Raw genomic sequence first — 57,671 nt, forward strand, 5'->3', positions numbered from 1 at the left:
GGAGGATCGGCGTCTGCTGCGCCAGCGCCATGGCGATCCAGACCCGCTGGCGCTGGCCGCCCGACAGCTCCGCGACGAGACGTCCCGACAGATCCGCCGTGCCGGTGGCATCCAGAGCTTGCCGCACCGCCGCCTCGTCGTCGACGGACCACTGCCGCAGAAAGCCCTGGTGGGGGTACCGTCCGCGGGCAACCAGGTCGATGACCGTGATGCCGTCGGGAGCGAGAGACGTCTGCGGAAGCAGGCCCACGGCGCGCGCGAGCTCTTTGGGTTGGTATTCCCCCAACGGACGTTTGTCGAGCCGCACCTCGCCCGATACGGGTGAGAGGAGGCGGGCGAGAGCGCGCAGCAGCGTGGACTTGCCGCTCGCGTTGGCGCCCACGATCACGGTGAAGGAGCCGTCGGGGATGGCGACCGACAGGCTCTCCGAGATGATTCGGCGGTCGTAGCCGATGGTCAGATCATGAGCGGCGAGGCGGACGGGAGCGGTCATGCGCGTCTCCGGGTTTCGTGGATGAGGAGCCAGACGAGGTAGAGGCCGCCGACGACGACGGTGACCAGGCCCACGGGAAGCGGCGTGGGCAGCGTGTGCTGAGCGACGATGTCGGATGCCAGGAGCACGACCGCCCCGACGAGCGCCGACGGCGCGAGGGCGATGCCGGCCGTCCGGGCCAGCCGCCGTGCGATCTGCGGTGCGGCGAGGGCGACGAAAGCGATGGGGCCGGCGGCCGCGGTGACCACCGCGGTCAGGGCGACGGCGCAGACGACCAGACCGAGCCGGGACCTCTCGACGCGGATGCCGAGCGCCCGCGCCGCATCGTCGCCGAGTTCGAGGCGCGAAAGGGCACCGGTGAAGACGGCGAGGGCAGCGAGGGAGACCGCGATCACCGCGGCGGCGGGGAGGAACTGCCCCCATCCGACCGGCGACAGCGAGCCCGCGCCCCACACGGCGGCGACCATCGCCACTTCGATCTTGGCTCGCAGCACGAGGTAGGTGCTGAGCGCTTGGAGCATCGCCGAGACACCGATTCCGACGACGATCAGACGGAACCCCTGGATGCCGCGTCGGTAAGCGAGCGCGTACACCAGAGCCGCGGCGGCGAGGCCTCCCGCGATCGCCCCCGCGGAGACGGGAGCAGTGCCCGCCGCCGCGCCGAAGAGAATGATCGCGCTCAAACCGCCGGCGTAGGAGCCGGCCGAGAGCCCGATGACGTCGGGGCTGGCGAGCGGGTTCCTGGTGAGCGACTGGAAGACCGCTCCCGACACGCCCAGAGCGGCGCCGAAGACGAGAGCGGCGAGCACCCGGGGAAGCCGCCACTCGCGGACGACGGTCGCCGTGAAGCCGTGGTCAGTGCTGAGAAGGGCGCCCCCGACCTGGGCAGGGGTGAGGGGCAGGTCGCCGAGACAGAGGGCGAGGACCGCGAGGATCGCCGCGACCGCGGCGACGACGACCCCCGTCGTGAGCGTGCGCCCGCGGAAACGCAGCGACACCGGCCCGCGGCGGATGACGAGGCTCACAGGCTGCTCGCTCTCGCCCGACGCACCAGCGCGATGAGCACGGGTGCTCCCACGAAGGCGGTGACGATCCCCACCGGCACTTCGCTCGGCCACAGGACCACTCGACCGATCACATCGGACACCAGGAGCACCGTCGGTGCGATCACCATCGTGTACGGGAGGATCCACCTCTGGTCCGGCCCGACGATCCATCTCGCGACATGCGGAGCCATGAGGCCGACGAAGGCGATCGGACCGGCGATCGCCGTCGCCGATCCCGCGAGGACGGTGATGGCCGCGATCGAGAGCACACGCGTGCGCACGAGTCTCGTGCCGAGGGAGGAGGCGAGTTCGTCGCCGAGGCCGAGAGAATTGAGCGACCGCGCGCAGGCGAGGGCCACGACGACACCGCAGCCGACGAAAGGGACCACGGGGAGGATGACGTCCCACCCGCGTTCCACGAACGAACCCGCGTTCCACCCCCGCAGGCGCGCGAAGGTGACCGGGTCGAGGAGCATCATCGCGCTCGTGACGCCCATGAGCACGGCTCCGACGGCGACTCCGGCCAGGGTCAACCGCACGGGATCGGGCCCGCCGCGTCCCGCTCCGCCGATCGCGTAGACGGCGACGGTGACCAGGAGGGCGCCGCCGAACGCCCAGGGGAGGAACTGCACGGCGGTCACCGCGCCCAGGACGACGCCGATCGCGACGAAGAGGGCGGCGCCGGCATCCACTCCCAGGATGCCGGGATCGCCGAGCGGATTCCGGGTGAATGCCTGGATCAGCGCGCCGGCGAGTCCGAGGGCGACCCCGGCGACAACCGCGGCGATCGTGCGGGGGACGCGCAGGTCACGCACGATCTGATCGGTTACCGCTCCGTCGGGGGTGGCCAGGGCATGCCAGATCTCGGCGGGGGAGAGGGCGTTCGAGCCGATCGCGACGCTGAGGCCCGCCGCCACGGCGAGGGCGATCACGGCGACGACGAGACCTGCGGCGCGGCGACGAGGGGAGGCGGAGGGGCGGTCGCGCCGCGCGGCAGGGCGCGACGCGACCGCAAGGGGCGAGATCACCGCGGGTCAGCCCTCGACACTCTGCGGGGAGGTGCCGGCGACGGCCTTCTCGAGGCGGGGGACGAGCTTGTCGATGACGTACTTCTGGCTCAGCGGCGTGAGGAAGTAGATGGCGCCCGCGAGCTCGGCGTCAGTGTAGACGGCGCGTCCTCCGGTGACCGCCGACAGCGACCGCGTCGTTCCGAAGTCGAGCAGCGCAGGCAGCGAGTCGGCGCTCTCGGTGGCGAAGACGATGACGTCGGCGTCGATGAGCGACATGTTCTCGCCCGAGATGAGCGCCTGCGCGCCCTTCTGCTGAACGTACTTCTCGAGCCCCGGGGTGATCACGAAGCCGAGGTCGGTGAGGAAGTCGGTGTTCAGGCCGTCGGGATACACGTAGATGCTGCCCTCCCAGGGGCCGCCCTGCGAGAACGACGCCGTCTTGCCGGCGAACTCGGGGTGGGCGGCCGCGGCCGCCGCGTACTGCTCTTCGATGCCGGTGATGAGCTTCTCGCCCTCGGTGCTGCGTCCCATCGCCTGCGCGATCTGCCGGGTCTGACCCTTCCAGTCGGAGAAGTAGCGCTCGCTGCCGGGGACGCTCGCGATCGTGGGAGCGATCGCGCTGAGCTTGGTGTAGTCGTCGGCCGTCATGTTCGCGTTCGTGCCGACGATGAGGTCGGGCTCGAGCGAGGCGATCTTCTCGAACTCGAAGCCGTCGGTGGCCGACAGCACGGTGGGCTCGGCGCCGTTGAGCAGATCGGTCGCCCATGGCCAGACGGCGTACGGCTGTTCTCCGTACCACTCGGTCGTGGCGATGGGGGGTGTGCCGAGTTCGAGGAGGATGTCCTGCTCGGTGAGGCCCACGACGACGACGCGCTGGGGTTCGGCCTCGACCGTGGTCTCGCCGAACTGGTGGGTCACGGTGACGGGGAACGTGTCGCTCGGTTCGGTCGAATAGGTCGTGTTCTCGGCGACCGCCGTGGCGGTGCCGCCGCAGCCGGCGAGGAGGGCGGCGGTGACGGCGAGGACGGTGCCGAGCGCGGCGAGGCGCGCGGGACGGGAGCGGTGCAGGGTGACGGACATGGAGGCTCTCGGGTAGACGGGTAAGGGCGCCGCTAGGTTAGCCTTGCCTTACTTTGCTCGCCATCGTCGTGAGGAGACACTCCGTGCTGATCGAGGACACGATCCTGCCGCCTGGTGAACACGTTGACCGCGTGGGTGCGGCTGTCTCCCCGTCGCATGTTCGCCAGTGGACATTCGCCGAGTTCGCGGTCACGTCGACATTCGTCGACGGCGGCAGCGGATTCGCGTTGCATCGCCACGAGGAGGACCAGCTCGCGTGGATGGCATCCGGGTCCATGGAGGTGTCGGTCGGCTCCGATCGGTGGCACCTCCGTCGCGACCACGCGGCGTGGATCCCCACCGGGGTGCTGCACGAGATGCGCTTCACCGAGCCGGGGGAGCTCGTCAGCGCCTACGTGGATCAACGGCACCGACCGAGTCCGGAGGGGTGGAATCGGGCGCGCGCGCTCACGCTTGATCCGCTCGCCGGGGCGCTCCTGCGGTACCTCGCCGCCGAAGGGCGGCGCGAGACGCGACGGCAGGAGTGTTTCGGCCTCCTTAGCGATCTGATCGCCGAAGCGCCCGTCTCGCGCGAGGTCGTCGCCCTTCCGCAGGATCCGCGCGCCCGCGCTATCGCCGTCGCACTCCTCGCCGCGCCCGACGACGATCGGGACCTCGACGCGTGGGCGGCCCAGGAGGGGGTCAGTGCGAAGACCATCGCCCGTGCCTTCGTCTCCGACACCGGGCGCACGTTCCGCGAGTGGAGAGTGCGGGCGCGCCTGCACGTCGCCGTCGGGCTGCTCGTCCAGGGTGCGCCCGTGCACGAGGTCGCGCTCGCGGTCGGTTACGACTCGGTGAGCAGCTTCATCTCGGCGTTCCGCTCGAGGTTCGGCATGACGCCGGCTGCCTACGCCGGACGCACGCGGGAGATCGATGTCTGAGTCGCCGCGCTTGGAGTCGATCGAGATCGTGACCCCTGCCGACGCCGGGGAGCGGTGGCCGACGCACGATCACCCGGACCATGAGCTCTTGTCCTCCATCACCGGGGTCGTGACGGTCTCGACCGAGCGCGCCGTCTTCGTCGTCCCTCGGGGCGCGGCGATCTGGATCCCCGCCCGTGCGTCCCACGAGGTGCATGCGAGTGCGGGCAACACCATGCGCTGCACGTGGTTCGCGCGCGGTGCCGTCCCCGACGCCCTGGTGCGTCCGACGCTGCTGACCACGTCGACGTTGCTCGACGATGTCCTCACGCACCTCGACGTCGAGCATTCCGGCCCCGCCGGCACGACGGAGCGCGCCGGCGAACGCCGCGCGCGGGCGGAGTCCTTCGCGCTCGACTTGCTCTCCGTCGGCGCGCGGCCCGATGCGGGGTTCGCGCACCCTCGCACGCCCTGGCTGCGGCGGGTCACTCACGCGCTCGCCGCGGACCCCGGCGACCCCCGCACGGTGGAGGAGTGGGCGCGGCATTGTGCGGTGAGCACGCGGACTTTCACGCGGCGCTTCCGTGACGAGACGGGCGAACCCTTCTCTCGCTGGCGTTCGCGGCTCCGTATGCAGGCGGCGATGGCGGCTCTCGCGGCGGGGCAGGCGGTGGGCGTGGTCGCGCATCGCGTCGGGTACGACTCGGCGGCGGCGTTCTCGACGGCTTTTCGGGAAGCGGCGGGGGTGAGTCCGCGCGAGTTCGCCGCGCGTTGACCGATCTGCGAAAGAACTCGACTGATTTGCGGAGGTTTGTGCTCTCGAGCGCCGTTGACCCCTCGCGATAATTAGGTATCCCTTACCTAAGAAAGAGGAGCTTTCCCGTGCTCACACGCCGCCGCGCCGCCCTGTCGGTCTCCGCCGCCGCGCTCACCCTCGCCCTGCTCTCGGGGTGCGCCGTGACAGCTCCGTCTTCGGCATCCATCGCCTCCACCACCGTCGAGTCGGCGTACGGTGAGGTCACCGTGCCCCAGCAGCCCGAGAGGATCGCCGCGGTGTCGTACGACACCCCGTGGCAGCTGATGTCGCTCGACGTGAAGCCCGTCGCCACGATCGACTACTCGCGGTGGGCCGACAGCTTCACGACCGCGCAGATGGACTGGATCTCGGATGCCGCGACCGTGGGAACTTTCGGCGAGATCAACTTCGAGGCCCTCACCGCCGCCCGCCCCGACGTCATCATCGGCACGGCGGATGAGATCGATCAGGCGACGTACGAGAGGCTCAGCGCCATCGCCCCGACCGTCGTGACCGGCGGCGTCGATCGCGGCGACTGGCAGAGCATCACTCGGCAGACCGCCGCCGCCACCGGGACGACCGCGACCTGGGAGGCCGAGAAGGCCGCGTTCGAGAAGCTCCGCGACGACACCAGGCAGACCTACCGCGACGTGATCGAGGGGAACCGCTGGATCAACTTCTCGTTCGGCGACGAGCCCGGGCAGTTCTCGGTCCAACTGCCCACCGGCTCGACCGGCGATCTCGTGGTGAACGAGATGGGACTCGCGTATGGCCCCGGTGCGGCTTTCGCTGCCCGACACCGACGGCCGCGGATACACGGCTCTGCCGCTCGAGCAACTGCCGACGGTGTTCGACGGCGTGACCGTCGCACTCACCTTCTCCTCCGCGGACGGCACCCCCGATCCCACCGTCAGCGAGATCGTGAATTCGCCGCTCTTCCAGACACTGCCCGTCGCGCAGAGCGGTCACGTGTACGGGATGCGCTCGACCGTGACCGACTACGTCACCGCGCAGGATTGGGTACACGAGCTCGTCGACACGGTGCTCGAGCCGTTGCAGAAGTGACCGGTGCGGCCGTCCGGGAACGCCCGGGCGTTCGGCGCCCTCGGGCAGCGCGCGTCGCCGTCGGCACCGCGATCGTCCTGGTCGGTCTCGCGCTCGCGGTGGCCGAGCTGTGCGTCGGTGAGCCGATGCTGACGCCGGCTCGTGCGCTCGGTCTTCTCGTGCATCCCGACGGATCGCAGACCGCGCTCATCGTGCACACGCTGCGGCTCCCGCGGCTCGTGCTGGCGGTCGCCGTCGGCGCGGCTCTCGCGATCTCCGGCGTGGTGATGCAGGCGCTCACGCGGAACCCCCTCGCCGAGCCGGGCATCCTCGGGGTCAACGCGGGAGCGTCGCTGGCGGTGACCTTCGCCTTCGTCGTCCTGGGCCTGCGCGGATTCGGTGTGACATTGGCGGTCGCCGCGGTGGGGGCGGCGGTGGCCGGCCTGCTCGTCGCTCTGCTCGGCGGCGTCGGGCGCTCGGCATCCGCGGCACGGCTCGTGCTGGCCGGCGTCGCCTTCACCGCCGTCGTCTCGGGTCTCACCCAGGCCGTGAGCCTCGTCGACCCCGGGCAGTACGCTCGCATCCGCGTCTGGGAGGCCGGATCGCTCGCGGCTCGCGACACACCGACGGCCCTGCTGGTGACGGGCGTGATCGCTGCGGGGGTGATCCTCGCTCTGTCGATCGGGCCCGGGCTGAACCTGCTGATGCTGGGCGACGACACCGCTCAGGCCCTGGGCGGACGAGTGACGCGCGTGCGCGTGGCGGGTCTCGTCGCCGTCGTGGTGCTGTGCGGAACGGCCACCGCGGCGATCGGGCCCGTCGCCTTCGTCGGGCTCCTCGTCCCGCACGCCGTCCGGGCGTTCACCGGTGCCGATCAGGTGCGCGCTCTCTGGGCGAGTCTCGCCGCCGGGCCCGTGCTGCTGTTGGTCGCCGATCTCCTCGCCCGGACGGTCGCGGCGCCAGCGGAAGTACCCCTCGGGGTTGTCACGGCGTTTCTCGGGGCTCCCGTCCTCATCGCTCTGGTGCACAGATATCGGAGACCGGTGTGACGGCCATCGTGCGCGTGCCCCCGCGTCTGCGTCGACGGCGACTGCTCGCCGCGGTCGTCGTCGGGGGAGTCCTCGTCGCGTCGGTGTTGGGCACGCTGACCCTCGGCGACCTCGGCGTCACCCCCACGGGAGCGCTGGCAGCACTCGTCGGCGCGGGCGATGCGGGCACGGTGCTCGTCGTGCAACAGTGGCGTCTGCCCCGGGCGGTGCTCGGCATCGTGGTCGGCGCCCTCCTCGCGCTCTCGGGTGCGCTGTTCCAGACGGTGACGCGCAATCCCCTCGGAAGCCCCGACATCCTCGGCTTCTCCGTCGGCGCGTTCACCGGAGTTCTCGCGGTCACCCTCGCGGGCGCGACCTCGGTCCTCGCGTTGACGGGCGGTGCCATCGGGGGTGGCCTGGTGGCCGCCGTCCTCGTCTTCGTCCTCTGTGCGCGTGCGGGATTCGGGGGTGTCGCGGTCGTGCTCACCGGCATCGGCGTCAGCGCGATGCTCGCCGCCGTCAACGTGGTCCTCGTGGTACGTCTCGACGACGTGCGCGCCCGTGCTGCAGCTGTCTGGGCGACGGGCTCGCTCAACGGGGTCAGCGCCGACGGCATCCTCCCCGCGGTGCTGAGCCTCGCGTCCGGGGCCCTCGTCATCGCGGCCCTGGCGCGTTCCCTGCATCTGCTCGAATTCGGCGACGAGCGGGCCACGAGTCTGGGCGTTCGCCCGACCTGGCTGCGGTGGGCGGCCATGGTGATCGGGGTCGCGCTCATCGCCGTGGCCACCGCCGTCGCCGGCCCCGTCGGATTCATCGCCCTGGCCGCTCCCCAGATCGCGCGTCGCGTCTGGCTCACCGGCACGATCCCGTTCGCCGCCTCGGCGTTCGTGGGGGCCGCGCTTCTCGGCGCGAGCGATCTGATCGCCTCCCGCGCGCTTGCCCCCGTCATGCTGCCGACGGGCCTCGTGACGGTCTGCCTCGGAGGCGTCTATTTGGCCTGGCTGCTCACCTCGCGAGAAAGGACCCGTCGATGACTGTTCGAGACGATCGCCCAGGATACGAGGCGCGTGTGGTCGCCGTGTCCCGGGTCACGCCGCACATGGTGCGCGTGACCCTCGGAGCGATCGGCGGTCTCGACGGATCCCGGCTGCCGGATGCCGGGCCGGCGGACGAGTTCTTCGGTCTGTGGGTGCCGGTGCCCGGCGCGCAACCCGTCAAGAGGTACTACACGGTGCGGCATCACCGCGCAGACCGTGGTGAGATCGACGTCGACCTGCTCCTGCACGGCGCGGGCCCCGCGACAGAGTGGGCCGCCCGCGCCGCTGTCGGAGACACCGTCGCTTTCGACGCCCCGCGCGGGCATTATGCCCCGCCGCCCGATACGTCGAGCCTGCTCCTCTGCGGCGACGCGACGGCGCTCCCTGCTCTCGGGCGCATTCTCGAGGAACGGCTGCCGCATCGGGAGGCGCCCCCGGCGACGCTCGTCATCGGCGTCGATGATCCCGCCGACCGCTCCGACCTGGCCGTACGCCCGGGCGACGACGTTCTGTGGTGCTCGTCGGAGGACCTCGTCGACGAGACGCGACGCCGGTGCGGATTCGATCCGACCGCGTACGTCTGGTTCTCGGGAGAGGCCGCCGACATGAGGGCTGTTCGCGCGCGGCTGCGCCGAGAGCTCGGCATCCCTGCCCAGCGGTGGACGACGATGGGCTACTGGCGTCGTGACAGCGAGCGCTGGTCTGCCCGTCTCGACGCGGCAGGGCCCGCGTTCAAGGCCGCGATCGACGAGGTGCTCGCGGCACCGGTCGACGAGGAGACGCAGGCCGACCTCCTCGAGGAGCTGCTGTCGTCGAAGGGTCTGTTGTGACGCCGGATGCCGGTGCGGACGGCGTCGCGGCGCATCACGGGAGCGATGAGGAGGATCCCTCCATTCGATGGGGGCATCCTTTGGCCTTGTCATCTGTACGTGCCCCGGCCTACTAGGCTGTAAAAGCACTGTGCTCGGGCATCCCTCCGAGCGCGTGTCGACCGTGAGGCCGCACTCGTGGCATCCACCGGTCGAGAAGACCGCGGGTGCCTCCGCCCCCGTGGCCGAACAAATGGGCGACCAGAAATCGCAAGGAGGCGCGGTGAGCGACGCGGGAACGCAGAACGACAAGGCCACCCTCACGGTGGGGGGCACCACCGCCGAATTCCCGGTGCTCCGGGGAACCGACGGCATCCCGAGCATCGACATCGCGTCGCTGACGAAGCAGACCGGCCACACGACGCTCGACTACGGCTTCGTGAACACCGCGTCGACGAAGTCCGACATCACGTACATCGATGGCGACCAGGGCATCCTGCGCTACCGCGGGTACCCGATCGAGCAGCTCGCGAAGAACAGCACCTATCTCGAGGTGGCCTGGCTGCTGATCTACGGCGAACTGCCGTCGGCATCCGAACTCGCCTCGTTCGACGAGCGCATCCGTCGTCACACGCTTCTGCACGAGGACCTCAAGCGGTTCTTCTCGTCGCTGCCCCCGACCGCGCACCCGATGTCGGTGCTGTCGGCGGCCACCGCGGCGCTCTCGACCTACTACGAGTCCGAATCGGACCCGCACAACCCCGAGCACGTCGAGTTGAACACGGTTCGCATGCTCGCGAAGCTCCCGGTGATCGCGGCCTACGCCCACAAGAAGAGCATCGGGCAGGCTTTCCTGTACCCCGACAACTCGCTCGGCTTCGTCGACAACTTCCTCAAGCTCAACTTCGGTGTGCTGAGCGAGATCTACGAGGTCAACCCGGTGATGACGAAGGCGCTCGACCTTCTGCTCATGCTGCACGCCGACCACGAGCAGAACGCCTCGACCTCGACGGTGCGTCTGGTGGGCTCGACCGGCGCCAACCAGTTCGCGTCGATCTCCGCCGGCATCCAGGCTCTGTCCGGCCCCCTTCACGGCGGCGCCAACGAGGCCGTGCTGCAGATGCTCGGCCGCATCCGCGACTCCGGCGAGAGCGTCGAGCGCTTCGTCGAGCGGGTGAAGAACAAAGAAGAGGGCGTCAAGCTCATGGGCTTCGGCCACCGGGTCTACAAGAACTACGACCCGCGCGCCAAGCTCGTGAAAGAAGCGGCGGACGAGGTCCTCGAGGCCCTCGGCGTCAGCGACCCACTGCTCGACCTCGCGAAAGAGCTCGAGCAGATCGCCCTGCAGGACGACTACTTCAAGGAACGTCGTCTGTACCCGAACGTCGACTTCTACACCGGCGTGATCTACAAGGCGATGGGCTTCCCCACGCGCATGTTCACCGTGCTGTTCGCGATCGGGCGCCTGCCCGGCTGGCTCGCCCAGTGGCGCGAGGCCATCACCGACCCGCAGACCAAGATCGGCCGCCCGCAGCAGCTGTACACCGGGGCTGCCGAGCGCAACTACCCCGGCATCGGCTGATCCCGCCGCCGGAAACGCCCCGTCTCTCTTCCGAGGGACGGGGCGTTCCGATTTGCGGGCCAGCGCGGGTAGGCCCAGCGCGGGTAGCGCGCGCATAAACGCGATCCACGCGCAGAAACACGGGGAGAGCGCGTTTCTGTGCGTGGATCGCGTTTATGAGAGGGGAGTGCCGCGGCTCAGGCGTGCAGCGCCTCGTTCAGCGTCACGCCGACACCCGCTCGCGCCGAGGCTTCGACGGCGCCCGTCAGCGAATTGCGCCGGAACAGGATGCCGTTGCGCCCCGACAACTCGCCCGCCTTGACGACCTCGTCGCCGACCTTCACCTTCGTGCCGGCCGTGACATAGAGGCCCGCCTCGACGACGCAGTCGTCGCCGAGCGAGATGCCGATGCCCGCGTTGGCACCCAGCAGCGTGCGCGCACCGATCGAGACGCGGTGGGTCCCGCCGCCGGAGAGGGTGCCCATGATCGAGGCGCCGCCGCCGATGTCGGTCCCGTCGCCGATCACCACGCCCTGCGAGACACGTCCTTCGATCATCGAGGAGCCGAGCGTGCCGGCGTTGAAGTTCACGAAGCCCTCGTGCATCACCGTCGTGCCGGGGGAGAGGTGCGCGCCGAGGCGAACACGCGAGGCGTCGGCGATCCGGACGCCGGCCGGGGAGACGTAGTCCGTGAGGCGCGGGAACTTGTCGAGCCCCTGGATCTGGATGCCGTGCCTCTGGAGCGCGGGACGCAGGCGCGCCGCGTCATCGGGGTGGATCGGGCCGGCGTTGGTCCACGCGACGTTGGGGAGGTGCCCGAAGATGCCGTCGAGGTTGATCTCGTTCGGGCGCACGAGCAGGTGCGACAGCGCGTGGAGGCGCAGATAGGCGTCGACCGTGGACGTCGGGGCCGCGTCGGCATCGATGGTCAGTGACACCGTCTCGATACGGACATTGCGGCGCTCATCGGCCCCGGCCTGGGCCTCGAGATCGGTGGAGACCTCGGGCTCGCCGCCCAGGGACGGCTTCGGGAACCACGCGTCGAGCACGGTCCCTCCCTCGGCGATGGTCGAGAGTCCGGCAGCGCTGATACGTCGTTCGTTGCTCACGGCTCCAGGCTACCGGCGGCACCGCGCTGGATAGGATCGGGGGCATGCCGTCGCTCGATCTCACGTCGTCCTCGCTCGATCTCACGCGCGCCATCTGCGACATCCCGAGCGTGTCCGGCGACGAGACCACTCTCGCGGATGCCATCGCCGCCGCCCTGGCCGACTACGACCACCTCGAGGTCATCCGGGACGAGGACACGATCGTCGCGCGCACCGACCTCGGCCGCGCACGTCGGGTGGTGATCGCCGGGCACATCGACACCGTGCCCATCAACCGCAACCTCCCCGTCGAGGACCGCGACGTCGACGGCGAAGCCGTGCTCTGGGGCCGCGGGACCGTCGATATGAAGGCGGGGGTCGCCGTGCAGCTCAAGTTGGCCGCAGAGCTCGTCGCGCCCCCGGTCGACATCACGTGGATGTGGTACGACCACGAGGAGGTCGACTCGTCGCTGAACGGTCTGGGACGACTCTCGCGCAACCGGCCCGATCTCTTCGTCGGAGACTTCGCGATCCTGGGGGAACCCAGTAACGGCGAGGTCGAGGGGGGATGCAACGGCACGCTTCGCGCCGTCATCCGAACCGACGGCGTCCGCGCGCACAGCGCTCGGTCGTGGATCGGTGAGAACGCGATCCACAAGGCGGCGCCGATTCTCGCGCGCCTCGCCGAGTACCGCGCTCGTGAGATCGAGGTCGAGGGGCTGCTCTATCGCGAAGGTCTCAACGCCGTGAAGATCTCCGGGGGAGTCGCGGGCAACGTGATCCCCGACGCGTGCGAGGTCGAGGTGAACTACCGCTTCGCCCCGAGTCGCGACGCCGCGGGTGCCGAACGAGTGGTCCGCGATGTGTTCACCGGTTTCGACGTCGAGATATTCGACGTCGCCGAGGGCGCGCGTCCGGGTCTCGATGCGCCGCTGGCGCAGGAGTTCGTGGCGGCGGTCGGCGCCACACCCCGTCCGAAGTACGGATGGACCGACGTCGCCCGGTTCTCGGCGCTCGGCATCCCGGCCGTCAACTACGGCCCGGGCGATCCGCACCTCGCGCACCACGACGAGGAGCGCGTTCCCGTGGCGCAGATCGACGCCGTGGAACACGGCCTGCGAGCGTGGCTGAGCGGGTCGTGACCACCGAGGTCGCGGCATCCGGAACCGTCCGGGGATGGGCTCGTCTGCCCGTGCCGTGGCGTATCGCCCTGATCTACGTCGCGGCCCGCGTTGTCACGACGGTCTTCTTCCTGCTCGCGGCGGGGATGTCGGGACCGGCATCGCGTTACGGCGTCGACCCGTCGCTGGGAGAGCTCGCCCTCGGGTGGGACGCGCAGTGGTACTGGCTTGCGGCCGTGTCGGGGTATCCGTCCGTGCTGCCCGTCAACGCCGAGGGGGCGGTGTCGGAGAACGCGTGGGCGTTCCTTCCGCTGTACCCGTACCTCTCGGCGGGGCTGGGGGCTCTTCTGGGGTCCTGGGGTGCCGGGGCGGTCACGATCTCGCTCCTCGCCGGTTACGGCGCGAGCCTGACGCTGCACACGCTCTTCCGTGATCGCGTGGGCGATGCGGCGGCCACCTGGGCGGTGGTCTTCTTCGCCGCCGGTCCCTTGGCCGCGCTTTTCCAGGTCGGATACGCCGAATCGCTGTTCCTGTTCCTCCTCTTCATGGCGCTGCGCTGCGTACAGCGACGGCGATGGGGGTGGCTGTACCTCCTCGTCCCCGTCATGGGGTTCACCCGGCCGGGAATCCTCGCTTTCGCGCTGTTCCTCGCCCTGTACGGCATCCACCGTTTCGTCCGGCGTCGCAGCGATCCGCTCCCGAGACGCGAGAGTGTGCACATCGTCGCCCTCGGGCTCGTCAGCGTGGTCGTCGGCTTCGCGTGGCAGAGCATCGCGGCGATGGTCACGGGCGACGCGGGCGCGTACCTCGCGACGGAGCTCGCGTGGCGCCGCAACTGGATCGCCGATGCGAGCGGCCATTTCATCCCGATCGAGGGTTGGGTGCAGGCCGCCGCGTTCTGGTTCACCCAGTGGGGACTCGGGGCCTGGCTCGGCTACGTCGCGCTGGTGGTCCTCGTCGTGGGGGTCTCTCTCGCGCTGTGGTTCCTCGGCCCGGTTCGACGGCTCGGTGTCGAGGTGCGCCTCTGGTCGGCCAGCTATCTGATCTACCTGCTCCTCGTGTTCTTCCCGCAGTCGAGCATCTTCCGGTTGCTCCTGCCGGTGTCGCCCCTGTGGGGAGCACTCGCGGTGCCTCGGTCCACCGCCTGGCGCGTCGGGGTCCTCGCCCTGGCTTTGCTCGGGCAGTGGTGGTGGATCTACAACATGTACGCCCTGGCCAACACCTACTGGCAGATCCCTTGAACGGATGCCGTGCCGCCGCTCGCCGCGCCGGACGACGCGCGACGCGCGCTACCGGTAAACTGTCAGGAGACCAACGACGAAAAGGGGGCCGCGATGGCAGCCATGAAGCCGCGAACCGGTGACGGACCGATGGAGGCCGTGAAGGAGGGCCGGCTGATCATCGTGCGCGTGCCGCTCGAGGGTGGCGGGCGACTCGTCGTCTCGGTGAACGATGCCGAGGCGAAGGAACTGCACGACGTGCTCGGTGGTGTCGTCAACGCATCCTGACGGAACTTCACGAGAGAAGGCCGGTCCCTGACGGGGCCGGCCTTCTCTCGTTGGTGAGTATCGCGGTGCAGCGGATGAATCGCGGGGTTATGCCCGCTCAGGACGTCGGCGAGACGGTCGTCAGCTGAAGGAGCCCTTCGCCCGTGGTGGACAGGGCTCCGAAGACGGCGGGTGAGGCCTGCACCTCCTGGATGAGGGAGCGGTACGCCGTCGTCACCGCGTCGCGGCGAACGGGATCGGCGACGGCGCCGCCCGCGAGGACGCGCGGAATGAGCACCGTGCCGCCCGCGCGCACGAGGCGCAGGCCGTGCTCGACGTATTCGATGACGCCGTCGGGGTCGGCGTCGATGAAGACGATGTCGTACGACGCTTCGTTCATGCGGGGGAGGACTTCGGCCGCACGACCGGTGATGAAGCGTGCTCGAGCCGCAGGAATCCGCGCATCGGCGAACGCGGCACGCGCGGCTCCGAGATGCTCCGGCTCGCTGTCGATGGTGGTCAGCGTGGCGCGCGGAGAACCGTGCAAGAGCCAGAGTCCCGAGACGCCGCCGCCCGTGCCGACCTCGACGACGTTCAGCGCGCGCGTCGCGGCCGCGAGAAGCGCCGTCTGCGCGCCGACCGCGGGGCTGATCGGGGCGGCACCCAGCTCGAGCGCGTGCGCGCGAGCCCGGGCGATGTGCTCCGGCTCCACCGTCGATTCCTGCACGAACCGTTCGTTCGCCTCGTAACCACTCACCTGGACCTCCGTGCCCAGGCTAGAGGGCGGGGTCGTGCCGGAGGCCGAGGCGCGGCGGGTAATCTGAACTCATGTTCTTCGGGCTCACCATCGAGAAGCTCATGCTGATCGGTGTGGTCGCCGCACTCGTCATCGGCCCCGAGCGCCTCCCCAAGTACGCCGAAGCCCTCGCGAAGCTCACCCGTCGCGCGAAAGAGACGCTGCAGGGAGCGAAATCGCGCATGCGCGAGGAGATGGGGCCGGAGTTCGACGAGGTCGACTGGCGCAAGCTCGACCCGCGTCAGTACGACCCGCGTCGCATCGTCCGCGAAGCTCTCCTCGACGACACCCCGACGGCGACGATGCGCGCCGCCGGTGCCGCCGCCGTCGCCGCGCGTGTCACACCCGAGAAGCCGCCCTTCGTTCCCGGGTCGGTTCCCCCGTTCGACGACGAGTCCACCTGAGACGCGCCGCCCGTCAGCGGGCAGTGGTCACGCCGACGGGGTGACGCGGAGCGCTCGTCCCACGAGCCCGCGCGGGTTGACCGCGAGAGCCGCCGCCGCCGCGTCGATGGCACGCGACGCGGGATCGTCGGGTGCGCCGAGCACCACGGGGTGACCGTCGTCTCCGCCTCCGCGCAGTGCCGGGCTCAACGGCACGGATGCCAGGAGGGGCACGTCGGAGTCGGCGGTCGACAGGGCGCGAGCCACGGCCTCGCCGCCGCCGGAGCCGAACAGGTCGAGCGAGCTGCCGTCCGGGAGCGTCATCGCGGCCATGTTCTCGATGACCCCGATCACGCGCTGCCCCGTCTGACGGGCAACCGTTCCGGAACGGACCGCGACATCAGCCGCCGCCGCCTGCGGAGTGGTCACGACGAGGACGTCGGCGTGGGGGAGCAGCTGGCCCACGGAGATCGCCACGTCGCCCGTTCCCGGCGGCATGTCGAGCAGCAGCACATCGAGGTCCCCGAAGAACACGTCGGTGAGGAACTGCTGCACGGTGCGGTGGAGCATCGGACCCCGCCACGCGACGGCGCCCGCGGCATCCTCTCCCGGACGACGGAGGAACATACCGATCGAGATCACCTTCACCCCGTAGGCCACCGGCGGCAGGATGAGCTCGTCGATCCTTGTCGGGGCGGGCGGAAGGCCGTCGGCATCGATCAGGCCGAGCAGCCCGGGGATCGAGAAGCCGTGCACGTCGGCGTCGATCAAGCCGACGCGGAGGCCTCGGGCCGCGAGAGCGACCGCGAGATTGGCTGTCAACGTCGACTTCCCCACACCGCCTTTGCCGCTGGTGACGGCGATGACGCGCGTGAGCGAGTCCGGGCCGAAGGGCATCTCCCGCTTCGCCCGACCGCCACGGAGCTTCTCGGTGAGGGCTCTGCGCTCGTCGGGCGACATCACCCCGACGCGCACGTCGACCGCATCGATCCCGGCGACCGAGGCCGCGGCATCCCGGACATCCCGCTCGATGCGGTCCGCGGCGGGACATCCGACGATCGTCAGCGCGATCTCGACGTCGGCCGTGGAGCCGTGGACGTCGATCTCGCGCACCATGTCGAGCTCGCCGAGGGGTCGCCGGAGCTCGGGATCGGTCACCGCGGCGACAGCCGCGCGGACACGTTCGGCGAGTTCGACCGTCACGGCGCGGGCCGTGACTGCTCGTCGTGGTCGTCGAGTCGTTGGAGTGCGGCGCGCAGCTCGGCACGCAGCGTGTCCTTCGTGATGACCTCGTCCGTCAGGTCGCGGACGGCCATGCGCAGGGCGACGATCTCGCGTGCGAGGTACTCGGTATCGGCGAGATTGCGCTCGGCGCGCTGACGATCCTGTTCGATCTGCACGCGGTCGCGATCGTCCTGGCGGTTCTGCGCGAGCAGGATCAGGGGGGCCGCGTACGACGCCTGCAGAGAGAGCACGAGGGTCAGCGCGGTGAAGCCGATCGCGGCGGAGTCGAAGCGCCAGTCGTCGGGGGCGATCGAGTTCCATCCCATCCACAGCACGCAGAACAGCGTCAGCGACAGGAGGAAGGTCGGCGTGCCCATCGCGCGCGCCACCCATTCGGTGAATCGGCCGAAGCGATCGCGAGACGGCTGCGGCGTACGCGGGGCGAGAACGCGGCCGCGACCGCGGGGCGCGTCGAGAGCGGGCTGGCGGTTGTTCCGAGCCATCAGCGCCTCCTCGGGGTCGGTGGGGTCTGGACGGGGATGCTCTGCGTCGCGGTCGGTCTGAGTGTGACCTTGGGCGTCGGATCATCGCTGTCGTGGGTGCGCCAGTCGTCGGGCAGGAGGTAGTCGAGGACATCGTCGACGCTGACGCAGCCGACGAGCCGGTGCGCCTGGTCGATGACGGGCAGCGAGACGAGGTTGTAGCTCGCCAGGAGCCGAGCCGCTTCGGCCGCCGTCGCGTCTGCGGGCACCGGCTCGAGCGTGTCGTCGATGATGGCGCCGAGGCGCTCGTGCGGCGGGTAGCGGAGCATCCGCTGGAAGTGCACGGTGCCGAGGAGCCGCCCCGTCGGCGTCTCGTAGGGCGGCAGGGTGATGAAGACGGATGCCGCGAGAGCGGGGTGCAACTCGTGGCGGCGGATGAGGGCCAGGGCCTCGGCCACGGTGGCATCCGCCGACAGCACGATGGGCTCCGGGGTCATGAGACCGCCGGCGGTGTCGGGGCCGTACTGAAGAAGGGCGCGCACGTCGTCGGCCTCCTCGGGCTCCATGAGCTCGAGCAGCTGCTCCGAACGGGACTCGGGCAACTGGCCGAGGAGGTCGGCCGCGTCGTCGGGCTCCATGGCATCCAGGATGTCGGCGGCGCGCTCGTCGCCGAGCTGCTCGAGGATGTGCACCTGCTCGTCTTCGGGCATCTCTTCGAGGGCATCGGCGAGACGGTCGTCGCTGAGCTCTTCAGCGACCTCGATGAGGCGCTCCTCGGGCAGGTCGAGCAGGGTGTTGGCGAGATCGGCCGGCTTGAGCTCGGAGTACGTCGCGACGAGCTGCTCGGCCGACTGCGCTTCGCCCGGCGTCTGGTTCTCGCGCACCTCGGTCCACGCCGCGAACGTCGTGGCCCCTTTCGCGAACGGGGAGGCGCTCGTTCGCGGGCGACGAAGGAACAGCTGGCCCACGTCCCATTCGCCGAGGCGGTTGCGCTCGATCGCGACGTCCTCGATCACGGCTGTACCCGAGCCGTCGACCAGGCTCACGCGGCGGCCGAGCATCTCGGCCATGACGCGGACCTCGCCGCCGCGCTGCTGGAATCGGCGCACATTGATGAGGCCGGTCGTGATGACCTGACCGGCCTGGATGGAGGTGACGCGTCCGATGGACACGAACACATGTCGGCGCCCGGGAATCTCGACGACGAGCCCCACGACGCGCGGCGCGGCTGACGCGCGGTAGATCACCACGACGTCTCGCACCTTCCCCAGGCGGTCGCCCGCCGGATCGAACACCGTGCAGCCCGCCAAGCGGGCGACGAAAACCCTTTGCGTGCTCACCGGTACAGCGTAGTCCGCAGCTCATCGCGAACACCTCGGTGACGCCTCAGGAGCGCGTGACAAGATGGTGAAATGAGTATGTTGACGGGGCGGCCGGGAGCCGGGCGCGACGAGGTCGGCGAGAAGGTCGCGTCGTTCCCGACGTACGAGCAGGCCCAGAAGGCCGTGTCCTCCCTCATCGCCGGCGAGGTACCCGCGCGCGACATCGCGATCGTGGGGACCGGGCTCCGGTCCGTCGAACGCATCACGGGCCGTCTCGGATACGCCACGGCCGCGCGATCCGGGGCGCTGAACGGTCTGATGATCGGTCTGCTCTTCGCCTTCATCTTCGTGCTCGGTCAGCCCACGGCGCAGGTCGCGACCTTCCTCGGCGTGCTGCTCGTGGGCATGGCGCTCGGAATGCTCCTGAGCCTCGGCACCTACTCGATCATCCGGCGCCGACGGGACTTCGCGTCGGTCATGCAGGTCACCGCCGACCACTACGACGTCTGCGTGGCCGCCCCCAGCCTCCACAAGGCTCGGGGAGTGCTCGGACCGACTGGCGCCGCGCGCACGGTGGTCGCACGCCCGCCCGTCTCGGTGGACGATGCTCCGCCGCAGTACGGCGAACGGGTGGCCCCGGGTACCGCCTCGCCGTCAACCCCGCGTCCCGCCGCTCCGAGCGCCGCGCCCGCGTCGGACGAGCCTCCGCGCTACGGAGAACGCATCGTTCCGCCCACGCCGCAGGCCCATCCGGACGAGTCGGCCGGCACCGGGTCCGCCGATGCTGACGCTGCCGCCGGGGAGCCGCGAGGCGACGCGCCCGAGGCTCCACGCGAAGAGCGGTGACCGCCGAACCGGTCCGGATCCCGGTCGAGTTGCCGGGCGGCGCGTCGAGCGTGTCGGGGCTCTGGGAAGCGCCCGACGGCGCGTCCGCCACGGTCGCCGTCGCCCACGGGGCGGGCGCGGGCATGACGCACCCGTTCCTCGAGGGTCTTGCCGCGGCCCTCGTCGAAGACGGTTTCGCCGTGCTGCGGTTCGTCTTCCCGTACGTCGAGGCGGGACGCCGGATGCCGGGACCCGTCGCCGCGGCCACGAGCACCTGGGCGGGTGCGCAGTCGTGGTGCGCTGAGGCCTCGACACCGGGGATCTTCGTCGCGGCAGGGAAGTCGTACGGCGGGCGCATGGCCTCCGTCGCCGCGAGTGAGGGACTCCTCAGCCCCGCCGGACTCGTCTACCTCGGCTACCCCCTGCACCCTCCCGGCCGGCCGGACAAGCCGCGGGTCGAACACCTGCCTCGGGTGAAACCGCCGCAGCTGTTCGTCGAGGGAGAGAACGACCCCTTCGTCGACCCTCACGAGCAACTCATGGAGGCAGTGAACTCGTGCTCGGATGCCCGCGTGCACTGGATCGCCGGCGCGAACCACTCGTTCGAGGTGAAGGGCGCGCGGCGCCCGGCGGACGCGATCGGTGCGGGATTGGCGCCGGTGCTGGCGGAGTTCGTCCGGTCGCTGTGAGGGTTATGGGCGCTGGTCTTCGGACAGGGTGCCGCAGCGGGAGATGGCGAGGAGGTCGATGGCTTTGCGGCCGTCGATTGTTCTCTCGCTCATGCCGAGCGACATCCGGGGGGAGTCGCGGACCATATAGATTTGCGCAAAGTTGACGGGCACGCCCAGATCGTGGGCTCGCCAACCGTCACCGACTGCGTCGGGGAATCGCGCGATGAATGAGGAAATGTCAAACGAGTCGTCGACGTATACCTCCCACTGACCTGTGTAAAAGCTGCCGCGGCCAGCTCCGAACGTGAGGTTGTCGCCACAACTGTACGGCTCGAAGGATTCATTTGGAACGATCTCTTTCGGGTCGGGAACAAGATCTGCCACTTGCCTCAGAACGTCATTCGTCTCAGCGCGCACCTGATCGTACGTAGGGGGAGAGTCTGCGCAACCGCTGAGCATCAGCGCGCCGGCGGTCGTCAAGGCGAGGAGAGCGAGAGCCGCTTTCATAGTTGCTTCCCTTGCGTGAGGAGGAGCGAGTAAACGGAATAGAGAACCGGTCCGTTTATCGACTCGTCGTCGCTCATCAGTGCGTTGTGATGTTCCACGCTGTCCGAAAGGATGCCCACTGGGCCGCCGATAATGACGTTCCGCGGGTTGAGCCCCGGGAGTTCCGTGTCGACGATCTGTACGCCCGGAAAGGACTCCGGGGGCACGCTGAACCCGAGATCTGCGAGGCTCAAACCCGCGTAGTAGCGGTTGATATCGTCCGGTGCCTGCGCGGCGAAGTAACGCGTTTGCGGATCGGGCGTGTACGGTCCGATGGCGCCGACTGTCGCGGCCATGAAGCGCGCATCAACGGTTCCGCCGTATGCCTCTGCTGCACTGCCGATGGCACCGGCGTACGAGTGCTCGTAGCTCATGGTCCACACACCGGGTGCCGTGGCCTCGACCCCTTGGACGAAGTTCGCGTACTCCGGCGCCCGCTGCGAAGCGTATGTGCTGAGCTGGGGCCCACCCCCGAGGGGGATCTCGCTCAGTTGCGGCATTGGTCCCGTCATGACGGTGAAGCTCATGACGGATCCCTGCCCGGCTCTCGTCTGCCAGTTCGCGAACCGCGTCACCGGCTCATCGCCGAAGAACGACTCCGCCCGCGTGTTCGTCCCCGGTACGACGAACAGCGCCGAGGTCGCTGTCGCCGGATCGCCCGACATCTCGATGAGCGAGCCATGGTCGGGGTTCCACGCGTAGAGCTGCTTCCGTCCGTCCTGGACGGCCTGGAAGTAGGCGATCTCCCGATCGAGGTCGCTCACCCGGCGGTTCGCCTCCGCAAGCGGGATCCGAAGGGAGTGTCCGAGGTCATCGACGACGCCGACGGCGTCCAGCCGCTGGCGGCGGAGTTCTTCGACCCGCGACGCGGCCCGCGCGCGATTGGCGGCGACGCGGGCCGCGATCGCCACGCCGTCGAGGTTCCCGATCACCGCGGGGATCGCTGCGGTCAGCTGTGCGGCCGTGGCGACGGGCAGGGCATTCCACCAGGCGGCCACGGCCGCCGGGCGGGTGCGATGAAGGATGCCGATCCACTCCGGGTGCGCGGTGAGGAGAGCGGCTGCGCCTGAGCCCCCGTGCTCCGCCAACCGGGCGAGAAGCGGTACGGCCGCGGCATCCGTGATCGATGTCGACGCTTCGGCGACGAGTTCTTCATCGATACTCAGAACATTCGACAGCGACCAGGGAATCTCGGGGATCGCCCGCAGCGACGCCGTGCATGAATCGACCGCAGCGTCCCATCTGTCGACGAGGGCCGCGCAGTCGCGACGGAATGCGGCTTCCTCGTCTGCGCGCACGGCGTCCGCCACGGCCCGACCGAAGCGATCATCGGGAAGGGGTGCCTGGTGCAGACCGGTGACCGAGCGCCGCGCGATGCGCTCGACCAGCGCATCGCGCTCGCGTTCGATCGCCTCGAGCTCGTCCGCCAGCGTTTCGATCGCGGTGCAAGCCAGGCCGAGTCCCGTCGCGATCTCGACCGCCGCCGGGCCGATCGTGATCAGCGCGTCCTGCAGATCCTGTGCCTCCGGCGCGCGGTACACCGCGGGGAGCATCCCCCAGGCGAGCAGGATGTCCTCGGTGGTCAGTCGCAGAGGCGCGACCGCGTGGCGCACTGCCTCCGCGCAGCGGCGGAGCTCGCCGGGGCTCGCGGGGCCGACCGGAATCGCTGCGGTAGCGATGGTCATGACGGGCGCGCACCGAATCGCGAAGGGTCGAACAGTGGTGCTGCGGTACGTCCATCGGCCGCGGAGGTCGTCGCCGCCATCTGGTCGTCGGCCGACACGTAGGCGGCGATGATCCGGCGAAGAGCCGCCACGGCGGCGAGACCGTGCGAGACCATCCCGCGCGACAGCCGCACGCGAGGCTCCGCGCCGTCGTCGAACGCCGCGTGCGCCGACGTCGCTCCCGACAGGGCGGTGCTGAGCGCGTCGACGGCATCTCGGAGCGCATCGGAACACGCGAGCGTCTCGTCGAGGGCACGTCGCAGTCGGTCGGCGATCCCGATGACCTGGTCGGGCTGCAGCGCATAGGACATGCCGGGATGTTAGGGACTTTCGCGGCGCGCGATTTTCACCCTGTGGACAGCTCGACGACCTTTCACCCGCCGCGCCGGACGGTCATCGTCCGGCGGCGTAGCCCTGCATCCCGCGAGGGTTGGCGGCTGCCCAGAGCAGTCCGCTCGCGTCCCGACCGACGGCACTCACCCGGCCCAACGCCCAGTCGCCGGCCACGGTCACCCGGTGGCCCCGCCGCTCGAGTTCCTCGATCACCCCGTCGCCGATCCGCCTCTCGGCCATCGCCCCTGCCGGAGTCCACGTGCGCGGCCAGAACGAGTCGGCGATCGCCGTCGTGTGAAGGGTCGGGGCGTCGATCGCCTGCTGCGGCGTGTAACCGCCGACGAGCATGCGCAGGAGCACCGGCAACTGCCACTGGTCCTGCTGGTCGCCACCCGGAGACCCGAGGGCGGTGACCTCGTCTCCTCGCGTGAGAAGGGTCGGCGTCAGAGTGGTTCGGGGTCGTCGCCGCGGGGTGAGCGAGGCGGGGTGACCCGGAAACAGCCAGGTCATCTGCAGGCGGGTACCGAGGCAGAACCCGAGTTCGGGGACGGTCGGCGAGGACTGCAACCACCCGCCCGACGGCGTCGCCGAGACCGCGTTTCCCCAGCGGTCGATGACGTCGATGTGGCAGGTATCCCCGCGCGTCTGCCCTGAACGATCAACCGTGGGTTCACCCGTTGCTCCGGCGGCGACACCCGCTTCGGTCCGCAGAGGAGGAATCACCGGATGCCGTCCCTCGGGCGCCCCGGGACGGAACTCGCGCGACGCCTCGTCGCCGATCAGACCCCGCCGCTGCGTGACGTAGTCGTCCGCCAGCAGGGCAGCGGGGGAGACCGTTCCGTCGCCGTCGCCGAACCACGCATCGCGATCCGCGTAGGCGAGCTTCTGCGCCTCGAGGACGGTGTGCGCACCGAGCCCGGTGCCGATGTCGAGTGCGTCGTCGTCGAACGGCTCAAGGAGCTTGAGGGTCTGCAGCAGCGCGGGACCTTGCGTCCACACCCCCGGCTTGTAGACGTCCCACCCGCGGAAGCGAGCGGAGACGGCGGCTTCGACCCCGGCGCGCCAGTCACGGACGTCGTCGGCACTCAGGACACCGCGGTGCTCTCCACCGTCGGAGTGCGCGTGCGGTCGGGAGAGGAACGCCGCGGCCGCGGGCAGGACATCGCCGGCCCATCGGTCGCGAGCGGCGTCGATGCGCTCTTCCCGGGAGTCGCCCGAGCGACCAGCCCCGACGAGTGCCTCCAGGACATCGGCGTACGCCGGGTTCCGCACGACGGTGTCCGGCGCGGGAGCCTCGCCGTTCGGCATCCATCGAGCGAGGGAAGAGGGCCAGTGGTCGCGGAACAGCGCGGCGACACGGCCGATCGTCATGGCCGCGCCCGCGACCAGAGGATGACCGTCGCGGGCGTAGCCGATGGCGTACGCGAGCACATCGGCGAGCTCCCACGTTCCGTGATCGCGGAGCAGCAGGAGCCATGCGTCGACGGCACCGGGCACCGTCGCGGCGAGCCCGCCGGCGCCGGGGACGAGGTCGAGGCCGAGACCGGTCATGTGGGCGATCGTGGCGGCGGCGGGGGCCGGCCCCTGACCCATCAGGACGACGGGCTCAGGTGCCCCCGCGGGACGTACGAGCGCGACCAGGTCACCGCCGGGTCCGTTGAGATGAGGCTCGACGATGTGAAGCACGAAGGCGGCGGCGACGGCGGCATCGAACGCCGTGCCCCCGCGCTCGAGGACCGCCTGCGCGGTCGCCGTGGCGGTCCAGTGGGTGGATGCCGACATCCCGAACGTTCCCCGGAGGGTCGGGCGCGTGGTGAACGACGCCGGGGGAGTGAACGTCACCGCGACAGCCGAGCGATCCAGTCCTCGACCTCGTCGGCGGTCCGCGGGATACCGGCCGAGAGGTTGACGGGCCCGTCCGAGGTCATGACGATGTCGTCCTCGATGCGCACGCCGATACCGCGATACTCCTCGGGGACGGTGAGGTCGTCGATCTGGAAGTAGAGCCCGGGCTCGATGGTGAACACCATCCCCGGCTCGAGTAGACCGTCGTAGTACATCTCGCGACGAGCCTGAGCGCAGTCGTGTACGTCGATGCCGAGGTGATGGCTCGTGCCGTGGACCATGTAGCGGCGGTGCTGGCCGCCGGTGTCGGCATCCAGGGCCTCTTGCGCCGTGACGGGGAGCAGGCCCCACTCGGCCACGCGAGCCGCGATGACCTCCATCGCGGCTTCATGGACGCGGCGGAACGGCACGCCGGGTCGCGCTGCCTCGAACGCCGCGTCGGCCGCTTCGCGAACCGCCTCATACACCCGGCGCTGCACCTCGGTGAACCGCCCCGAGACGGGGAGGGTGCGGGTGATGTCGGCGGTGTAGAGGCTGTCGACCTCGACGCCGGCGTCCACGAGGATGAGGTCCCCCGGCTTCACCGCGCCGTCGTTGCGTGTCCAGTGCAGGTAGCACGCGTGGGGTCCGGATGCCGCGATCGTGTCGTACCCGACCGCGTTGCCGTCGGCGCGGGCGCGCTGATGGAAGACCCCCTCGACGACGCGCTCCCCGCGGGGATGCTCGATGATGCGCGGGAGCTCCGCGACGATGTCGTCGAAGCCGCGAGCGGTGACCTCGACCGCGAGGGCCATCTCGGCGAGCTCGAACTCGTCTTTGACCAGACGGAGCTCGGACACGAAACGCGTCAGCTCGTCGTCCTCGCCGACCGTGCGGTCGGCGTCGGAGGCCACGAAATCGGAGACGTGCGCCGTCGCCAGACCCAGGTCGGCCGCGACGCCGTCGAGGGCCGGGCGTGGCCCGATCCAGAACTCGCCCACGGACGCATCGGCGTAGAACTCGGGGGTGGTGCGGTCGGCCCGCTCGCGGAAGTAGAGCACGACCTCGTGACCCTCGTCACGCGGCTCGAAGACGAGCACGGAATCGGGCTCGGCATCCGATGCCCACCCGGTCAAGTGGGCGAAGGCCGAGTGCGCGCGGAAAGGGTAGTCGGTGTCGTTGCTGCGCTGCTTCAGTCCGCCGGCCGGGATCACGAGCCGCTGGCCGGGGAAGGCCGCGGAAACCTTCGCTCGACGGCGTGCCGCCCACGCCGCCTGCTCGCGCGGGCTCGGCAGCGAGTCCTCACGCTCGGCCCAGCCCGTCGAGATGGTCTCGAGGAAGCCCTTCGGGAACGGGGCCTTGCGGTTCGTCGTCGAGTTCGCGGGTGCGTCGGTCGCCTGCGGCTCCGCGGTGACGGGGGTGACGGACTGCTCGGAGGGGGCGATCGTGTCGCCGGTGGCGGGGGTGTCCATTCCTCCAGTTTCGCACCGCTCGCGGGCGTCCGCTCGGGCTGCGCCCAGCGTGTCCTCGGCGCCGGGTGCGCGGCATCCGGAATCGTCCGTCAGCCGGCGGTGCGTTCGAGCTGGACGACGAGCGGACGGTGGTCACTGCCCGAACCGTCGAGGGTGCGCATGACGATCGAGCCCGAGACGGTCCAGTCCGGCGTCGCCATGACGTGGTCGATCGGGGCGCCGAGCACCGCGGGGATGTCCGTGGGCCACGTCCCCACGCCGCCGTTGCCGCTCTCGGAGGTGGTGTCGCGACAGCGGCCGAGGGTGCCGTCGTCGACCCCGAGCCCGTTCATGTGGTCGATCGTCGCGTTGAAGTCGCCCGCGAGGATGACGTTGTCGCTCGCGCACTGGTCGGCGAGCCAGGTCAGATCCGAACGCCACTGCGTCATGTAGTCCTCGCGTGGGGCGACGGCGTGCGCCGCGACGATGATGGGACCGTCGCCGGAGACGGGCATCGCGACGGCGCTCGGGACGGTCGAGGTGTTGCTCGAGCCGTCGAGCGAGGAGTCGATCACGGAGTAGTCGCCGAGCTCCGGCCGGATGAGGACGGTGGTCGAGGTGGCGCCCCAGCCGGTGCCGCCGTACTCGGCGTGATGGGCCCACATGGGCCGGCCCATGTCGCGCATGAGCTCGGCCACGCGCGTACCGGTGTCGATCGTCGTCTCGGGCAGCGTCACGACATCGGCCTGCATGTCGACGGCGAACTGCGCGATGGACTCGGCCGAGGTCGCGGCGCCCGCGGTGTTCCACGTCATGACGCGGAGACTCGTCGCGGTCTTGTCGGGGAGGGTCTCATCTCCCGTACCGCGTTGGACGATCATCAGGCCGTTCGCGGCGGCGGCCACGCCGAAGATCACCACCGAGGTGAGGGCGAGCGCGCGGAGCGGGCGGATGAGGGCGAACAGCAGCGCCAGCACGGCGGCCGCGGCGAGAGCGGCGCCCAGAGCGGCGCGGAAGGAGATGATCTGCGCGAGCGGGAAGGTGCGTTCGAGACCGAACACGCCGGGCCACGTGAGCACCGCGGCACCCGCAGCGAACACGAGCGCGACGATGATTCCGAACAGGCGACGCACGCGCTCGACCCTAGGCGAATCGCCTGAGAGATCCACGGATGCCACGGCACCGGCGCATCGTTCGCGCCCGCGCTTTCGCCCGCGCATTCGCCCGCGTGGTCGCGCCCGGCCCGCAGCGCGGAGCCGCGCTAGGCTCGACGGGTGGAGCATGAGCGTCGATTCGAGGGGCCGAGCGACCTGCACCTCCACTCGACGCACTCCGACGGCACGGAGTCACCGGCTCTGGTCGTGGCGGCCGCGCACCGGCACGGTCTGCGGACCGCGGCGCTCACGGATCACGACACCACGTCCGGATGGGCGGAGGCCGCCGATGCCGCCACCTCGCTCGGGATGACCTTCGTGCCGGGGATGGAACTCTCGGCTCGTCATCGGTGGCGCAGCGTCCACGTGCTCGCCTACCTCGTCGACCCCGACGACGCGGACCTGCGGGCGATGACCGATCGCATCCGCTCGTCGCGTCTGGACCGCGCGCAGATCATGGCGGAGCGGATTTCGCGCGACTATGACATCGCGTGGGACGACATCGTCGCGCAGACGACGGATGGTGCGACGGTGGGCCGACCGCACATCGCGGATGCGCTCGTGGCCCGGGGAATCGTCGCCGATCGAACCGAGGCGTTCGCGGGCATCCTGCATCCCGCGAACGACTACTACGTCGCTCTGTACGCACCCGACCCGGTGACCGCCGTCGAACTGGTGGTCGCGGCGGGCGGGGTGCCGATCGTCGCGCACCCGGCCGGTCGTTCACTGCTGCCCGACAGCGTCACCGCGGCGATGCTCGACGCCGGACTCGCCGGGTTCGAGCTCGCCCATCGCGAGAACCTCCCCGAACCGACCGCGCTGCTGGCCGAGCTCGCCACCGAGCGCGATCTGATCGTGACCGGCTCGAGCGACTACCACGGCCTCGGCAAGCCGAACGTCCCGGGGGAGAACACCACCTCCGACGAGATGGTCGCGCGCATCTTCGCGCTCGGTCGCGGCACGGCGCCGGTCTTCCCGTAGCCGTCGAGGTTTGGCCGGCCCGGCTCACGCATAAACGCCGTTCACTCACGGAAACGCGTGGAGCACGTGTTTCCGTGAGTGGATCGCGTTTATGGGTGCATGGCGGGGTGCCTGCGGCGCGGCGGGCGGATGCCAGGGGCCGGGCACGCGAACGGCGCCGGTCCGCGAGGGACCGGCGCCGCATCGGGGCGTCAGGCGACGGGGGCGGACGGAGCGCCGGAGCTCCCGCCGCTGCGGCGACGGCGGCGGCGGCGCGGAGCCGCGTTGCCGTCGTGGTGCTCCTTGCCGGCGCCGTCGTGCGTACCGGCTCCGCCCTCGGCCCGCGACGCGCTCTCGGAGTCGGAACCCGCGGCGGCAGCCGTCGCGCCGGACGATCCGCCGCGACGGCGGCGACGACGCGGAGCGCGTTCGCCCTCGGCATCCGGAGTGTCGTTCTTCTTCTCGGGCCTCGGGGCGATGGCCTTGGGAGCCGTCACGAGGCGACCCTTCGTGCCCTCGGGGATGTTGAGGTCGGTGTAGAGGTGCGGGCTCGACGAGTAGGTCTCGGTGGGCTCGGGCTGACCGAACTCGAGCGCGCGGTTGATGAGCGCCCACTTGTGCACGTCGTCCCAGTCGACGAAGGTCACGGCGATGCCGGTGCGGCCCGCACGGCCGGTGCGGCCGGCGCGGTGCAGGTAGGTCTTCTCGTCGTCGGGGATCGTGTGGTTGATCACGTGGGTGACGTCGTTGACGTCGATGCCGCGGGCGGCGACGTCCGTGGCGATGAGCACGTCCTTCTTGCCCGCCTTGAACGCGGCCATCGAGCGCTCGCGCGCCTCCTGGCTCATGTCGCCGTGGACGGCCGCGGCGTTGAAGCCGCGGTCGCCGAGCTCATCGACGAGCTTCTGTGCGGCGCGCTTCGTGCGCGTGAAGATGACGGCCTTCTCGCGCCCCTCGGACTGCAGGATGCGGGCGATGACCTCGTCCTTGTCGAGCGAGTGCGCGCGGTACACGAGGTGCTTGATGTTCGCTTGCGTGAGGCCCTCGTCGGGGTCGTTGGCGCGCATGTGGATGGGGTTCGACATGAAGCGGCGGGCGAGCGCCACGATCGGACCCGGCATGGTCGCCGAGAACAGCTGCGTGTGACGCACGGCCGGAACCTTGGAGAAGATCTTCTCGATGTCGGCGAGGAAGCCGAGGTCGAGCATCTTGTCGGCCTCGTCGAGGACGACCTCGGTCGCGTGCGAGAGGTCGAGCAGGCGCTGGTTGGCGAGGTCGATGAGGCGGCCCGGGGTGCCGACGACGATCTGCGCGCCGGCCTTGAGCTGGTCGATCTGGCCCTCGTACGCCTTGCCGCCGTAGATCGCCACGACGCTGGTGGGGCGGTTCGAGGTGAGCATGTCCATGTCTTCGAAGACCTGGACGGCCAGCTCACGCGTCGGGACCACGATCAGCGCCTTGACACCGGGCTCGGGGTTCGGCCCGAGGCGCTGGACGACCGGGATGCCGAATCCGAACGTCTTGCCCGTACCGGTCTTGGCCTGACCGATGATGTCCTGGCCGGGGAGGCCGAGGGGGATCGTCTGCTCCTGGATCGGGAAGGCCTCGGTGATGCCTTTGGATGCCAGGGCATCGACGATGTCCTGATCGACGCCGAGGTCGGCGAATGTCGTCATGAGCGTGCCTGTTCCGGCGGTGAGAAACCGCCTGGGGAGTCGGATCCACGCCCTCCACTCGTCCACAGGCGCGGGGCCCCGATCCATCGCCGGGGCGTGTCCACTCTACCCAACAGTGTTTCGCACGCCCCCGACGCCTAGGCTGTAGGCGTGTTCGAGTGGTTCCGTCGTCGTCAGCGCCCGGTCGGTCGAACGCTGCAGTTGCGCTCGCGCGGAGACCTCGGCGAGGCCCTGCGCGTCGATTTCGCGGAGCTCGCTCCCGAGATCGAGACCTTCCTCGGACAGGCCGCGTACCTGCAGCTCGGGTTCTTCGAGACGCTCAGCGAGCTCATCGCGCTCACGCCGGAGCTCGCCGAGAAGGAGTCGCTCTCGCGCGCGGCCGGCGCGGCACTGATCAAGCATCAGGAGCTCGTGGGGCTGATCCGCGAGCGGGGAGCCGACCCGACGCAGCTCATGCTGCCGTTCCGCGAGTCGCTCGACGCCTTCCGGCGCAACACCCACGGGGTGCGTCCGCAGGAGACGATGCTCTCGGTCCACATCACGGCCGGCATGCTCGACGACTTCTACCTCGCGCTGTCATCGAGCTACGGCGACACCGGCCGCCGCGTCGCGCGCATCCTGCAGGCGGACGACGATCGGCAGGCCATCGTCGACATCCTCGGTGCGGCGATCGAGAGCGACGAAGAGTGGCGTTGGCTGCTCGCGCTCTGGGGGCGGCGCCTGGTGGGGGACACCTTGCTCGTCGCGCGGGCGGCGCTGCGGCATCCGCGACTCGACCGGGCCGAAGAAGCGAAGGTCGAACCCGTGTTCACCGAGCTCATGGGCGCCCACGCGCGACGAATGGATGCCATGGGCCTGGCGGCCTGACGCGGGGACGTCCGGCTTCGGTCGACGATTCGAGAAGACGCCTGCGACGCCGAGTCAGATGCCCAGGCGGGCGCGATCGGCGTCGTCGCGCCGAAGGCGGATGCGAGACACCAATGGCACGAGCACGATGGTCGTCAGCACGGGCGCCGCGATCGCGGCGAGCCACAGGATCGGTGACTCGACGGTGAGCCCCGCCCACGTGAGCGCAGTCCACGTCACACCCGATGCCGCCGCACCCGCGAGGGGCGCCACGGCGACACCCCGGACGTCGCGGTGCGGCAGCGCGAAGTGGACACCGAGGCCGACGACCGCTCCGATGATCAGGCCGAGGAGGATCTGCATGCGGCGGGTGTCAGGCGACGAAGCCCACGCGGCGGGACTCTTCGGTGCCCAGCTCGACGAAAGCGAGGTTCGCGGTCGGCACGATGTAGGAGTTGCCCTTGACATCGGTGAACGTCACGTGGCTCGCGGAGCTGTCGAGGGCGGAAGCGACCGACGACTTCACGACATCGGAGCTCTCGTTGGTCTCGAAGCTCAGCTCGCGGCCGGTGTTGGTGATGCCGATGCGGATCTCCACGATGCGTCCTTTCCACCCGGGTCGCGGTCGGCCCGGCGTGCTCTTCGACTCTAGGGCAGCCCTCCGACAGGGAGCCGCGCCCGAGGCGTCGCTTCGCGGACGGCGAACGCACGCTCGTGAAGACGCGGGGTGCGGGCGTGCGACCCGGTCCGGAGCGTCGGAGAGAGTCGATGTCGGAAGCCGCGGCTAGCGTGGAAGACATGCTCGATCGCGACACCTCGCCGCCCGTCCTCGACCGGGATCAGCGTGAGGTCGTCGAGGGGGACGCCGGGCGGAGCGGGGTCGTCGTCGGTGCGCCCGGATCGGGCAAGACCTCGACGCTCGTCGCGCGCGTGCGGCACCTCGTGGAATCCGGGGTGGATCCGGATCACATCCTCGTTTTGACGCCGACACGGCCCGCAGCGACGGCGCTGCGTGACCCCCTCGCCCTCGCGGTAGGACGGGCGACTTCGGGAGCGCTGGCGCGCTCGCTGGCCTCGTTCGCGTTCCAGCTGGTGCGCGGAGCAGAGGTGCGCCGGGGCGATGAGCCGCCGCAGTTGCTGACCGGCGGAGACGAAGACCAGATCGTGAAAGACCTGCTCGACGGCGACGCCGCAGACGAGGCCGAGGGCTTCTCGCGCTGGCCGGACTGGCTCGGCCCCGCGATCCGGGCGACCCGCGGCTTCCGCGGCGACCTCCGTGCCTTCCTCGCGGAGTGCACCAATCTCGGTCTCAGCCCCGACGACCTGTCGGCCCTGGCCACGCATCACCACGTGGAGGTGTGGGAGTCGTTGGCCTCGTTCACGCGTGAGTATCGCCATGTCCGGCGACGGATGCGCGGTGCGCACCGGGACGCCGCGGATCTCGCCCGCGAAGCCGTCGGCATCCTGAGCGAGGCGGTGCGCGATCGCGAGATGCTGGGGCGGTTCGCGGCGCTCCGATGCATTCTCGTGGACGATGCACAGGAGCTCACCAGCGGCGGGGTCGACCTCCTGCGGGTGTGCCGTGCGCTCGGGATCGGCGTGGTCGCGTTCGGCGATCCCGATGTCGGTTCGGGAGCGTTCCGCGGAGCGACGCCCGAGAACTTCGCGCGGCTCACCCGGGAGCTGGGAGACCTCGCGACGCTCGGAACGGTGCACAGGGGAACCCCCGAGCAGGTCGATCTCGTGCGCACGGCGGCCGCACGCATCGGTGCGGCGGGCATTGTGGCCCACAGACGCGCCCCCGAGGGTGCCGCACCGACCGGGTCCGTCCGCACGTTCCTCCTGCGGTCGCCGGCCGAAGAGGCCGACGCCATCGCCCGCCTGCTCCGCGAACGCCACGTGCTCGATGGAGTGCCGTGGGCGGCATGCGCCGTGATCGCCCACGATTCGCGGCAGGTCGCGGCCCTCGAAGCCGAACTCGCCGCTCGAGAGGTGCCGGCACGGTCGAGCGGCCCGGGCGTCGCTCTCGGCGCCCAGCGGCCCGTACGCGATCTCGTCGCACTCGTCGAGCTGGGTGCGGCGGACCCCCTCGACTGGTCGCCGGAGTCGATCGGCGATGCGCTGCTCGGGACCTTCGGCGGCTTCGACCCCATCGAACTCCGTCGACTGCGCACCGAACTCCGGCACCGGGAGCTGCAGGAGGGCGGTACCCGCTCGGCGGGCGAGGTTCTCGCGTCGGGCCTTCGGCATCCCCTCGAGTTCGCGTCGATCGACTCGCGAGAGGCGCGCCGGGCGGCCCGGCTCGCGGAGACGCTCGCGGTCCTGCGGAGACAGTCGGCGGAGCACGCGACGGCGCACGAGCTGCTGTGGACGGCGTGGGAGCGCAGTGGGCTCGCGCGCTCGTGGCGCGAGACGGCGCGCGGGCAGGGGCCGCTCGCGGAGCAGGCGGATCGCGACCTGGACGCGGTGGTGGCGCTGTTCCAAGCGGCGAAACGCTTCACCGAACGCGAACCCGACGGAGAAGCGGCCGTCTTCCTCCGGGCGATCCTCGACAGCGACGTCGCCGAAGACCGCATCGAGCAGCCCGCGGTGATCGACGCCGTGCGCGTCCTCACGCCCGCGGCCGCCGCGGGAACCGCGTTCGACACCGTGATCGTCGCCGGCGTGCAGGACGGGATCTGGCCGAACACGCGCTTGCGTGGCGGATTGCTGGAGACGTGGCGTCTCGCCGACGCGGTGCAGTTCCCCGACCTGCCCGCGGCGGGCATGCTCGACCGCCGTCGGTCGGCGATGCACGACGAACTGCGGCTGTTCGTCCGCGCGATCTCCCGCGCCGGGACCCAGCTCATCGTGACCGCCGTCGACGACGACGACACCGGGCCGAGCGTGTTGTTCGAGATGCTGCCCACGCCGGAGCCGGCATCCGCAATCCCCGAGCATCCGCTGTCGCTGCGGGGACTCGTCGCCCGGCACCGTCGGGCGCTGACCGTGCCTCGCGTCCCGGCCGCGGAACGTCGCCATGCCGCCGGTCAGCTCGCGCTGCTCGCCGCCGCCGATGTCGCGGGGGCCGCGCCGGAACAGTGGTACGGCGTCGCCGCGCCCACCTCGACGGCACCCCTGCGAGACCTCACGCGCGAAGACGTGCGCGTTTCGCCCTCGCGGCTGCACACGCTCGAAGAGTGCGAGCTGAACTGGGTGATCGCCGACCTCGGCGGTGACCGCAGCGGCACGACGGCGGGCATCGGCACGATCATCCACGCGGCCCTCGAGACGGCGGCATCCACGTCCGAGGACGATCTCTGGGCGGTGGTCGAGGAGCGGTGGGGAGAGCTGGTCTTCGATGCCGCCTGGCGGGAGCGCGCCGAGCGGACGCGCGCACGCGACCTCGTCAGGCGCCTTGCGACGTATCTTCGTCGCTTCGACGATGCCGGGGGTCGGCTCATCGGCGCGGAGCGCCACTTCGAGGTTCCGATTCCGATCGACGATGCGGGTGTACACGGTGCGGTGGTCAGTGGCGATATCGACCGTGTCGAGGTGTCAGCGTCCGGACAGGTGGTGATCGTCGACCTCAAGACGGGGAAGAACGAACCGCAGACGGATGCCAAGGTCGCCGACAACCCGCAGCTGGCGGCGTACCAGTTGGCGTTCGCCTCGGGGGCGATCGAGAACACCGGAGGTCTGACGCCCGGAGGTGCGAAACTCCTCGTCCTGCGACCCAGTGCGGTCACGAAGGACTACGCCGAGCCGCTTCAGCCGCCATTCGACGACCAGGCGCGCACCGCGTTCGTCGAGCGGGTGCAGAGGGCGGTCGGCGTGATGAGGGGCGGAACGTTCGCCGCTCCCTACGAGGTCCACTGCCGCGATGAATTCTCGTACGGACTCTGCCGCATCCACACGGTGTCGGCGGTGAGCGCCTCGTGAGCCCGACACTCTCCGCAGCGACGATCGCCGCGGCGCTGGGTCAGTTTCCGCCCACGCCCGAGCAGACCGCCGTCATCGAATCGCCGTTGGCCCCGGCGCTCGTCGTGGCCGGAGCGGGAAGCGGAAAGACCGAGACGATGGCGGGGCGCGTCGTCTGGCTGGTCGCCAACGGCATCGTCCGTCGTGACGAAGTGCTCGGCCTGACCTTCACGCGCAAGGCGGCGGGCGAACTGGCCGAACGCATCCAACGGCGCCTCCAGAGGCTCTCGGAGTTCGAGACGCGCGGTCTTCTGCCCCTGCTGCCGCACCTGCATGCCGCCGGGCGCCTCGCGGTCTTCGCCGAGCTCGCCTCTCGGGACGGAGCGCGGGGCGACGCGGCGCGACGCGAGGTCCTCGATGCCCTCGCCGACGAGTTCGCGGCACCCGCCACGGGCGACGGCGACGGCGACCAGCTGCTGCACCGTCCGACCGTCTCGACCTACAACAGCTTCGCCGATTCTCTCGTTCGCGAGCACGGGCTGCGGATCGGGCGCGACGCCGAGTCCGCGATCCTCTCCGAGTCCGCGGCGTGGCTTCTGATGCGACGAGTGGTCTTCATGTCCGACGACCCGCGACTCGAGGAGCGGCAGGAGTCGCCCCGCACCCTGATCGACGCCGCGCTACGCATCGCGCGCGACGGAGTGGACAACCTCGTCGACCTCGAACGCCTCGCCGCCTTCCCCGATGAGTTCGGCCGTATCGTCGAGAGACCCTCCACTTCGGCGCGCGTCACCGTCTACAAAGACGTCGCCGACGCGGCCGCGCGCGTGTCCGCCCTCGGTCTGCTCGCGACCCTCGCCGCGGACTACGACCGAGAGAAGACCCGGCTGGGTGTCATGGACTTCGCCGATCAGGTGGCCGGTGCGCTGCGGATCGTCCGAGAGCACCCCGCCGTCGTGTCCGAACTGCGGTCGCGTTACCGCGTCGTTCTCCTCGACGAGTACCAGGACACCTCGGTCGTCCAGACAGATCTGCTCTCGACCCTCTTCGCGGGCACGGGCGTGATGGCCGTCGGCGACCCCCATCAGGCGATCTATGCGTGGCGTGGCGCGAGCGCCGGCAACCTGGGCGGATTCCCCGCCGCGTTCTCTCCGGACGGGGGATGCCGACACTTCTCGCTGCTGACCAGTTGGCGCAACAGCGCGCGCGTCCTCGACGTCGCCAACGCCGTCCTCGCTCCCCTCGCGGACCGATCGCCCGTCGCGGTCGAGGCGCTCCGTGCGCGCCCGGGTGCGCCGGACGGCCTGGTCGAACTCGTCTTCGAGAACGATCTCGACACCGAGGCGGATCGCGTCGCGTCGTGGTTCGCCGGCGTGCGCGCTACCCGACAGGCTCAGAATCTCGGCACGACCGGAGCAATCCTGTTCCGCAGCAAGAAGCACATGGTGCGTTTCGGCGACGCGCTCGGACGCCGTGGCATCCCGCACCGGATCCTCGGGCTCGGCGGCCTGCTGACGACGCCCGAGGTCGTCGACGTCGTGTCCGCCCTGCGCGTGATCAGCGACCCCGAGGCGGGTTCCGCGCTGATCCGCCTGTTGTCCGGACCGCGGTGGGCGGTGGGCCTGGCGGACCTGCGTGCGCTCGCCCAGCTCGCCCGGCGTCTCGCGACGCACGACGTCGCTCTGCGTCCGCTCGAGCGCGATGTCGTCGAGCGGCTGCGAGCCACGCCCGGTGGAGACAGCGCATCTCTCGTCGATGCGCTCGACTTCATCGCCCGGCAGAGTGACGATCACGGTTGGCTCTCCGACATCACGCCCGAAGGGCGGTCGCGTCTGCGCGAGGCCGGGGCGGTCTTCGCGGGCCTGCGGCGAAGCATCGGCGCCCCCATTCCCGAAATCATCCGCTTGATCGAAGCCGAACTCCGTCTCGACATCGAGCTCGCCGCCAACGAATCGCGCGGACCCGCGCGCATCGCCTCGGCGCAGTTGCGCGCGTTCGTCGACGAGATCCGCGGGTTCCTCGCCGCCGACGAGTCCGGTTCGGTGACGAGCCTCTTGGCCTGGCTCGACCACGCCGAACAGGCGGACGAGTTCGCGCCGCGCACCGAGCCGCCCGAAGACGACGTGGTCCAGCTCCTGACCATCCACGGGTCCAAGGGGCTGGAGTGGGATGCCGTCGCGGTCGTGCGTCTGGTCACGGACGAGCTTCCCTCGCTGCCGCGCGACACCAAGGGGTGGTTGGGGTTCGGCATCCTGCCCTCCGACTTCCGCGGCGATGCGGCGTGGCTGCCCGTTCTCGGGTGGAGGGGTGCCGAAACACAACAGGAGCTGAAGGCGGCCATCGACGACTTCGTCGCGGCGAATCGCGCGCGTCAGCTCGACGAGGACCGTCGTCTGGCCTACGTCGCCTTCACTCGCGCGCGCGATCACCTGCTGCTGTCGGGGTCCACGTGGTCGGGCACGAAGAAGCCGCGCCGGCCGAGCGTGTTCCTCGACGAGGCCGCGGAGGCCCTGGAGCTCGATCTCCCGGTGGGCGACGCGGGAGAAGACCCGTACGACGGGGAGCGGCGCCTGCTTCACTGGCCGCTCGACCCCCTCGGGTCTCGGCGCACGGCCGTGACGGCCGCGGCTGCGGACGTCGCAGCAGCGCGTAGCGCGGCGCCGGCAGAGCCGGATGCGGACCTCGCCCTACTCCTCGCCGAGCGCGCCGCGCGCTTGCAGCCGCTCCACGCCCCGGCGCCGACGCGTATCCCGGCGTCGCGATTCAAGGACTTCGTCGCCGACTACGGCGCGGCCGTCGACGAGGTCCGACGGCCGATGCCCGAGCGTCCGTACCGGCAGACGCGTCTCGGAACGCTGTTTCACGCCTGGGTCGAGCAGCGCTCAGGACTCGTGGGTGCCGGCCTCGGCCTGGACGACCAAGCCCTGTGGGATGACGACGAGTTCGGAGCGTCCGCCGCCGATGCGGCGGAACTTGCGCGGTTGCGCGAGTGTTTCGAACGGTCCGAGTGGGCGACCCTGCAGCCCCTCGAGGTCGAGACGGAGATCGATTTCGTCACGCGGCGCCTCGACGGCCGCGAACACGTCGTGATCTGCAAGCTCGACGCGGTCTACCGACGCGGCGACCGCTACGAGATCGTCGACTGGAAGACGGGGAAGCCGCCGGCCACGGCTGAGGACCGGCGGTCCCGCATGGTCCAGCTCGAGCTTTATCGGGAGGCGTATCACGCGAAGCACGGCATTCCACTCGATGCCATCGACGTCGTGCTGTTCTACGTCGGAGACGAGCTGGTCCTCCGCGGGTGATCTGCGCGCGGTGCGCTCAGACGTCGTCCCCCGTCACGCCCCAGCGACGCAGGGCCGCGCGGCTCGCCCGCGCGGCGTCTTCCTCGTCGTCGTGTGCCACGGCGTCGTCCGCGGCGGCGGCGTCAGCGCCGTCAGCAGCCGCGGCGTCGCCGCGAACGTCGAGTCCAGGGGCGTCCTTGGTCGAAGACTCGGCGTCCGACCGGTCCGTGCGCCACGGCGCGTCGGTCCACCCGTCGAGGTCGATCGGCGCGGTCGGACCGGGTTCCTCGCTGAGGGCCGGGGGCAGATCCACGGCGTCGGACGGGGCCGTCGCCCGGGGGAAGTCATCGTCTGCCAGAGCGGCGGCGAGACCGGCGGCCGCCGCCTCGCGGTCCCGCTCCGCGGAGAGGTAGAGCGAGAGGGCCTCGGGATCGTACGCGTCGGTCTGCATCGACGTGTCGACGCCCCCGATCACCGCCGGGGGGACCTTCTCGACGAGGGCGAGCGCGTCGTCGATGTCCGTGCGCGAGTCGGCCACGATGTGGTCGCCGCGGACGCCCTCGACCAACGACTCCAGGAGGGCGACGGCGTCCGACACGACCGCCGCGTCGCCGGCGTCGTACCCGTGGACGAGCCAGCGCGCGAACTCGAGCTCGGCGTACAGGCGCGCTCTCTCACGAAGAAGGGCGTCGGGGGAGCGGTCACCGGCGGCCGTGTAGCCGGCGAAGACATCGTCGGCGGCGAGGGGGGCGGATGCCAGCCACCGCAGGTCGATGGCGGGATCGCCGACGCTCAGCCCCGACCACTCGAGCACGCCGGTCACGTGCGGAATCTCGTCGTCGTCGTCTTCCAGCAGCACGGAGGAGCTCGTCCCACCCCCCAGGACCACGGCCGATTCGAAGCGCCACAGCTCGTCTTCGCGGAGCGCCTGCCGCCATCGCAGCATGAGACCGTCGGGAACGCGGTCCGTGCCGTCGGCGCGGTCGAGCAGGCGGGCCGTGTCGTCGCGTACCTGCTCGGGGGAGCGGACCGGAAGGCCGTCGGTGCGGACGATCGAAACGGGGAGCGCGTGAACGGCCGCGAACGCGCCGCCGATGGCCGGAGCGTAACCAGGACCCTTGGGCAGGTGCGCGGGGTCGATGCGATAGCCCTCGAGGTGGGTCGTGACGAGGACGCGGTCGATGCCGGATCCGTTCTCGCCGAGCACTTCGGGAACGGCGAAGGGGAGGAGGGCCCGCACCCCGGGGGTCAGCGCGTGCAGCGCGCGAGACTCGGCGGCGAGGTCCGACGCGAACTCCTCCGCGGAGGGGCGGCGCACGACAGCGGTCCGTCCGTCGTCGAGGTGGACGAGCGCGGCGTCGAAGCGGCCCGCGGCGTTCTCGGTGAGCGCTCCGACGCGCGTCACGCCGATCCGGGGGAGGGCCGCCGTCACCGACGCGGCTAGAGTGAGGGGCGAGCGGGCCATGCACCCAGGGTAGGTCGCGTGCTCGCTCCTTCCCCTTGCGCCACGCCCTTGAGAGAGGTGTTCGATGCCGCTGCCCGTTCCGGTGCCGCCCGATTCCCCGTCTCCCGCTCGATGGCCGGGCGGCGCGCTCGACAGGCGCGGAGACGAGCGCACCGCCGAGGATCTGCTGTCGCGCGAGCGCTCGGCATCCGGAACCCGTGTCCTGGCCGTGCGGGCAGACGCGTCGCCCGTCGACGACGGGCGTCTGGCGCTGCTCCGCACCGATGAGGTCGGGCAGGCGATCGAGTGGGCCTTTCTGGGGCGCGACGGGAACGATGACGCCCTCCTTCTCGCCGTCATCGATGACGACGACGACCTGCACCTCTCCCCGTCCGTCGAGTGGGGCAGACTCCGCAGCGTCGGGGGCGATCTGCCCGCGGACGAGTCGGAGATCTTCGCCACCGCGGTCGCCCTCGCCGGGTGGCTGCGCGACGCGCCGTTCTGCCCGGCGTGCGGAACGCGCACCGAGCTTCGTCATGCCGGGTGGTCGCGTCACTGTCCTCGCTGCGGACGGGAACACTTCCCGCGCACCGACCCCGCGGTGATCGTGCTGCTCTCGTCGGCGACCGATCCCGACCGGATCCTCCTCGGCGCGAATGCCGCGTGGGGCGGGGGTCGATACTCGTGTTTCGCCGGGTTCGCGGAAGCCGGTGAGTCACTGGAGGACGCGGTCGCGCGCGAGATCCTCGAGGAGGCCGGAGTACGCCTGCAGGACGTGCAGTACCGCGGCTCGCAGGTGTGGCCGTACCCGCGCTCGCTCATGCTCGGCTTCCGTGCCCGCATCCTCGACGACACCGAGGTCCGCGCCGACGGCGAGGAGATCGTCGAGGTCCGCTGGTTCGATCGGGAGCAGATCGGCGCGGCGCTGAGGGGGGAGGATGCCGTGCAGTTGCCCGGAACCTCTTCCATCGCCCGTCGGTTGATCGAGGACTGGTACGGGGGCGCCGCGTGACCTCCGACGCGCTCGACGGACTCGACGAGCACCAGCTGGAGGCGGCACGCGCTCTCCGCGGGCCGGTGTGCGTGCTGGCCGGGGCGGGAACCGGAAAGACTCGCGTGATCACGCGTCGCATCGCCCACGGTGTCGACACGGGTGCCTATTCGCCGCAGCGAGTGATGGCCGTAACTTTCACGGCGAAGGCCGCCGGTGAGATGCGCGGACGACTGCGAGCCCTGGGGGTCAACGGGGTGTCCGCTCGCACCTTCCACGCCGCCGCTCTCGCTCAGGTGAACTACTTCTGGCCGACGCTGGCCGCCGATCAGGCACCGTCGATCATCGACAACAAGGTGCGCATGCTCGCTCACGCCGCGGACGGCATCGGGCTCGCGCCCGACACCGCGACCCTGCGCGATGTGGCCGCTCAGATCGAGTGGCGCAAAGTGACGATGCGGTCCATCGAGCAGTACGCCGCGGCGCGTCCCGATGGGGTCGGACGACTGCGCGTGGAGCAGGTCGTCGACCTTCAGCGGGCGTACGAGAAGTTGAAGGACGAGCGCCGGCAGATGGACTTCGAGGATGTCCTCCTCACCTGCGCCGGCATGATCGAGGCGGAACCCCGTGTGGCCGCGGCGGTTCACGAGCAGTATCGACACTTCACCGTCGATGAGTTCCAGGACGTCTCGCCCCTGCAGAACCGTCTGCTCGAACTCTGGCTCGGCGATCGACGTGATCTGTGCGTCGTCGGTGACGCGAGCCAGACGATCTACTCGTTCACCGGGGCCGACGCCCGCTACCTCCTCGAGTTCGACCGGACGTACGACGACGCTCGTGTCGTCCGGCTCGAGCGCAACTACCGCTCCACCAGCGCGGTGCTCGCGGTGGCGAACGACCTCATGCGCGGCCGTGCCGGTGCGCTCGAGCTCGTCGCGGCGCACGACGGCGACGCCCCTGTCCCCGCGGTGTTCGCGTATGAGGATGACGAAGCCGAGGCCGCTGGGATCGCCGCCGAGGTCGCCGGGATCATCGCCGCCGGTGCCGATCCCGACAGCATCGCGATCCTCTATCGCTCGCACGCGCAGTCCGCGGTCGTCTTGAACGCTCTTTCGTCTCGTGGAATTGCGGCCACGGTGCTCGGCGGCCGCAAGTTCTTCGACATGCCGGAGGTGCGGCAGGCCTTGATGGCGCTGCGCGCCGCTTCCGTCGCTCCCGTGGAGACGGGCTTCCTGGCGACGGTCCGCGACGTCCTGCGCGGGGTCGGTCTGACGGACGATCCGCCGCAGGCGGGTGGGGCGCTCCGCGACGGCTGGGAGGCCCGCGCGGCGCTGCTACGTCTCGCGGAGGAAGCGGCTCCCGGCACCGACCTTCGTTCGTTCACCGATGATCTGCAGGCGCGGGCGCGCGACCAGCACGAGCCCGCGACGCGCACCGTCACCCTTTCGACCCTGCACGCGGCGAAGGGACTCGAATGGGAGCACGTCTTCCTCATCGGCGTGAGCGAGGGCCTTCTCCCGATTTCGTATGCCACCACGTTCGAAGCCGTCGACGAGGAGCGTCGTCTCGCGTACGTCGGTGTCACGAGAGCGGCGCGATCGCTGACGGTGAGCTGGGCTCGAGGTCGTGGCCGGGCGGATCGGGAGCCGTCGCGTTTCCTTCGAGAGATCGGCACCGGCAGTCTGCGCTCGGCCGATGGTCTTCCCAGACACGCCGGAGCGAGTCGACGCGCAGGCGCAGCGAGCGGGACGGGACGGCAGGCCGCGCGCTGAGCAGGTGCCGAGCGGCGCGTCCTGCCTCCGCGGCCAGAGCGACATCGGCGGTCGCGCACGGGCGGGCGAGCAGTTGCGCCGCGAGAAGCGGCCACGACCCGTCGAGGCGCTGTGCCGTGGCATCCAGACACGACAAGCACGCCGTGCGTCCGGGGTGGACGACCGGACCGATGGTCGCGCTGGCTCCGTCGAGAACCAGGGGCAGGTGCACGACACCCTCGCGGAGGAGGGCTGATGCCCGGCGAGGATCCACGCGATGCGCCGCGAGGAGCACGACGCGCGAGCCGGCCGCGACCGGCGCCGTGTCGGCGCCCGCCCACGCGACCAGCCGGCTCCGCGCCGGTAGGGCGGCGAGCACCGCGCGGACGGCGGCCGGGGGCAGGTCGTCGGCGGTCTGCACCACGAACGTCCCGGGGCGTCGGGAGCGCACGAGCGCGGGGGAGAGCGTCGTGAGCAGCGCATCGGCGTCGGCGTCCGCGTTCGGTGCGCGATGCAGGCGAGCGAGTGCGCGGAGTTCGCTGCGCGTCGTCCCCGCCTCGAGCGCGTCGATCGCGCGTTCCACCCACGGCGCCGAGTACTCCACGCGAGCGCGGGCGGGCGCGCCGAACTGCACGGTGCCGTCGGAGCGGAAGAGCGGGGGAGCGGCCTGGTCGAGTCGGATCATCCACCGATGATCTCGGGCTCTCCCGCGCCGCGCCCGCTTGTCCACACGCCGCGGGACTGCGGCGGCTGCTGGGGAGGAGGAGTCAGACCGGACGCTGGTCGCCCGGTGTCCCCTCGTCGCCGTCGGACTCCTCACGGCCCGGAGCGCCGTCACGGTCCTGGTCGGCGAGGTTCTCCTCCGCCAGCAACTGGGCGAGCGCGTCGTCCATGGCATCCGTCGGGGCGGCTTCACCGCGCGACGTGGCGACGACCCGTTCCACGAGGCGTGCCGGATCGTCGATGTCCTCCGCCGACGGCATGAGGTCGGGGTAGTCCCAGAGGGCGTCGCGGCCGGCCACCCCGACCGCGTCGGTGACGGCACGCCACATCGCGGCGGCCTCGCGCATACGGCGCGGACGCAGTTCCAGCCCGACGAGCGAACCGAGAGCCTGCTCGGCAGGACCGCCCACCGCGCGGCGACGTCGCACCGCCTCGGCGATACGCGCCGCGGCGGGGAGGCGGGACGTCGCGTCCTCCGTGACGACGTCGACCCAGCCCTCGATCGTGGCGAGCAGATTCTCGAGGCGCGTCAGCGCCGCGGTCTGCTCCTCCGAGCGCGCCGGCAGCAGGGCACCGCTCTCCAACGCGCTGCGGAGTTCCTCGGGCTGCGAGGGGTCGAACCGCGACGCGAGGTCTTCGAGAGCGTCGGTGTCGACGCGGATACCGTGCGCGAAATCGCGCACCTGAGAGATGACGTGCAGTCGCAGCCAGCGCGCGTGCCGGAAGAGACGTGCGTGGGCGAGTTCGCGCGTCGCGAGGTACAGCGCGAGCTGGTCGTCGGGGATCTCGAGATCGCGGGCCGAAATCGGCGAAATTCTGCGGCAGGATCGCGGCTTCGCCGTCGGGCATGACCGGGATGCCGACATCTCCGCCGCCGACGACCTCGGTGGAGAGTCGACCCACGACGTGCCCGAGCTGTGTCGCGAACAATGAGCCGCCGACCGTGCGCATCAAGCGGCCCGCGCCCGCGATCATCTCCTGCATGTCGTCGGGTGCCTGCTGACCGAGGGCGTCGGTCAGTGCGTCGGCGATACTCGTCGCCACCGGCTCGGCGAGCTCTTGCCAGACGGGAAGCGTCGCGCTGACCCACGCGCCGCGGGTGACGGCGCGCGCGGGCTGCGAGAGCTCGGCGATGTTCGTGGCCTCGCCGAGCCAGAGGTTCGCGAGGGCGAAAGCCTGAGACAGGTCGCTGCTCTGACCCGCGGTGACGCCCAGACCGTCCTGATTGGCGATGTGCAGCGCCTGGCGTTCGGCCAGGCTCCAGTCCACACCCTCTTGCGTGCCCGCGAACGCGCCCTGCAGCTGGCTCATCACGGCCTGCAGCATCGCGGGGTCGATCTGCATGCCCGACAGCCGGGAGAGCTGTTCGGGATCGATGCCGGTCATGTCGCCCGACATCAGGCGACGCATGAGCTCCTGGAACTCTTCTTCAGGGTTCCGGTCGTCGTCTGCCACTTCTTCGCCTCTCAGCCAGGTCAAGGGGAACGGGATCTACGCTAGTCGCACGTTTCCTCGCTCTCCCCGGCTCGGCTCCACGCCGCTTACGCCGCGCGCGAACGATCCCCGGTAAAGGTAGGACCCGTGACCCTGTTCGACGAGAACGTCTCCGTCGTGCCCGCTCCCGCACGCCGACGGTCACGCACGACCCTGTTCGGGTTGTGGTCCCTCGCCGTCGCGGTCGTGGTGCTCTTCGTCCTGACGTTCCTGCCGACGGCGTACGTGATCCAACAGCCGGGGCCGGTGCTCGACACGCTCGGAACGTCGAAGAACGCCGACGGCGTCGACGTGCCGCTCATCACGGTGCCGGACGAGAAGGGCGACCCGACGACGGGCCAGCTCGATCTGCTCACCGTCCAGGTCAACGGAAACCGCGAGCGTCGGCCCTCCTGGATCGAACTGGCGGCCGCCTGGTTCGACCCCTCCCGCGCGGTCATCCCGATCGACCGAATCTTCCCCGAGGGGCAGACGACCGAGCAGCGCAACACCGAGAACGCCGCGCTGATGACCGACTCGCAGCTCGAGGCCTCCGCGGCCGCGCTGCGCCAACTCGGCTACGACGTCCCCCAGCGCATCGTGGTGGGGAGCGTCACCGGTGATGGTGCCGCCTCGGGCCTCCTCGAGGCCGGCGACGTGATCGAGTCGGTCGACGGAGCCGCCACCCCGACGGCGGACGACGTCAAGGCCGCCATCCAGGCCGCGGGAGGTCAGCCCGTGACCTTCGGGGTCGACCGGGACGGCACTCAGACGACCGTGACCGTCACCCCGCGCCAGGGCGAGGTCAACGGGCAGCAGCAGTGGCTCGTCGGTATCGTGCTCGCCATCGGCTTCGATCTCCCCGTCGACGTCAAGATCCAGCTCAACGACATCGGCGGCCCGAGCGCGGGCATGATGTTCGCCCTCGGCATCATCGACAAGATGTCGCCCGGCGACCTCACCGGCGGACAGCACATCGCCGGCACCGGCACGATCGACGAGCAGGGTCAGGTCGGTGCGATCGGCGGCATCCGTCAGAAGCTCTACGGGGCTCGGGATGCCGGTGCCACCTGGTTCCTCGCCCCGTCGGCCAACTGCAACGAGGTCGTGGGCCACGTGCCGAACGGCATCCGGGTGTTCTCGGTGTCGACCCTCTCGGACTCCCTGAAGGTGCTGGAGACGATTCGCGAAGGCGGCGACCTCGACGCTCTGCCGACCTGCGAGGCGGGCAACAGCACGGGATCGTAGTATCCACGGCTCACCCACAGTGGTCGCGCCTAGGATGAGGTGGTGACCACGACCTCAGCGCCGAACCAGGCCACGCCGCCGAACCGCTCCCGACGAATCATCTCGATCAGCTTGGCGATCATCGCCGCGCTGGTCGTCGCCTTCTTCGTGTTCGCGAACCTCTACGCCGATTGGATGTGGTTCGCGCAGCTCGGGTTCACGACCGTGCTGACCACGCAGTGGATCGCGCGGGCCGTGATGTTCGCCGTCGGATTCGTCGCGATGGCCGTCCCGGTGTGGGCGGCGATCCAGCTGGCGTACCGGCTGCGTCCCGTCTACGCGCGGCTGAGTTCTCAGCTCGATCGCTACCAAGAGGTCGTCGAGCCCCTGCGGCGCCTGGCGATGTGGGGAATCCCGATCTTTTTCGGCTTCTTCGCCGGCTTCGCGGCATCCGCACAGTGGGAGACGACCTGGCTGTGGGCGAACGGGGTGCAGACCGCGGTGACCGACCCGCAGTTCGGTCTCGACACCGGGTTCTACATGTTCGCGATGCCGTTCTACACGGCGGTCCTGGGCTTCGCGTCCGCCGTCGCCCTCGTCTCTCTCCTCCTCACCGCCGTGGTGTCCTACCTCTACGGATCCGTTCGGGTGGGCCAGCGCGAGCTGCGCATCTCGAAGGCCGCGCGCATCCAGCTGGCTGTGCTCGCCGGCCTCTACCTGCTCCTCCAGGGCGCCAGCCTTTGGCTCGACCGCTACCGCACGCTCATCCAGCCCGACGACCGCATCACGGGTCCGGGTTATGTCGGTGCCAACGCGGTGATCCCCGGCCAGACGATCCTCGCGATCGCCGCGGTGATCGTGGCTCTCGCCTTCTTCGTCACCGCGTTCATCGGCCGGTGGCGCTACCCCCTGATCGCGACGGCGCTGCTCGTCGTCTCGGCGATCGTCGTCGGGGCCGCGATCCCGTGGGCGGTGAACACGTTCCAGGTGCGCCCGAACCAGCTGTCGCTCGAGAGCCAGTACTACCAGCGCAACCTCGACAGCACGAAGACCGCGTACGGCATCGACAAGGTCGAGAAAGAGAACTTCGAGGCAACGACGACCGCTCAGGCCGGTCAGCTGCGCAACGACGCGGCATCCACCGCCCAGCTGCGCATCATGGACCCGGCCATTATCGGCCCCACCGTCCGCCAGCTCGAGCAGTACCGCTCGTACTACCAGTTCGCGGAGCCGCTCGACGTCGACCGCTACCAGATCAACGGGCAGAGCCAGGATGCCGTCGTGTCGCTCCGAGAGCTGAACACGAGTCAGCTCGGCGACGCCAACTCGTGGCAGAACTCCACCCTCGTGTACACGCACGGGTACGGCATGGTGGCCGCGGCGGGAAACGAGCGCACGGCCGACGGTGACCCCGTCTTCCTCGAACGCGCCATCCCGGGAACGGGCTTCCTCACGGACCTGAACTACGAGCCCCGCGTTTACTTCGGTGAGCAGTCGCCGCAGTACTCGATCGTCGGCGGGCCCGAGGGGGGCGAAGACATCGAGCTCGACTACCCGCTCGGCGCCGACGGAGGCACCGAGACGCGCACGACGTTCCGCGGGAACGGCGGTCCGAGCGTCGGCAACGTCTTCAACCGCCTCATCTACGCGCTGAAGTTCCAGTCGGAGCAGATCCTCTTCTCGGACTACGTCAACGCAGACTCGCAGATCCTCTACGACCGCAACCCCAAGGAGCGCGTGCAGAAGGTCGCGCCCTACCTGACGCTCGACAGCGACCCCTACCCGACCGTCGTCGACGGGCGCATCAAGTGGGTCGTCGACGGGTACACGACGAGCGCGAACTACCCGTACTCGACCGGTGTGTCGCTCTCTCGGGCGATCGCCGACTCGAACAACCCGGCTCCGACGTACGCACTGGATGACATCAACTACATCCGCAACTCGGTCAAGGCGACGGTCGACGCGTACGACGGCAGTGTGACGCTCTATGCGTGGGACGACCAGGACCCGGTCCTGCAGACCTGGCAGAAGATCTACCCGTCGACTCTCCAGCCCTGGAGCGAGATGTCGGCCGACCTCATGAGCCACGTCCGCTACCGCGACCGACCTCATGAAGGTGCAGCGGTCGATGCTCGGCGTGTACCACGTCGACGACGCCCGGTCCTTCTTCCAGCAGGACAACCGGTGGGCGACGCCGAACGACCCGCAGAACGCGAACGAGCTCCAGCCGCCGTACTACCTGACGATGAAGATGCCGAGTCAGGATGCGCCGTCGTACTCGATGTTCACGAGCTTCATCCCGGCGTCCCAGGGCGGTCAGGCGCGGAACGTGCTGACGGGCTACCTCGCGGTCGATTCCAACGCCGGTGACGAAAAGGGCACGAAACGCGACGACTACGGGCGATTGCGCATGCTCGTGATCGACGCGGCGACGACGGTGCCCGGCCCCGGCCAGGTGCAGAACACCTTCGACTCGGATACGAACGTGTCGTCGCAGATCAACATCCTCCAGCAGGGGCAGTCGCAGGTGCTCAACGGCAACCTGCTGACGCTCCCCGTGGGCGGTGGTCTGCTGTACGTGCAGCCCGTGTTCGTGCAGTCGTCCGGTGACACGAAGCTGCCGCAGCTCCGCCGCGTCCTGGTCGCCTTCGGTGACAAGATCGCGTTCGAGAACACGCTGAGCGAGGCGCTCGACGCCCTCTTCGGCGGAGACTCGGGAGCCGACACGGGAGACGAGTCGGTGACCCCGACGGATCAGGCGGAGAACCCCACTCCGTCGACCCCGTCCGCCCCGGCCGGCGACTACGCCGCGGCGCTGCAGGAAGCGCGCGACGCGCTGACGGCGCGCCAGCAGGCGCTCTCGAGCGGAGACCTCTCGGCCTTCGCCACGCAGGACGCGCGACTCACCGCAGCGGTCCAGCGCCTGCTCGAGCTGCAGGCGCCCTCCTCGGGAAGCACCGAGAACCAGGGCGGCTGACGCCCGGTCCACGACGAACGCCGGTGCCCCGCTTCCGCGGGTACCGGCGTTCGCCGTTCGCGCCGCGCCCCGCCTCGCGCGGCCCCGTGTGCCGCGCCCCGGCATCCATCACTCCCGTCGAGTGTCCAAGACACGCCGTAACCGGCACCGGGATAACGGCGTGTCTTGGACACTCGAGGGGGATGCCACCGCACGCGTCGGGCACCGCGAGCGCCGGGCATCGCGAGCGCCGGGCACGCGAGCTCGGCGGCCCCGACCCGCCCGTCAGGCCGTCAGGAACCACCACCAGATCAGCAGCATCGTCGTGCCGAAGCCGGCGATCTGGTTCAGCCAGAGGAAACGGTTCCACCCGGCCGTCGCGCGGTCGCTCTCGGCATCCGTGACGTTCCGGTACGGCCAGCAGACGACGAGGTAGGGGATCACCAGCACGGCTGCCAGAGGTCCGGGCCACGCCGTGAACAGCATCGCCACGCCGGCGAGGGCGTAGGCGACCAGCGCGAAGCGCACGGTCCAGCGCGCCCCTCGAGCGGTGGCGATCGACGAGATGTCGGCGGCACGGTCCGCCTCGACGTCCTGCACCGCCCCGAACGCGTGCGATGCGATTCCCCAGAGCGCGAAGGCGACGAACACGAACACGAGCTGCCAGGTCCAGGCCGCGCCGGCGAGCACGAGACCGTAGACGGCGGGCGAGAAGAAGTGGATGCTGCTCGTCACCGAGTCGGCGAAGGGGCGCTCTTTCAGACGCAGCGGGGGCGCGGAGTAGAACACGACGAAGAACAGGCTCAGCGCCAGGACCAGCCACGACAGCGGCGAACCGACGACCACCAAATACACGACGAACGGCATACACGACAGCGCCGACGCCCAGAGGGTGATCGGGTGCATCCGTTTGTCGAGCACGGCTCCGTGCGTGCCGCCCTTGCGGGGATTGCGCAGGTCGGACTCGTAGTCGAAGACGTCGTTAACCCCGTACATCGCGAGGTTGTACGGCACGAGGAAGAACAGGATGCCGACGATCAGCGTCGCGTCGATCTGACGCGTCGTGAGCAGATAGGCCGCGGCGAAGGGGAACGCGGTGTTGATCCAGCTGACCGGTCGCGACGACACGAACAGCTCCCGCAGGACGCGGCCGGGGGTGAGAGCGGCGGGGGCGGTCATGCGGCATCCTTCGGGGACGGGTGAGGGGACAGCAGCGTGAACACCGCCGGCACGAGGAAGGCGGCGCACAACGGGTACGCGAAGTCCTCGATCGGGGCCAGGCCGAGGCGCAGACCGCTGAGGTGCTGCTCCGGGTACGAGAAGAGGTCGACGGCGATCATGAGGTTGTCGAAGACGAGGGTGAGAGCGATGAGGACCAGCGCGACGAGCATCGAGGATGCCATGCGCTGCCGGAAGCGCGGACGGGCGAGCGTCGCGAGGGTCACCGCCGCCGTGAGGATCACGAAGGGAAGCACGATCAGGGGGTAGGTCATGCGTCCTCCTGAACACGGGCGCGGTCACGGATCCGGGCGCGTGCTCGCCGCTCGAACACGGCGTACATGACGACCGCGAGGTAGCTGAGGAAGAGGAGGAAGAAGACTTCCTCGAGCGGCAGGTGCGGTGCCAGCTCGACGCCGACGAAGAGCGGACTCTCGCCCTTCACGAAAACGCCCGTGACGATGCCCACGGCATCCCACACCAGGAAGAACACGGTCGCGACGAGGACCGAGGCGATCGTCCGAACGGGCGCGACGCGCAACGCCAGCGAGAACTTCACATCGATCGCGATCATCCCCGCGAGCGAGAACAGGATCGCGCCCAGGTAGATCCCGGGCACCTCAGACCGCCGCGCGCACGGGTTCTGCCAGGGGGCCGGGGGAGGTGTCTCCGGTCAGACGCTTGACGACGAGCTCGGCCGAGATGAGGCACATCGGCAGACCGATGCCCGGGAGCACCGACGTGCCCGCGTAGTAGAGGTTCTGCACCTTTCGCGACCGGTTCTTCGGCCGGAAGATCGCACTCTGATTCAGCGTGTGCGCGAGACCGAGCGAGTTACCGTGCCAGGCGTTCAGGTCGTTCACGAAGTCCTCGGGGGCGATCGTCCGCCGCACCACGATGCGCTCGGCGAGATCCGGGATGCCGGTCCACTCCGCGATCTGCGCGATCACTCGGTCGGCCGCCTGCTCGATGCGCTGATCGCCCGATCCGTCGACGCCACCGCGGCCGCTCACGGGGTCCGCCGGGACGGGGACGAGGACGAAGAGGTTCTCGTGCCCCGCGGGGGCCACGGAGTCGTCCGAGGCGCTCGGCCGGCAGATGTAAATGGACGCCGGGTCGGGGATCTTCTTGTCCTCACCGAAGATCGCGTCGAAGTTCGTGTGCCAGTCGTCGGTGAAGAGCAGGGTGTGGTGCGTGAGCTGGGGGAGTTCGCCCTTCACCCCGAGCAGCAGCAGCAGTGCTCCGGGGCTCGGGACCTTGTCCTTCCACCACTTCTCGGGGTACTGGCGGTCCTTCTCCTCGAGCAGGTGATTCTCGGTGTGGTGCAGGTCGGCGCCGGACACCACGGCATCCGCGGCGATCACTCGCCCGTCCGCGAGCCGCACCCCACGGGCGAGACCAGACTCGGTGATGATCGCGTCGACGGGGGCCGAGGTCTCGATCTGCACACCGCGCTCGCGAGCGAGCTTCTCGATGGCGGTGATGATCTCCGTCATCCCGCCCTTCGGGTAGAGCACGCCGTCGCCGAGGTCGAGGTGACTCATGAGGTGGTACAGGCTCGGCACCTCGAAGGGCGAGCCGCCGAGGAAGACCGCGGGGTACGCGAGGATCTGCTGGAGGCGCGTGTTCTGGAAGTCCGTCGTGACGCGCTTCCACAGGGTACGCGTGAGTAGAGGGATGAGCGTGGGGAGTCGCTTCACGAGCGCGGGGTCGCGCAGCCCCTTCGTGGAGGAGTACGGGTCGTAGAGGAACTTCGACGTCGACAGCTCGTAGGCGTCCTTCGCCGAATCGAGGTAGGCGTCGATGTTGTCGCCCGATCCGGGCTCGTGCTCCTCGAACAGCGCCCGCACGGCCTGGCGTCCCGACACGATGTCGATCGGCTCGCCCTTCCCGGGAGGACCGTAGACGCGGTAGGCCGGGTCGAGGCGGACGAGATCCAGCTGCTCATCGGCACTCGTGCCGAGCAACCGGAAGAAGTGGTCGAACACCTCGGGCATGAGGTACCAGCTCGGCCCGGTGTCGAACCGGAAGCCGTCCGCCTCCCACGACCCCGCGCGCCCACCGAGGGAATCGCGGGCTTCGAAGAGGTGGACGTCGTGGCCGCGGTCGGCCAGCAGAGCGGCGGTTCCCAGACCGGCGATTCCGCCTCCGACGACGACGATGCGCTGGGCGCTCATGAGCGGGGACCTTTCGGTGGACGCCCCAGGAGGGCACGGGCAGCGAGAGTGGCTTTCACGCCGTCGGGGACGCGCACGCGCGGAGCACCGGCGGGGGAGAGGCGCAGGCGTCGCGACAGTTCGGCGAAGAGGTCGTGCGCGGCGGTGACGGCCGCCCGACAGTCGGGCGGAAGGTGCGGAATGACGGATGCCGCGGCGGCGAGGTCGGCGTCGATCCGATCGAGCACGGCGATGCGTCGTTCGTCGTCGGCTGCGCCGTCGAGGTAGTCGCGGCCGAGACGGTCGGCGTCGTCGGCGAGGTCGCGGAGGAAGTTGACGTCCTGGAACGCGGCCCCCAAGCGACGTGCGCCCTCGACGAGGTCGGCGGCGGGGCGCGCGGGAGCGGACATCCCGGCGTTGAGGAACACCTGCAGGCACATGAGCCCGACGACCTCCGCGGAGCCGTACACGTACGCGTCGTGCGACAGGTCGTCGTGCGCGGCGGTGTCGATGTCGGTGCGCATCGAGGCGAAGAACGGCGCGATCAGCTCGGCACCGATCCCGCACTCCCGCGCTGTGCGAGCGAAGGCGTGCACGACGAGATTCGCGCTGAAACCGGTGGCGATGGCATCCATCACCTCGGTCTCGAGGGCGTCGAGCACGGCGCGCTCGCGTTCGACCGTCAGGCCCGCGTCGTGGGCCGGCCCGTCGACGATCTCGTCGGCGACGCGGACCAGTGCGTAGATGTTGCGGACGTGCGGGCGAGGGCGCCGGCCGAGCAGGCGCGCAGCGAGGCCGAACGAGGTCGAGTAGCGCTGTATGACGGCCGCGGCCGCGTCGACTGCCGTCCGCGAATACAGGGCGAGTCCGGTGGGGCCGGTGCTCACGGAACGCGCTCCTGCACGGCGTCGACGAGGTCGAGGAGCATGCCCTGACACTCTTCCGGCAGGGTCGAGGCGGCGACGATGCCCCGTGCCTCGTCGAGGGTGTCGCGGACGAGGTGTTCGAGTCGGACGCGCGCCCCCGACGCGGACAGCGCACTCTGCGCGGCACGGATCGCGACCGGCCCGGTGTGGGCGTTCGCGAGGGCGTCGCTCACCTCGGGCCAGTGCTCGCTCTCGCGTGCGAGCACGATCAGATGCGTCTTCTTCGCCTCGCGGAGGTCGGAACCCTCGTCCTTGCCGGCGGTGGCGGCGCTTCCGAACGCGCCGATCAGATCGTCGACGAGTTGGTACGCCAGACCCAGACGCTGACCGAACCGCTCCAGAGCGTGCCGCACGGGCGCCTCCGCGCCCGCGAGCACCGCGCCCGCCTCGAGAGGCGCAGAGAACGAGTAGACGGCGGTCTTGTCGTGGGTCGTGCGCAGGATCGTGTCGGCATCGATGTCACCCGCCGAGACCGCGTTCTCGACGTCGGCCAGTTCGCCGGCGGCCGAGACGAGGACGGCGTCTTCGACGAGCAGGAGCAGGTCGCGGCGCACGTCCGCCGGGATCTCGGCCATCGCGACGAGCCGCGCGGCCTCGTGCAGCAGGAGGTCTCCCGCGAGGATGGCCGCCGCATCGCCGAGGAGCGCCGCCCCCGCGGCATCCGCGCCGCGCTCGGTCCCGCGAGAGCGGAACTCGCCGCCGACGTTGGGCATTCCGCGTCGCTCGACGTCGTGGTCGATGACGTCGTCGTGGACGACGAAGGCGGTGTGGAGCAGCTCGAAGGCCGCGGCGACCTGGTACAGCGCCGGCCGTGCGATGTCGGGCCCGCCCAGCGTGTCGAAGGCCGACACGACCAGGAGCGGACGGAAGCGTTTGCCGCCTTCCGCCGCACGGCGGATGGCGGATGCCAGGGCCCGGGCGCCGTCGCCGAGTTCACCGAGGCGTCTGTCGAGGCGCGCGAGGGCGCCCTCGATGGCGGAGTCGATGTCGTGGCGCGCTGCCGGGGTCGTGGCCAAGGCGATCACGATGCCCGCCGGATGGCTGGAGGGGGACTGAAGAGGTGGAGCTGCTGTGCCTGCAGGACGAGCCAGGGGCTGAATGCCCATGGTGTGGACTCGAGGGAGGCGGCCAGATCGAGAGGATCGACCCAGCGGTACTCGGCGACCTCGGCCGGGTTGGGCCGCGGCTCCTCGTCGGTGACGGCGAGGTACACGGGGCAGATCTCGTTCTCGACGATGCCGCTCGCGTCGACCGCGCGATACCGGAAGTGGGGGAGGGCGAGTTCGAGGTCGCGGACCCGCAGCCCCACCTCGAATGCGGCGCGACGGTGGACCGCGTCGGTCAGGGGCTCGGCGGGCGCGGGATGTCCGCAGAACGAGTTCGTCCAGACGCCCGGCCAGGTCTTCTTGTCGAGCGCGCGCCGCGTGACGAGCACCTGTCCGTCGGCGTTCACGACGTGGCACGAGAACGCGAGGTGCAAAGCGGTGTCCGCACCGTGCACACTTGCTTTCGGTGCGATGCCGATTTCGTCGCCGTGCTCGTCCAGAAGGACGACGTGTTCAATCTCGCTCATCGTGCCTCCTGTTTGCTAGTTTAGCTAGCGATGTGAGCTTCAATATACCGACGCCGAAAGGGGGTGTCCACCGTGACGGATACCACCACTCGTTCTGGTAGAAGGCCCGCCGTCGTCGAAACGCTGACCGCCGTGCGGGCCCTCAGCGACGCCCTCGACCGCATGCACAGCGGCATGAAGGGCGACATGGACATGAACGCGAGCGACCTCGCGACCCTGCGCATGCTCATCATCCGCGAACAGCGCGGTGAGATGGTCAGCCCGCACGACGTGGCGAGACACCTCCGCATCTCGACCGCGTCGACGACCAAGCTCATCGACCGTCTGGCGGCGTCCGGCCATGTGGAGCGTCGTGCGCACCCCTCGGATGGTCGCGCGCGCGTCGTCGTGCTCACCGACAAGTCGCGAAGCGAGTTCTTCCACCACCTCGGCGGGCATCTCGGGGCGATGCGCGATGTGGCCGCGAACTACAGCGATGACGAGCTCGCCACGATCTCCGGCTTCCTGCACTCCCTCACCGAGGCGATCACGACGACCGACTGAGCGGTGGCCGCCGGCGGTCACGAATCGCGCGCTCCGCGGGCGACGCGGACCCCGACGTCGTCGAAGCCGTCTCGCGGGCCGCCGCCCCGGCGGGTCGAGGCGCGTACGACGGCGGGGGCGTCGTTCCATCCTCCGCCGCGGAAGACGCGGGCGTTGCTCCGTTCCGGATCGACGAGGTCTTCGCACCACTCGGCGACGTTGCCCAGGATGTCGAACAGCCCGAAGAGATTGGGCAGACGGGCCCCGACATCGACCGGCGCGCGGAGACCGTCGGCCGCCGTCCATGCGATCTCGCGGATGGGTCCGTACGTCGACCCGGTGGCGCCGGCGCGGCAGGCGTACTCCCACTCGTCCTCGGTGGGCAGGCGGAACCCGTCGCTCTCGGCATCCGCGTGCACCTCTTCTCCGTCGAACCGATAGACGGGGTCGAGCCCTTCCCACTCCGACAGGGCGTTGCACAGGCGGATCGCGCGGAACCAGCTGAGATCGACGGCCGGCCGACGAGAGTGCCGAGCCGGGATCCCGAGAAGCTCCGCGACCTGCTCCTCCGTCACCGGGTAGACGCCCATCTCGAACGGGGCGACGACGATCTCGCGTCGTTCGGCACCGCGCATGTCGCCGCGCAGCACGCGACCGGCCGGGATTCTCGCCATCTCGATGTCGGTCATTCCGGTCCCCGTCCGGGAGGGGTGGCGGCCCGGTCGCCCCGGGTGGAGTGGAGGGTTCCCATCGGTCATGCGTCCAGTCAAGCGCGGGTCGGCGAACTCGGACGAACGGGTTGACGGCCGGGTGAGGATCCCCGCTCGAACGTCAAGCCCTTTCCGAGCTCGGACACGAATGATTGGATGGACCCTCCAATCGATCGAGGAGAACCCGAGATGAGTCCCCGGCGCTATGCCTCCCCCCTGCGCAAGGCGGAGGCGGCTCGCACCCGTGCGGCGATCCTCGATGCGGCGTCCGCGTTGTTCTCTCGCGACGGTTACGCCGCGACGACGATGAAGGGGATCGCCCTCGAGGCCGGGGTGTCGGTGCAGTCGGTCCACTTGGCCGGATCGAAATCGGCGTTGCTCGTCGCCGCCTTCGAGCGCGCCTTCTCGGGCGCGGAGGCTCAGGATTCCCCGACGCACCCCCCGCTGATCGTCGCCGCGCTGGAACGACTCGAGGTCGACGAGGCGATGCGCGTCTGGCTCGACGGCATTGCCCGTGCCCACGAGCGCTCCGCCGGGCTCGCACGGGCGATGGTCATCGCGGCGGAGACGGATGCCGTGGCGGCCGCGGCCCTGGTCGACTTCGATGCGCGTCGCCGCGTCGGCATCCGCGTCGCCTCGGACTGGCTCGTCGGTCGGGGCCTGCTGCACGGGGAGGACGCGGACGAGGTGGCGGATGAGCTCAGCTACCTCGTGGGCCCCGAGACGTACGCGTTCTTCGTCACGCGGTCCGGATGGTCGCCCGCGCGGTACCGGGTCTGGCTCGAGCGCACGCTGCGCGATCTGCTCGCTCGCCGGACCACCGACGTTCCCGTCTCGTGAACGAGGCGGCGGCGCGAAGGTATCCGCGCCGCCGCCCTTCGTACTCGGTTCAGCGGGCTCGACGCGTCCGCACGCGGCGTCCGAGGACGAGCGCCGCCCCCAGCGCCATCAGCGCGAGTGCGCCGCCGGCGAGAGTCGGGGCGAGCGAGGCGTCCGCGCCGGTCTGTGCGAGCCGGCCGTCACCCGCGGGGACGGGAACCGGGGTCGGCGTGGCGGTGGCGCGGGGACTCGTCGTCGGGGGCGGTGTGGGCGACGGCCCCGGCAGCGGGGGAGTGTCCACGGTGACGCTGACGGCCGGGCCGTTCTCAGCGGTCCCTCGTGCGGTCGCGGTGACGGTGAGCGCCGTACCGGCGGGCAGGTCGCGGAAGGTGGTGGCATCCACTCCCTCGGCGAGGTCGGCGGCGGCGAGGACGTCGCTCCCCGAGAGCACTTGCACGGTCGTTCCGGTCGAACCCTTGGCGTTGGTCCACGTCACCGCCAGCGACGTCGGCGACAGGGCGGTGGCCCGCAGGTCGGTCACGGCGCGCGCGGGGAGTGCCGTCAGCAGGGCGTGCGCGTCGATGAGGCCGGCGCCGAACAGCTGTTGGTCGGTGACCGACGACGACGTCGGGTTCTTCAGGGGACCGGCCGTCGCGAACGCGGTGCGAGCGATGTCGGCGGCGGACTCCTGCGGCGCGTACTCGAGGGCGAGCGCGTGCACCGCGGCCGCGGTGGGTGCCGCCGCGGAGGTGCCGAAGAAGTACCAGTCGTTGTCCAGCGAGGGCACGCGCTGCGCGAAGAAACTGGTGCGGATGCCGTCGACCGACGCGATCTGCGGACCCATCACCCGCAGCGGCTCGGGGTAGGCGGGCGACACGACGGGCGTTCCGTCGACGAACCGGACCGGTTCGAAGAGCACGGTGGTGTCGCCGGCCGAGGTGAAGCGCTCCGGGACATCGGGCTCGAGGCTGAACGCCGCCGCCACACCGATACCGGAGCCGTCCGCCGGGTGTCCGACCGAGGTGAGACCGACAACGTCTCCGCCCTTCGAGCGGTCGTATTCGATCTCGGACAGGCCGGGGCTCCAGAACGACATCGAGAACGCCGAAGTGGAGGTCGAGCCCGTCGAGGTGTCGCGGAGGACGACGACGTCGAGATCGCCGGCCGAGACGACGTCCGTCGCCGTGGTGTAGACGGTCGGCGTGATGCCGTCGAGGTAGGACTCGCTGACGAGCTTCTCGTCGACGTAGAGCTGCGGAACCAGGGCCGTGGTCAGCCCGAA

Annotated in this window: 49 protein-coding genes and 2 pseudogenes (2 of these 51 cut by a window edge); 22 read left to right on the forward strand and 29 right to left on the reverse strand. The window is 70.3% G+C overall.

Going from position 1 to position 57,671, the window contains the following annotated elements; all coding sequences use genetic code 11:
• The 4 genes in view from QE388_RS13880 to QE388_RS13895 are tightly spaced (at most 6 nt apart) and all read right to left on the reverse strand, a layout consistent with a single transcriptional unit that may run on beyond the window.
• A protein-coding gene (locus QE388_RS13880; protein WP_307385853.1) for an ABC transporter ATP-binding protein crosses the window boundary here: on the reverse strand, nucleotides 1-493 show its 5' portion. 311 nt of this gene lie to the left of the window's left edge; the window shows 493 of its 804 coding nt (coding positions 1-493); it begins with the start codon at nucleotides 491-493; its stop codon lies off the left edge, out of view.
• Nucleotides 490-1,518 carry an iron chelate uptake ABC transporter family permease subunit gene (locus QE388_RS13885; RefSeq protein WP_307385855.1) on the reverse strand — a complete coding sequence of 343 codons (1,029 nt, stop codon included), beginning with the start codon at nucleotides 1,516-1,518 and terminating at the stop codon, nucleotides 490-492. Before QE388_RS13885 ends, QE388_RS13880 begins: the two co-directional genes overlap by 4 nt.
• Nucleotides 1,515-2,567, reverse strand: coding sequence for an iron ABC transporter permease (locus QE388_RS13890; protein ID WP_307385857.1), 1,053 nt, complete (start codon nucleotides 2,565-2,567; stop codon nucleotides 1,515-1,517). The genes QE388_RS13885 and QE388_RS13890 overlap by 4 nt, the downstream gene beginning before the upstream one ends.
• A 6-nt stretch (nucleotides 2,568-2,573) precedes the next feature.
• Nucleotides 2,574-3,629 (reverse strand): ABC transporter substrate-binding protein, encoded by a 1,056-nt coding sequence (locus QE388_RS13895; protein WP_275799283.1) that lies wholly within the window; start codon nucleotides 3,627-3,629, stop codon nucleotides 2,574-2,576.
• An 83-nt stretch (nucleotides 3,630-3,712) separates the two neighbouring features.
• Here QE388_RS13895 and QE388_RS13900 point away from each other — a divergent pair, with 83 nt between their 5' ends.
• The 6 genes from QE388_RS13900 (at nucleotide 3,713) to QE388_RS13925 (ending at nucleotide 10,824) form a co-directional block, all read left to right on the forward strand.
• Nucleotides 3,713-4,549 (forward strand): AraC family transcriptional regulator, encoded by an 837-nt coding sequence (locus QE388_RS13900; protein WP_307385860.1) that lies wholly within the window; start codon nucleotides 3,713-3,715, stop codon nucleotides 4,547-4,549.
• Nucleotides 4,542-5,303, forward strand: coding sequence for an AraC family transcriptional regulator (locus tag QE388_RS13905; RefSeq protein ID WP_275799276.1), 762 nt, complete (start codon nucleotides 4,542-4,544; stop codon nucleotides 5,301-5,303). Before QE388_RS13900 ends, QE388_RS13905 begins: the two co-directional genes overlap by 8 nt.
• A gap of 107 nt (nucleotides 5,304-5,410) precedes the next feature.
• On the forward strand, nucleotides 5,411-7,417 hold the full coding sequence (locus tag QE388_RS13910) for an iron chelate uptake ABC transporter family permease subunit (protein ID WP_307385863.1): 2,007 nt from the start codon (nucleotides 5,411-5,413) through the stop codon (nucleotides 7,415-7,417).
• Nucleotides 7,414-8,430, forward strand: coding sequence for an iron chelate uptake ABC transporter family permease subunit (locus QE388_RS13915; protein WP_307385865.1), 1,017 nt, complete (start codon nucleotides 7,414-7,416; stop codon nucleotides 8,428-8,430). The genes QE388_RS13910 and QE388_RS13915 overlap by 4 nt, the downstream gene beginning before the upstream one ends.
• Complete coding sequence (locus QE388_RS13920) at nucleotides 8,427-9,263, forward strand: siderophore-interacting protein (protein ID WP_275799266.1); 837 nt, start codon at nucleotides 8,427-8,429, stop codon at nucleotides 9,261-9,263. The genes QE388_RS13915 and QE388_RS13920 overlap by 4 nt, the downstream gene beginning before the upstream one ends.
• Before the next feature lie 232 nt (nucleotides 9,264-9,495).
• Entirely contained in the window at nucleotides 9,496-10,824 is a 1,329-nt protein-coding gene (locus QE388_RS13925) for a citrate synthase (RefSeq protein WP_373426649.1), read from the forward strand.
• Between the two features lie 176 nt (nucleotides 10,825-11,000).
• Here the strand turns inward: QE388_RS13925 and dapD are convergent, their stop codons facing one another.
• Nucleotides 11,001-11,912 (reverse strand): 2,3,4,5-tetrahydropyridine-2,6-dicarboxylate N-succinyltransferase, encoded by a 912-nt coding sequence (gene dapD, locus QE388_RS13930; RefSeq protein ID WP_275799261.1) that lies wholly within the window; start codon nucleotides 11,910-11,912, stop codon nucleotides 11,001-11,003.
• A 44-nt stretch (nucleotides 11,913-11,956) separates the two neighbouring features.
• Here dapD and dapE point away from each other — a divergent pair, with 44 nt between their 5' ends.
• From dapE to QE388_RS13945, 3 genes are all read left to right on the forward strand, one after another.
• A complete protein-coding gene (dapE, locus tag QE388_RS13935; RefSeq protein WP_307385868.1) occupies nucleotides 11,957-13,033 on the forward strand; it encodes a succinyl-diaminopimelate desuccinylase in 1,077 nt (358 codons plus the stop codon).
• Nucleotides 13,015-14,253: a hypothetical protein gene (locus tag QE388_RS13940; protein WP_307385870.1), complete on the forward strand. Its 1,239-nt coding sequence runs from the start codon at nucleotides 13,015-13,017 to the stop codon at nucleotides 14,251-14,253. The genes dapE and QE388_RS13940 overlap by 19 nt, the downstream gene beginning before the upstream one ends.
• A 93-nt stretch (nucleotides 14,254-14,346) precedes the next feature.
• Nucleotides 14,347-14,520: a DUF3117 domain-containing protein gene (locus tag QE388_RS13945; RefSeq protein WP_013586186.1), complete on the forward strand. Its 174-nt coding sequence runs from the start codon at nucleotides 14,347-14,349 to the stop codon at nucleotides 14,518-14,520.
• A gap of 97 nt (nucleotides 14,521-14,617) precedes the next feature.
• Here QE388_RS13945 and QE388_RS13950 read toward each other — a convergent pair whose 3' ends face one another.
• A complete protein-coding gene (locus QE388_RS13950) occupies nucleotides 14,618-15,256 on the reverse strand; it encodes an O-methyltransferase (protein WP_058598008.1) in 639 nt (212 codons plus the stop codon).
• Nucleotides 15,257-15,327: 71 nt separating this feature from the next.
• Between QE388_RS13950 and QE388_RS13955 the strand changes: the two genes are divergently transcribed.
• Nucleotides 15,328-15,699, forward strand: coding sequence for a twin-arginine translocase TatA/TatE family subunit (locus QE388_RS13955; protein WP_058613503.1), 372 nt, complete (start codon nucleotides 15,328-15,330; stop codon nucleotides 15,697-15,699).
• A 27-nt stretch (nucleotides 15,700-15,726) separates the two neighbouring features.
• Here the strand turns inward: QE388_RS13955 and QE388_RS13960 are convergent, their stop codons facing one another.
• Genes QE388_RS13960 through QE388_RS13970 form a run of 3 tightly spaced genes read right to left on the reverse strand, consistent with a single transcriptional unit; the run spans nucleotide 15,727 to nucleotide 18,724 of the window.
• Nucleotides 15,727-16,881, reverse strand: coding sequence for an Mrp/NBP35 family ATP-binding protein (locus QE388_RS13960; protein ID WP_307385873.1), 1,155 nt, complete (start codon nucleotides 16,879-16,881; stop codon nucleotides 15,727-15,729).
• A complete protein-coding gene (locus tag QE388_RS13965) occupies nucleotides 16,878-17,405 on the reverse strand; it encodes a DUF1003 domain-containing protein (RefSeq protein ID WP_058613505.1) in 528 nt (175 codons plus the stop codon). The genes QE388_RS13960 and QE388_RS13965 overlap by 4 nt, the downstream gene beginning before the upstream one ends.
• Nucleotides 17,405-18,724 carry a magnesium transporter MgtE N-terminal domain-containing protein gene (locus QE388_RS13970; protein ID WP_307385875.1) on the reverse strand — a complete coding sequence of 440 codons (1,320 nt, stop codon included), beginning with the start codon at nucleotides 18,722-18,724 and terminating at the stop codon, nucleotides 17,405-17,407. Before QE388_RS13970 ends, QE388_RS13965 begins: the two co-directional genes overlap by 1 nt.
• 72 nt (nucleotides 18,725-18,796) lie before the next feature.
• Between QE388_RS13970 and QE388_RS13975 the strand changes: the two genes are divergently transcribed.
• Together QE388_RS13975 and QE388_RS13980 are read left to right on the forward strand one after the other, a co-directional pair.
• Nucleotides 18,797-19,552 carry a general stress protein gene (locus QE388_RS13975; protein WP_307385877.1) on the forward strand — a complete coding sequence of 252 codons (756 nt, stop codon included), beginning with the start codon at nucleotides 18,797-18,799 and terminating at the stop codon, nucleotides 19,550-19,552.
• Nucleotides 19,549-20,220 carry an alpha/beta family hydrolase gene (locus QE388_RS13980; protein WP_307385879.1) on the forward strand — a complete coding sequence of 224 codons (672 nt, stop codon included), beginning with the start codon at nucleotides 19,549-19,551 and terminating at the stop codon, nucleotides 20,218-20,220. The genes QE388_RS13975 and QE388_RS13980 overlap by 4 nt, the downstream gene beginning before the upstream one ends.
• A gap of 3 nt (nucleotides 20,221-20,223) precedes the next feature.
• Here QE388_RS13980 and QE388_RS13985 read toward each other — a convergent pair whose 3' ends face one another.
• From QE388_RS13985 to QE388_RS14010, 6 genes are all read right to left on the reverse strand, one after another.
• The gene (locus tag QE388_RS13985; protein ID WP_307385881.1) at nucleotides 20,224-20,709 is read right to left on the reverse strand and encodes a hypothetical protein; all 486 of its coding nucleotides are present in this window, start codon (nucleotides 20,707-20,709) and stop codon (nucleotides 20,224-20,226) included.
• Nucleotides 20,706-22,433, reverse strand: a complete 1,728-nt coding sequence (locus QE388_RS13990) for a hypothetical protein (protein WP_307385883.1) — start codon at nucleotides 22,431-22,433, stop codon at nucleotides 20,706-20,708. The genes QE388_RS13985 and QE388_RS13990 overlap by 4 nt, the downstream gene beginning before the upstream one ends.
• Nucleotides 22,430-22,783 carry a hypothetical protein gene (locus QE388_RS13995; protein ID WP_307385885.1) on the reverse strand — a complete coding sequence of 118 codons (354 nt, stop codon included), beginning with the start codon at nucleotides 22,781-22,783 and terminating at the stop codon, nucleotides 22,430-22,432. The genes QE388_RS13990 and QE388_RS13995 overlap by 4 nt, the downstream gene beginning before the upstream one ends.
• 82 nt (nucleotides 22,784-22,865) lie before the next feature.
• Nucleotides 22,866-24,647, reverse strand: coding sequence for a gamma-glutamyltransferase family protein (locus QE388_RS14000; protein ID WP_307385887.1), 1,782 nt, complete (start codon nucleotides 24,645-24,647; stop codon nucleotides 22,866-22,868).
• Nucleotides 24,644-26,101, reverse strand: a complete 1,458-nt coding sequence (locus QE388_RS14005) for an aminopeptidase P family protein (RefSeq protein ID WP_307385888.1) — start codon at nucleotides 26,099-26,101, stop codon at nucleotides 24,644-24,646. Before QE388_RS14005 ends, QE388_RS14000 begins: the two co-directional genes overlap by 4 nt.
• An 89-nt stretch (nucleotides 26,102-26,190) precedes the next feature.
• Complete coding sequence (locus tag QE388_RS14010; protein WP_307385890.1) at nucleotides 26,191-27,213, reverse strand: endonuclease/exonuclease/phosphatase family protein; 1,023 nt, start codon at nucleotides 27,211-27,213, stop codon at nucleotides 26,191-26,193.
• Nucleotides 27,214-27,354: 141 nt separating this feature from the next.
• On the opposite strand from QE388_RS14010, the gene QE388_RS14015 reads away from it, so the two are divergent.
• Nucleotides 27,355-28,215, forward strand: a complete 861-nt coding sequence (locus QE388_RS14015) for a PHP domain-containing protein (RefSeq protein ID WP_307385892.1) — start codon at nucleotides 27,355-27,357, stop codon at nucleotides 28,213-28,215.
• Nucleotides 28,216-28,406: 191 nt separating this feature from the next.
• On the opposite strand, the gene QE388_RS14020 is transcribed toward QE388_RS14015, so the two are convergent.
• Nucleotides 28,407-29,870, reverse strand: coding sequence for a DEAD/DEAH box helicase (locus QE388_RS14020; RefSeq protein WP_307385894.1), 1,464 nt, complete (start codon nucleotides 29,868-29,870; stop codon nucleotides 28,407-28,409).
• A gap of 150 nt (nucleotides 29,871-30,020) precedes the next feature.
• Between QE388_RS14020 and QE388_RS14025 the strand changes: the two genes are divergently transcribed.
• Nucleotides 30,021-30,737, forward strand: coding sequence for a ferritin-like fold-containing protein (locus QE388_RS14025; RefSeq protein ID WP_058596627.1), 717 nt, complete (start codon nucleotides 30,021-30,023; stop codon nucleotides 30,735-30,737).
• 54 nt (nucleotides 30,738-30,791) lie between these two features.
• Here the strand turns inward: QE388_RS14025 and QE388_RS14030 are convergent, their stop codons facing one another.
• Together QE388_RS14030 and QE388_RS14035 are read right to left on the reverse strand one after the other, a co-directional pair.
• Entirely contained in the window at nucleotides 30,792-31,079 is a 288-nt protein-coding gene (locus QE388_RS14030) for a hypothetical protein (RefSeq protein WP_307385895.1), read from the reverse strand.
• A 10-nt stretch (nucleotides 31,080-31,089) separates the two neighbouring features.
• A complete protein-coding gene (locus tag QE388_RS14035; protein WP_058596625.1) occupies nucleotides 31,090-31,314 on the reverse strand; it encodes a DUF3107 domain-containing protein in 225 nt (74 codons plus the stop codon).
• A 200-nt stretch (nucleotides 31,315-31,514) separates the two neighbouring features.
• On the opposite strand from QE388_RS14035, the gene QE388_RS14040 reads away from it, so the two are divergent.
• Nucleotides 31,515-34,637, forward strand: coding sequence for an ATP-dependent DNA helicase (locus QE388_RS14040; protein WP_307385897.1), 3,123 nt, complete (start codon nucleotides 31,515-31,517; stop codon nucleotides 34,635-34,637).
• The gene (locus tag QE388_RS14045; RefSeq protein ID WP_307385900.1) at nucleotides 34,634-37,921 is read left to right on the forward strand and encodes an ATP-dependent DNA helicase; all 3,288 of its coding nucleotides are present in this window, start codon (nucleotides 34,634-34,636) and stop codon (nucleotides 37,919-37,921) included. Before QE388_RS14040 ends, QE388_RS14045 begins: the two co-directional genes overlap by 4 nt.
• A gap of 16 nt (nucleotides 37,922-37,937) precedes the next feature.
• Here QE388_RS14045 and QE388_RS14050 read toward each other — a convergent pair whose 3' ends face one another.
• Nucleotides 37,938-39,365, reverse strand: coding sequence for an aminoglycoside phosphotransferase (locus tag QE388_RS14050; RefSeq protein WP_275800545.1), 1,428 nt, complete (start codon nucleotides 39,363-39,365; stop codon nucleotides 37,938-37,940).
• Nucleotides 39,366-39,429: 64 nt separating this feature from the next.
• Here QE388_RS14050 and nudC point away from each other — a divergent pair, with 64 nt between their 5' ends.
• Complete coding sequence (gene nudC, locus QE388_RS14055) at nucleotides 39,430-40,356, forward strand: NAD(+) diphosphatase (protein ID WP_275800546.1); 927 nt, start codon at nucleotides 39,430-39,432, stop codon at nucleotides 40,354-40,356.
• Nucleotides 40,353-42,107 carry an ATP-dependent helicase gene (locus tag QE388_RS14060; protein WP_307385902.1) on the forward strand — a complete coding sequence of 585 codons (1,755 nt, stop codon included), beginning with the start codon at nucleotides 40,353-40,355 and terminating at the stop codon, nucleotides 42,105-42,107. Before nudC ends, QE388_RS14060 begins: the two co-directional genes overlap by 4 nt.
• Nucleotides 42,108-42,853: 746 nt before the next feature.
• On the opposite strand, the pseudogene QE388_RS14065 reads toward QE388_RS14060, so the two are convergent.
• A pseudogene (locus QE388_RS14065) lies at nucleotides 42,854-44,264 on the reverse strand (zinc-dependent metalloprotease).
• 126 nt (nucleotides 44,265-44,390) lie between these two features.
• Between QE388_RS14065 and QE388_RS14070 the strand changes: the two are divergent.
• On the forward strand, nucleotides 44,391-45,530 hold the full coding sequence (locus tag QE388_RS14070; RefSeq protein ID WP_275800553.1) for a PDZ domain-containing protein: 1,140 nt from the start codon (nucleotides 44,391-44,393) through the stop codon (nucleotides 45,528-45,530).
• Nucleotides 45,531-45,572: 42 nt separating this feature from the next.
• Nucleotides 45,573-48,486, forward strand: a pseudogene (locus tag QE388_RS14075) (UPF0182 family protein).
• A 264-nt stretch (nucleotides 48,487-48,750) separates the two neighbouring features.
• On the opposite strand, the gene QE388_RS14080 reads toward QE388_RS14075, so the two are convergent.
• Genes QE388_RS14080 through idi form a run of 7 tightly spaced genes read right to left on the reverse strand, consistent with a single transcriptional unit; the run spans nucleotide 48,751 to nucleotide 54,338 of the window.
• Nucleotides 48,751-49,644 (reverse strand): prenyltransferase, encoded by an 894-nt coding sequence (locus QE388_RS14080; RefSeq protein ID WP_275801581.1) that lies wholly within the window; start codon nucleotides 49,642-49,644, stop codon nucleotides 48,751-48,753.
• Complete coding sequence (locus QE388_RS14085; RefSeq protein WP_275801582.1) at nucleotides 49,641-49,958, reverse strand: lycopene cyclase domain-containing protein; 318 nt, start codon at nucleotides 49,956-49,958, stop codon at nucleotides 49,641-49,643. Before QE388_RS14085 ends, QE388_RS14080 begins: the two co-directional genes overlap by 4 nt.
• A complete protein-coding gene (locus tag QE388_RS14090) occupies nucleotides 49,955-50,302 on the reverse strand; it encodes a lycopene cyclase domain-containing protein (RefSeq protein WP_275801583.1) in 348 nt (115 codons plus the stop codon). The genes QE388_RS14085 and QE388_RS14090 overlap by 4 nt, the downstream gene beginning before the upstream one ends.
• Nucleotide 50,303: 1 nt before the next feature.
• Nucleotides 50,304-51,860 carry a phytoene desaturase family protein gene (gene crtI, locus QE388_RS14095; protein WP_307385904.1) on the reverse strand — a complete coding sequence of 519 codons (1,557 nt, stop codon included), beginning with the start codon at nucleotides 51,858-51,860 and terminating at the stop codon, nucleotides 50,304-50,306.
• A complete protein-coding gene (locus QE388_RS14100; protein ID WP_307385907.1) occupies nucleotides 51,857-52,726 on the reverse strand; it encodes a squalene/phytoene synthase family protein in 870 nt (289 codons plus the stop codon). The genes crtI and QE388_RS14100 overlap by 4 nt, the downstream gene beginning before the upstream one ends.
• On the reverse strand, nucleotides 52,723-53,790 hold the full coding sequence (locus QE388_RS14105) for a polyprenyl synthetase family protein (protein WP_275801586.1): 1,068 nt from the start codon (nucleotides 53,788-53,790) through the stop codon (nucleotides 52,723-52,725). The genes QE388_RS14100 and QE388_RS14105 overlap by 4 nt, the downstream gene beginning before the upstream one ends.
• The gene (gene idi / locus QE388_RS14110; protein WP_275801587.1) at nucleotides 53,787-54,338 is read right to left on the reverse strand and encodes an isopentenyl-diphosphate Delta-isomerase; all 552 of its coding nucleotides are present in this window, start codon (nucleotides 54,336-54,338) and stop codon (nucleotides 53,787-53,789) included. Before idi ends, QE388_RS14105 begins: the two co-directional genes overlap by 4 nt.
• Before the next feature lie 72 nt (nucleotides 54,339-54,410).
• Here idi and QE388_RS14115 point away from each other — a divergent pair, with 72 nt between their 5' ends.
• Nucleotides 54,411-54,881 carry a MarR family winged helix-turn-helix transcriptional regulator gene (locus QE388_RS14115; RefSeq protein WP_307385909.1) on the forward strand — a complete coding sequence of 157 codons (471 nt, stop codon included), beginning with the start codon at nucleotides 54,411-54,413 and terminating at the stop codon, nucleotides 54,879-54,881.
• Nucleotides 54,882-54,898: 17 nt separating this feature from the next.
• Here QE388_RS14115 and QE388_RS14120 read toward each other — a convergent pair whose 3' ends face one another.
• Nucleotides 54,899-55,549: a formylglycine-generating enzyme family protein gene (locus QE388_RS14120; RefSeq protein WP_275801588.1), complete on the reverse strand. Its 651-nt coding sequence runs from the start codon at nucleotides 55,547-55,549 to the stop codon at nucleotides 54,899-54,901.
• Nucleotides 55,550-55,759: 210 nt separating this feature from the next.
• Between QE388_RS14120 and QE388_RS14125 the strand changes: the two genes are divergently transcribed.
• Nucleotides 55,760-56,410, forward strand: a complete 651-nt coding sequence (locus tag QE388_RS14125) for a TetR/AcrR family transcriptional regulator (RefSeq protein WP_307385912.1) — start codon at nucleotides 55,760-55,762, stop codon at nucleotides 56,408-56,410.
• A gap of 49 nt (nucleotides 56,411-56,459) precedes the next feature.
• On the opposite strand, the gene QE388_RS14130 is transcribed toward QE388_RS14125, so the two are convergent.
• A protein-coding gene (locus QE388_RS14130) for a hypothetical protein (RefSeq protein ID WP_307385914.1) crosses the window boundary here: on the reverse strand, nucleotides 56,460-57,671 show its 3' end. The gene runs 1,233 nt beyond the window's last position; only the last 1,212 of its 2,445 coding nucleotides appear in the window; its start codon lies off the right edge, out of view; it ends in the stop codon at nucleotides 56,460-56,462.

This window comes from Microbacterium sp. SORGH_AS_0969 (genome assembly GCF_030818255.1).
In the GTDB taxonomy this organism is placed as follows: Bacteria; Actinomycetota; Actinomycetes; order Actinomycetales; family Microbacteriaceae; genus Microbacterium.

Excerpts from the sequence above, each read along its gene's own strand:
- QE388_RS13895 (WP_275799283.1), bottom strand. The coding sequence starts at position 3,629 with ATGTCCGTCACCCTGCACCGCTCCCGTCCCGCGCGCCTCGCCGCGCTC.
- QE388_RS13905 (WP_275799276.1), top strand. The coding sequence starts at position 4,542 with ATGTCTGAGTCGCCGCGCTTGGAGTCGATCGAGATCGTGACCCCTGCC.
- QE388_RS13920 (WP_275799266.1), top strand. The coding sequence starts at position 8,427 with ATGACTGTTCGAGACGATCGCCCAGGATACGAGGCGCGTGTGGTCGCC.
- QE388_RS13925 (WP_373426649.1), top strand. The coding sequence starts at position 9,496 with ATGGGCGACCAGAAATCGCAAGGAGGCGCGGTGAGCGACGCGGGAACG.
- dapE (WP_307385868.1), top strand. The coding sequence starts at position 11,957 with ATGCCGTCGCTCGATCTCACGTCGTCCTCGCTCGATCTCACGCGCGCC.
- QE388_RS13945 (WP_013586186.1), top strand. The coding sequence starts at position 14,347 with ATGGCAGCCATGAAGCCGCGAACCGGTGACGGACCGATGGAGGCCGTG.
- QE388_RS13955 (WP_058613503.1), top strand. The coding sequence starts at position 15,328 with ATGTTCTTCGGGCTCACCATCGAGAAGCTCATGCTGATCGGTGTGGTC.
- QE388_RS13965 (WP_058613505.1), bottom strand. The coding sequence starts at position 17,405 with ATGGCTCGGAACAACCGCCAGCCCGCTCTCGACGCGCCCCGCGGTCGC.
- QE388_RS13975 (WP_307385877.1), top strand. The coding sequence starts at position 18,797 with ATGAGTATGTTGACGGGGCGGCCGGGAGCCGGGCGCGACGAGGTCGGC.
- QE388_RS13985 (WP_307385881.1), bottom strand. The coding sequence starts at position 20,709 with ATGAAAGCGGCTCTCGCTCTCCTCGCCTTGACGACCGCCGGCGCGCTG.
- QE388_RS13990 (WP_307385883.1), bottom strand. The coding sequence starts at position 22,433 with ATGACCATCGCTACCGCAGCGATTCCGGTCGGCCCCGCGAGCCCCGGC.
- QE388_RS13995 (WP_307385885.1), bottom strand. The coding sequence starts at position 22,783 with ATGTCCTATGCGCTGCAGCCCGACCAGGTCATCGGGATCGCCGACCGA.
- QE388_RS14005 (WP_307385888.1), bottom strand. The coding sequence starts at position 26,101 with ATGGACACCCCCGCCACCGGCGACACGATCGCCCCCTCCGAGCAGTCC.
- QE388_RS14020 (WP_307385894.1), bottom strand. The coding sequence starts at position 29,870 with ATGACGACATTCGCCGACCTCGGCGTCGATCAGGACATCGTCGATGCC.
- QE388_RS14030 (WP_307385895.1), bottom strand. The coding sequence starts at position 31,079 with ATGCAGATCCTCCTCGGCCTGATCATCGGAGCGGTCGTCGGCCTCGGT.
- QE388_RS14040 (WP_307385897.1), top strand. The coding sequence starts at position 31,515 with ATGCTCGATCGCGACACCTCGCCGCCCGTCCTCGACCGGGATCAGCGT.
- QE388_RS14050 (WP_275800545.1), bottom strand. The coding sequence starts at position 39,365 with ATGGCCCGCTCGCCCCTCACTCTAGCCGCGTCGGTGACGGCGGCCCTC.
- nudC (WP_275800546.1), top strand. The coding sequence starts at position 39,430 with ATGCCGCTGCCCGTTCCGGTGCCGCCCGATTCCCCGTCTCCCGCTCGA.
- QE388_RS14080 (WP_275801581.1), bottom strand. The coding sequence starts at position 49,644 with ATGACCGCCCCCGCCGCTCTCACCCCCGGCCGCGTCCTGCGGGAGCTG.
- QE388_RS14085 (WP_275801582.1), bottom strand. The coding sequence starts at position 49,958 with ATGACCTACCCCCTGATCGTGCTTCCCTTCGTGATCCTCACGGCGGCG.
- crtI (WP_307385904.1), bottom strand. The coding sequence starts at position 51,860 with ATGAGCGCCCAGCGCATCGTCGTCGTCGGAGGCGGAATCGCCGGTCTG.
- idi (WP_275801587.1), bottom strand. The coding sequence starts at position 54,338 with ATGAGCGAGATTGAACACGTCGTCCTTCTGGACGAGCACGGCGACGAA.
- QE388_RS14120 (WP_275801588.1), bottom strand. The coding sequence starts at position 55,549 with ATGACCGACATCGAGATGGCGAGAATCCCGGCCGGTCGCGTGCTGCGC.
- QE388_RS14125 (WP_307385912.1), top strand. The coding sequence starts at position 55,760 with ATGAGTCCCCGGCGCTATGCCTCCCCCCTGCGCAAGGCGGAGGCGGCT.